This is a genomic window from Haloferax sp. S2CR25, assembly GCF_031624535.1.
In the GTDB taxonomy this organism is placed as follows: Archaea; Halobacteriota; Halobacteria; order Halobacteriales; family Haloferacaceae; genus Haloferax; species Haloferax massiliensis.
Genome location: NZ_JAMQOO010000002.1, coordinates 327,764 through 384,033 on the forward strand (window position 1 = coordinate 327,764; position 56,270 = coordinate 384,033).

General features: G+C 68.6%; 57 protein-coding genes (2 of these 57 running past the window's edge). 29 read left to right on the top strand and 28 right to left on the bottom strand.

Annotated elements, in window-relative coordinates; genetic code table 11:
* A protein-coding gene (locus NDI65_RS07040; RefSeq protein WP_089779823.1) for a hypothetical protein crosses the window boundary here: on the bottom strand, nt 1-670 show its 5' portion. It extends 416 nt beyond the left edge of the window; only the first 670 of its 1,086 coding nucleotides appear in the window; the start codon lies at nt 668-670; its stop codon lies off the left edge, out of view.
* A 122-nt stretch (nt 671-792) separates the two neighbouring features.
* Nucleotides 793-1,422: a dienelactone hydrolase family protein gene (locus tag NDI65_RS07045; protein WP_310893505.1), complete on the bottom strand. Its 630-nt coding sequence runs from the start codon at nt 1,420-1,422 to the stop codon at nt 793-795.
* Nucleotides 1,423-1,476: 54 nt separating this feature from the next.
* On the opposite strand from NDI65_RS07045, the gene NDI65_RS07050 reads away from it, so the two are divergent.
* A complete protein-coding gene (locus tag NDI65_RS07050) occupies nt 1,477-2,313 on the top strand; it encodes a PspA/IM30 family protein (RefSeq protein WP_089777359.1) in 837 nt (278 codons plus the stop codon).
* 55 nt (nt 2,314-2,368) lie between these two features.
* A complete protein-coding gene (locus tag NDI65_RS07055; RefSeq protein ID WP_089777360.1) occupies nt 2,369-3,454 on the top strand; it encodes a hypothetical protein in 1,086 nt (361 codons plus the stop codon).
* 33 nt (nt 3,455-3,487) lie between these two features.
* On the opposite strand, the gene NDI65_RS07060 is transcribed toward NDI65_RS07055, so the two are convergent.
* The 6 genes from NDI65_RS07060 to NDI65_RS07085 form a co-directional block, all read right to left on the bottom strand.
* On the bottom strand, nt 3,488-4,525 hold the full coding sequence (locus NDI65_RS07060; protein ID WP_310893506.1) for a dipeptide epimerase: 1,038 nt from the start codon (nt 4,523-4,525) through the stop codon (nt 3,488-3,490).
* Nucleotides 4,526-5,551, bottom strand: coding sequence for a DUF1611 domain-containing protein (locus NDI65_RS07065; protein WP_310893507.1), 1,026 nt, complete (start codon nt 5,549-5,551; stop codon nt 4,526-4,528).
* A gap of 126 nt (nt 5,552-5,677) precedes the next feature.
* Nucleotides 5,678-6,607 (bottom strand): Vms1/Ankzf1 family peptidyl-tRNA hydrolase, encoded by a 930-nt coding sequence (locus NDI65_RS07070; protein ID WP_310893508.1) that lies wholly within the window; start codon nt 6,605-6,607, stop codon nt 5,678-5,680.
* An 87-nt stretch (nt 6,608-6,694) separates the two neighbouring features.
* Nucleotides 6,695-7,102 (bottom strand): DUF5802 family protein, encoded by a 408-nt coding sequence (locus NDI65_RS07075; protein WP_310893509.1) that lies wholly within the window; start codon nt 7,100-7,102, stop codon nt 6,695-6,697.
* Nucleotides 7,103-7,300: 198 nt separating this feature from the next.
* Nucleotides 7,301-7,621, bottom strand: a complete 321-nt coding sequence (locus NDI65_RS07080) for a hypothetical protein (protein ID WP_310893510.1) — start codon at nt 7,619-7,621, stop codon at nt 7,301-7,303.
* Nucleotides 7,611-8,651, bottom strand: coding sequence for a zinc-binding dehydrogenase (locus tag NDI65_RS07085; RefSeq protein WP_089777364.1), 1,041 nt, complete (start codon nt 8,649-8,651; stop codon nt 7,611-7,613). Before NDI65_RS07085 ends, NDI65_RS07080 begins: the two co-directional genes overlap by 11 nt.
* Nucleotides 8,652-8,884: 233 nt before the next feature.
* Between NDI65_RS07085 and NDI65_RS07090 the strand changes: the two genes are divergently transcribed.
* From NDI65_RS07090 to NDI65_RS07105, 4 genes are all read left to right on the top strand, one after another.
* Nucleotides 8,885-9,688 (top strand): ArsR family transcriptional regulator, encoded by an 804-nt coding sequence (locus NDI65_RS07090; RefSeq protein WP_089777365.1) that lies wholly within the window; start codon nt 8,885-8,887, stop codon nt 9,686-9,688.
* An 87-nt stretch (nt 9,689-9,775) separates the two neighbouring features.
* Nucleotides 9,776-10,354, top strand: a complete 579-nt coding sequence (locus tag NDI65_RS07095) for a molybdenum cofactor synthesis domain-containing protein (RefSeq protein WP_310893511.1) — start codon at nt 9,776-9,778, stop codon at nt 10,352-10,354.
* Between the two features lie 96 nt (nt 10,355-10,450).
* A complete protein-coding gene (ilvD, locus tag NDI65_RS07100; RefSeq protein WP_089777367.1) occupies nt 10,451-12,205 on the top strand; it encodes a dihydroxy-acid dehydratase in 1,755 nt (584 codons plus the stop codon).
* 228 nt (nt 12,206-12,433) lie between these two features.
* Nucleotides 12,434-13,483, top strand: a complete 1,050-nt coding sequence (locus NDI65_RS07105) for a D-glucuronyl C5-epimerase family protein (RefSeq protein WP_310893512.1) — start codon at nt 12,434-12,436, stop codon at nt 13,481-13,483.
* Nucleotides 13,484-13,488: 5 nt separating this feature from the next.
* Here NDI65_RS07105 and NDI65_RS07110 read toward each other — a convergent pair whose 3' ends face one another.
* Nucleotides 13,489-14,448 (bottom strand): D-2-hydroxyacid dehydrogenase, encoded by a 960-nt coding sequence (locus tag NDI65_RS07110; RefSeq protein ID WP_089777369.1) that lies wholly within the window; start codon nt 14,446-14,448, stop codon nt 13,489-13,491.
* A 58-nt stretch (nt 14,449-14,506) separates the two neighbouring features.
* On the bottom strand, nt 14,507-14,734 hold the full coding sequence (locus tag NDI65_RS07115) for a hypothetical protein (protein ID WP_089777370.1): 228 nt from the start codon (nt 14,732-14,734) through the stop codon (nt 14,507-14,509).
* Between the two features lie 331 nt (nt 14,735-15,065).
* On the opposite strand from NDI65_RS07115, the gene NDI65_RS07120 reads away from it, so the two are divergent.
* Complete coding sequence (locus tag NDI65_RS07120) at nt 15,066-16,451, top strand: NAD(P)/FAD-dependent oxidoreductase (protein ID WP_089777371.1); 1,386 nt, start codon at nt 15,066-15,068, stop codon at nt 16,449-16,451.
* 42 nt (nt 16,452-16,493) lie between these two features.
* Nucleotides 16,494-16,937: a Tat pathway signal protein gene (locus NDI65_RS07125; RefSeq protein ID WP_089777372.1), complete on the top strand. Its 444-nt coding sequence runs from the start codon at nt 16,494-16,496 to the stop codon at nt 16,935-16,937.
* 332 nt (nt 16,938-17,269) lie between these two features.
* On the opposite strand, the gene NDI65_RS07130 is transcribed toward NDI65_RS07125, so the two are convergent.
* The 8 genes from NDI65_RS07130 to NDI65_RS07165 form a co-directional block, all read right to left on the bottom strand.
* Entirely contained in the window at nt 17,270-18,163 is an 894-nt protein-coding gene (locus tag NDI65_RS07130) for a hypothetical protein (RefSeq protein WP_310893513.1), read from the bottom strand.
* Complete coding sequence (locus NDI65_RS07135; protein WP_310893514.1) at nt 18,160-18,501, bottom strand: hypothetical protein; 342 nt, start codon at nt 18,499-18,501, stop codon at nt 18,160-18,162. Before NDI65_RS07135 ends, NDI65_RS07130 begins: the two co-directional genes overlap by 4 nt.
* Before the next feature lie 3 nt (nt 18,502-18,504).
* Nucleotides 18,505-20,163, bottom strand: coding sequence for a PKD domain-containing protein (locus tag NDI65_RS07140; protein WP_310893515.1), 1,659 nt, complete (start codon nt 20,161-20,163; stop codon nt 18,505-18,507).
* A 483-nt stretch (nt 20,164-20,646) separates the two neighbouring features.
* The gene (locus NDI65_RS07145; protein WP_310893516.1) at nt 20,647-22,281 is read right to left on the bottom strand and encodes a lipopolysaccharide biosynthesis protein; all 1,635 of its coding nucleotides are present in this window, start codon (nt 22,279-22,281) and stop codon (nt 20,647-20,649) included.
* A gap of 81 nt (nt 22,282-22,362) precedes the next feature.
* Entirely contained in the window at nt 22,363-22,839 is a 477-nt protein-coding gene (locus NDI65_RS07150; RefSeq protein ID WP_310893517.1) for a hypothetical protein, read from the bottom strand.
* Between the two features lie 37 nt (nt 22,840-22,876).
* On the bottom strand, nt 22,877-24,301 hold the full coding sequence (locus tag NDI65_RS07155; protein ID WP_310893518.1) for a cytochrome bc complex cytochrome b subunit: 1,425 nt from the start codon (nt 24,299-24,301) through the stop codon (nt 22,877-22,879).
* Between the two features lies 1 nt (nt 24,302).
* Nucleotides 24,303-24,938, bottom strand: coding sequence for a Rieske (2Fe-2S) protein (locus tag NDI65_RS07160; protein WP_089777377.1), 636 nt, complete (start codon nt 24,936-24,938; stop codon nt 24,303-24,305).
* Nucleotides 24,939-24,953: 15 nt separating this feature from the next.
* Complete coding sequence (locus NDI65_RS07165; protein ID WP_089777378.1) at nt 24,954-25,553, bottom strand: hypothetical protein; 600 nt, start codon at nt 25,551-25,553, stop codon at nt 24,954-24,956.
* Nucleotides 25,554-25,823: 270 nt separating this feature from the next.
* Here NDI65_RS07165 and NDI65_RS07170 point away from each other — a divergent pair, with 270 nt between their 5' ends.
* The gene (locus tag NDI65_RS07170; protein ID WP_089777379.1) at nt 25,824-26,510 is read left to right on the top strand and encodes a plastocyanin/azurin family copper-binding protein; all 687 of its coding nucleotides are present in this window, start codon (nt 25,824-25,826) and stop codon (nt 26,508-26,510) included.
* A gap of 19 nt (nt 26,511-26,529) precedes the next feature.
* Here the strand turns inward: NDI65_RS07170 and NDI65_RS07175 are convergent, their stop codons facing one another.
* Nucleotides 26,530-27,888, bottom strand: coding sequence for a divalent metal cation transporter (locus NDI65_RS07175; RefSeq protein ID WP_089777380.1), 1,359 nt, complete (start codon nt 27,886-27,888; stop codon nt 26,530-26,532).
* Nucleotides 27,889-28,010: 122 nt separating this feature from the next.
* Between NDI65_RS07175 and NDI65_RS07180 the strand changes: the two genes are divergently transcribed.
* On the top strand, nt 28,011-29,903 hold the full coding sequence (locus tag NDI65_RS07180; RefSeq protein ID WP_310893519.1) for a PAS domain S-box protein: 1,893 nt from the start codon (nt 28,011-28,013) through the stop codon (nt 29,901-29,903).
* Here NDI65_RS07180 and NDI65_RS07185 read toward each other — a convergent pair.
* From NDI65_RS07185 to NDI65_RS07205, 5 genes are all read right to left on the bottom strand, one after another.
* Nucleotides 29,864-30,235: a tautomerase family protein gene (locus NDI65_RS07185; RefSeq protein WP_089777382.1), complete on the bottom strand. Its 372-nt coding sequence runs from the start codon at nt 30,233-30,235 to the stop codon at nt 29,864-29,866. The genes NDI65_RS07180 and NDI65_RS07185 overlap by 40 nt on opposite strands.
* Before the next feature lie 16 nt (nt 30,236-30,251).
* On the bottom strand, nt 30,252-31,364 hold the full coding sequence (locus NDI65_RS07190) for an alanine--glyoxylate aminotransferase family protein (RefSeq protein ID WP_089779827.1): 1,113 nt from the start codon (nt 31,362-31,364) through the stop codon (nt 30,252-30,254).
* 151 nt (nt 31,365-31,515) lie between these two features.
* A complete protein-coding gene (locus tag NDI65_RS07195; protein ID WP_089777383.1) occupies nt 31,516-32,505 on the bottom strand; it encodes a VOC family protein in 990 nt (329 codons plus the stop codon).
* 100 nt (nt 32,506-32,605) lie between these two features.
* Entirely contained in the window at nt 32,606-33,502 is an 897-nt protein-coding gene (locus NDI65_RS07200; RefSeq protein ID WP_089777384.1) for a transcriptional regulator, read from the bottom strand.
* Between the two features lie 1,034 nt (nt 33,503-34,536).
* Nucleotides 34,537-34,800, bottom strand: a complete 264-nt coding sequence (locus NDI65_RS07205) for a hypothetical protein (protein ID WP_089777386.1) — start codon at nt 34,798-34,800, stop codon at nt 34,537-34,539.
* 209 nt (nt 34,801-35,009) lie between these two features.
* Between NDI65_RS07205 and NDI65_RS07210 the strand changes: the two genes are divergently transcribed.
* The 3 genes from NDI65_RS07210 to NDI65_RS07220 all read left to right on the top strand — a co-directional run bounded on the left by NDI65_RS07210 (nt 35,010) and on the right by NDI65_RS07220 (nt 38,138).
* The gene (locus NDI65_RS07210; RefSeq protein ID WP_089777387.1) at nt 35,010-36,401 is read left to right on the top strand and encodes an FAD-binding oxidoreductase; all 1,392 of its coding nucleotides are present in this window, start codon (nt 35,010-35,012) and stop codon (nt 36,399-36,401) included.
* A 65-nt stretch (nt 36,402-36,466) separates the two neighbouring features.
* Entirely contained in the window at nt 36,467-37,351 is an 885-nt protein-coding gene (locus tag NDI65_RS07215) for an aldo/keto reductase (RefSeq protein WP_007275241.1), read from the top strand.
* A 40-nt stretch (nt 37,352-37,391) separates the two neighbouring features.
* Entirely contained in the window at nt 37,392-38,138 is a 747-nt protein-coding gene (locus NDI65_RS07220; RefSeq protein WP_089777388.1) for a class I SAM-dependent methyltransferase, read from the top strand.
* Between the two features lie 9 nt (nt 38,139-38,147).
* Here NDI65_RS07220 and NDI65_RS07225 read toward each other — a convergent pair whose 3' ends face one another.
* The 4 genes from NDI65_RS07225 to thiE form a co-directional block, all read right to left on the bottom strand.
* Nucleotides 38,148-38,945, bottom strand: coding sequence for an aldolase/citrate lyase family protein (locus NDI65_RS07225; protein ID WP_089777389.1), 798 nt, complete (start codon nt 38,943-38,945; stop codon nt 38,148-38,150).
* A 78-nt stretch (nt 38,946-39,023) separates the two neighbouring features.
* Nucleotides 39,024-39,863: a bifunctional hydroxymethylpyrimidine kinase/phosphomethylpyrimidine kinase gene (thiD, locus tag NDI65_RS07230; protein ID WP_007275238.1), complete on the bottom strand. Its 840-nt coding sequence runs from the start codon at nt 39,861-39,863 to the stop codon at nt 39,024-39,026.
* Nucleotides 39,864-40,760 (bottom strand): hydroxyethylthiazole kinase, encoded by an 897-nt coding sequence (gene thiM / locus NDI65_RS07235; RefSeq protein WP_188422929.1) that lies wholly within the window; start codon nt 40,758-40,760, stop codon nt 39,864-39,866.
* A complete protein-coding gene (gene thiE, locus NDI65_RS07240) occupies nt 40,757-41,389 on the bottom strand; it encodes a thiamine phosphate synthase (RefSeq protein ID WP_310893520.1) in 633 nt (210 codons plus the stop codon). The genes thiM and thiE overlap by 4 nt, the downstream gene beginning before the upstream one ends.
* A 148-nt stretch (nt 41,390-41,537) precedes the next feature.
* On the opposite strand from thiE, the gene NDI65_RS07245 reads away from it, so the two are divergent.
* The 16 genes from NDI65_RS07245 to NDI65_RS07320 all read left to right on the top strand — a co-directional run.
* Nucleotides 41,538-42,113, top strand: coding sequence for a flavodoxin domain-containing protein (locus NDI65_RS07245; protein WP_007275235.1), 576 nt, complete (start codon nt 41,538-41,540; stop codon nt 42,111-42,113).
* 26 nt (nt 42,114-42,139) lie between these two features.
* Entirely contained in the window at nt 42,140-42,952 is an 813-nt protein-coding gene (locus NDI65_RS07250) for a hypothetical protein (protein WP_089777392.1), read from the top strand.
* A 145-nt stretch (nt 42,953-43,097) separates the two neighbouring features.
* On the top strand, nt 43,098-46,259 hold the full coding sequence (locus NDI65_RS07255; protein WP_089777393.1) for an FAD-binding and (Fe-S)-binding domain-containing protein: 3,162 nt from the start codon (nt 43,098-43,100) through the stop codon (nt 46,257-46,259).
* A gap of 144 nt (nt 46,260-46,403) precedes the next feature.
* On the top strand, nt 46,404-47,540 hold the full coding sequence (locus NDI65_RS07260; protein ID WP_193310940.1) for an alanine--glyoxylate aminotransferase family protein: 1,137 nt from the start codon (nt 46,404-46,406) through the stop codon (nt 47,538-47,540).
* Between the two features lie 127 nt (nt 47,541-47,667).
* Entirely contained in the window at nt 47,668-47,934 is a 267-nt protein-coding gene (locus NDI65_RS07265) for a hypothetical protein (protein ID WP_089777395.1), read from the top strand.
* 70 nt (nt 47,935-48,004) lie between these two features.
* Complete coding sequence (locus tag NDI65_RS07270; protein WP_089777396.1) at nt 48,005-48,601, top strand: hypothetical protein; 597 nt, start codon at nt 48,005-48,007, stop codon at nt 48,599-48,601.
* Nucleotides 48,602-48,789: 188 nt separating this feature from the next.
* Nucleotides 48,790-50,022: an Nramp family divalent metal transporter gene (locus NDI65_RS07275; RefSeq protein ID WP_089777397.1), complete on the top strand. Its 1,233-nt coding sequence runs from the start codon at nt 48,790-48,792 to the stop codon at nt 50,020-50,022.
* Between the two features lie 119 nt (nt 50,023-50,141).
* Complete coding sequence (gene hisD, locus NDI65_RS07280) at nt 50,142-51,422, top strand: histidinol dehydrogenase (RefSeq protein ID WP_193310941.1); 1,281 nt, start codon at nt 50,142-50,144, stop codon at nt 51,420-51,422.
* Between the two features lie 129 nt (nt 51,423-51,551).
* Nucleotides 51,552-51,917 (top strand): iron-sulfur cluster assembly accessory protein, encoded by a 366-nt coding sequence (locus tag NDI65_RS07285; protein ID WP_008095106.1) that lies wholly within the window; start codon nt 51,552-51,554, stop codon nt 51,915-51,917.
* 39 nt (nt 51,918-51,956) lie between these two features.
* Nucleotides 51,957-52,205: a DUF5816 domain-containing protein gene (locus NDI65_RS07290; RefSeq protein ID WP_004042840.1), complete on the top strand. Its 249-nt coding sequence runs from the start codon at nt 51,957-51,959 to the stop codon at nt 52,203-52,205.
* Between the two features lie 87 nt (nt 52,206-52,292).
* On the top strand, nt 52,293-52,637 hold the full coding sequence (locus NDI65_RS07295; RefSeq protein WP_089777399.1) for a hypothetical protein: 345 nt from the start codon (nt 52,293-52,295) through the stop codon (nt 52,635-52,637).
* Between the two features lie 56 nt (nt 52,638-52,693).
* The gene (locus NDI65_RS07300) at nt 52,694-53,416 is read left to right on the top strand and encodes a hypothetical protein (RefSeq protein WP_089777400.1); all 723 of its coding nucleotides are present in this window, start codon (nt 52,694-52,696) and stop codon (nt 53,414-53,416) included.
* Entirely contained in the window at nt 53,413-54,072 is a 660-nt protein-coding gene (locus tag NDI65_RS07305) for a hypothetical protein (RefSeq protein WP_089777401.1), read from the top strand. The genes NDI65_RS07300 and NDI65_RS07305 overlap by 4 nt, the downstream gene beginning before the upstream one ends.
* A 100-nt stretch (nt 54,073-54,172) precedes the next feature.
* The gene (locus tag NDI65_RS07310) at nt 54,173-54,982 is read left to right on the top strand and encodes a MarR family transcriptional regulator (protein WP_089777402.1); all 810 of its coding nucleotides are present in this window, start codon (nt 54,173-54,175) and stop codon (nt 54,980-54,982) included.
* Between the two features lie 100 nt (nt 54,983-55,082).
* Complete coding sequence (locus tag NDI65_RS07315) at nt 55,083-55,295, top strand: dodecin (protein ID WP_008576032.1); 213 nt, start codon at nt 55,083-55,085, stop codon at nt 55,293-55,295.
* A 119-nt stretch (nt 55,296-55,414) separates the two neighbouring features.
* Nucleotides 55,415-56,270: the 5' portion of a bifunctional metallophosphatase/5'-nucleotidase gene (locus NDI65_RS07320; protein ID WP_089777403.1), read on the top strand. Its footprint extends 524 nt past the window's final position; the window shows 856 of its 1,380 coding nt (coding positions 1-856); it begins with the start codon at nt 55,415-55,417; its stop codon lies off the right edge, out of view.

Consider the following 56,270-nt stretch of genomic DNA (forward strand, 5'->3'; position numbering starts at 1 on the left):
GAATCCGGAACGCACCGAGGAGGCCGAGACCCGCGACGGTGTACGCCCAGCCGATGGGGTTGAACAGGAACCCGCCGATAATGGCGAGGAAGCTCCCCAGAATCTCGCCCTCGTTCGCCGGGTGGACGAGGTAGTGCGCGTCGTCGCGCTCGTAGAGCCCCGGCATGACGAACGTACTGTTGGTGACGGTGCCGCCGTCGATGGCCTCGCGGACGTCGGCGCTGGCGTTCGAGGCGGGCGTCGAAACCGCGGCGGAAACGGTCTCCCAGTCGGTCGGGTCGAGTTCGATGGTCGCGTGAACCGGGTCGCCAGAGACGTTCAGCGAGAGGCGGTAGTACCGGCCGTCGTAAGCGGCGAACTCGGCGTCTTCGTTCACGTCCGAGAGGGTCATGTACGCCTCGGGTTCGATGTCGCCGTCGTACCGGCCGGTGCGGGCGGCGGTGGCGACCGGTTCGCGGAGTTGCGGCGTCTCGTTTACCGTCTCGTCGAGGTTGACCACGTCGGGGTCGTAGTGGGCGACGAGGCCGGGCGGCGAGTCGGCGGTCACCGGGTCGGCTTCGTACGTCGATTCGAGCGACGAGGTGGAGGTTGCGACGGCGAACGACTGGCTCAACGCGACGCCGACGAGGAGGAGGGCGACGACGGCGGCGAGTCGTTTGCGGGGGACCATACGCCCGGTTTCGGAGCCGAGCCAAAAGTGTCGTTCGGTCGAACGGTCGCGGTCGGTGCGTCTCGCGTCATTTCGGCGCGGGTCGATGGCGTCGGAGGCGACCCCGTCGCTCGTCTCCGCTCTCACTCGACGCCGAGGTTCGCGAGGAGGAAGTCGGCGACGGCGGCCGCGACCTTCTCCTCTTGGCCGATGAAGAAGTGGTCGGCCGCGAACTCGACGACGGGTTGGCGGTACTCGCGGGCGCGCTCGACGACGGGTTCCCAGTCGGCGACGTCGTCGCGGGTGCCGTAGACGACCTGCACGGGCACGGGGACGCGGTCGAAGGCGGCGGCCGCGTCGAGGTCGGCGGCGAGTCGCGCGGCGGGGCCGAGCGCGGAGACGGCGTCGACGTCCGCGCCCTCGGCGGCCGCGAGGAGCGCCATCGCGCCGCCGAACGAGAAGCCGAACAGGCCCACGCGGTCGTAGCGTTCCGCGGCCCACTCGACCGCCCGGAGGGTGTCGGCGCGCTCGCCGTAGCCGTCGTCCCACGGGCCGTAATCGAATCGGAGACAGTCGACGCCGCGGGCGGTGAGCGCGTCGCTGACGGCGACGAGACGGGCGTCGCCGCGGTGGCCTTGGTGTTGCGGATGGGGCGGACAGGCGACGACGACCGCATCGGGTCGGGCCGCCGCGTCGTCGCTGGCGTCCCCGCGGGCGCGGTCGAGGGTCGCTCGCACGTCGCGCCCCCCGGGGACGAGAATCGTCTCGGTCATAGAGACAGGTTGCGCTGGTGAGGTTTTAAGCCGAACGTCGCGTAGTAATTGGGTATGGGAATTCTCTCTCGCACGTCGTACGTCATCCGGTCGAAGATAAACGCCCTCCTCAACCGTGCGGAGGACCCGACGGAGACGCTCGACTACTCCTACGAGAAGATGCGCGACGAGCTACAGCAGGTCAAGCAGGGCATCGCCGACCTGACCACCCAGAAGAAGCGACTGGAGATACAGAAGCGCCGCCTCGAAGAGAACGTCGAAAAGCACAACGACCAGGCCCGCGAGGCGGTCCAGCAGGACCGCGAGGACCTCGCCCGCAAGGCGCTCGAAAAGAAGCAGGCCAAGATGAGCCAAATCGAGGAGTTGGAGACGCAGATCGCCAGCCTGCAGGAGACGCAGGACCAACTCGTCAACAAGAAGGACGAACTCCAGAGCCGCATCGAGGAGTTCCGCACGAAAAAGGAGACGATGAAGGCCCGCTACGAGGCCGCCGAGGCGTCGAGCCGCGTCTCCGAGGCGATGACCGGCGTCGGCGACGAGATGGCCGACGTGGGGCGCGCGCTCGAACGCGCCGAGGAGCAGACCGACGAGATGGAGGCCCGCTCCGCCGCGATGGACGAACTGATGGACTCCGGCGCGTTCGACGACGCGCTGTCGGACAAGGACTCCATCGAGCGCGAGCTCGAAGCCGGTCGCTCCAGCGCCGAGGTCGACACCGAACTGGAGACGCTCAAAGCCGAGATGGGCAAGTCGTCCGGGTCGTCGGACGCCGAAGGCGAGAGCGCGGCCGACGCCGACGTGGACGTCGAGACCGAGGTCGCAGACGAGGAGGTCGAGGCCGAACTGGAGGAGCTGAAGAACGAAGAGGAATCGTCGTCGTCGTCGTCGTAAGCCGTCACCGTCGCCGGCCGCCACATCCTTCCGCGTCGACGCCGAACCGAATCGCATGCGGAACGAGAGCGGTGGGTCGTCGGGCGAGCCGAGCGACACGATGAGGGAACGCGGGCGGGCGAGCCGCCTGAAACTCTACCTCTATCTGCGTGCGGACCGACGACTCGTCGCCACCATCCCACTCGCCCTCCTGTTCGTCAGTATCGTCGTGTTCGGCGTTCTCGACCCGAACCCCCTCGCCGAGTCCGTCTCCTCCAAAGACCCCGTCGAGACGCTCGGACAGGGGCTCCTCACGGCCATCGTCACGGGGGTCACGCTCGTCGTCACCATCAACCAACTCGTCCTCTCGCGCGAACTCGGGCCGCTCGGCGACCAGCGCGACCGGATGGAGGGCGCACTGGCGTTCCGAGACGACGTGGCAGAACTGCTCGACGCGCCGGTGGCCCCGCCCGAGCCGTCGGCGTTCCTCCGGGCGCTCGCCTCCGGTATCGGCAACCGCGCCCGAGCCGTCTCCGACGCCGTGGACGCGTCCACCGACGGGAACTCGGCCGAGGAGGCCGACGTGTCGAACGACGACACACAGACGCGCGTCAGCGAGTTCGCGGGCGAGGTCGCACAGAACGCCGACGGCGTCGCCGACAGACTCGACGGCCGGCAGTTCGGGACGTTCGAGGTGCTGTCGGCGGCGCTCGACCTCAACTACTCGTGGAAGATTTACCAGGCGCGACGCCTCATGGAGTCCGGGGGCGACGAACTCTCCGACGAGACGCAACGCGCTCTCGCCGACCTCGTCGACTCGCTGGAGCGATTCGGCCCCGCCCGCGAGCACATCAAGACGCTGTACTTCCGGTGGGAGCTCGTCGACCTCTCGCGGGCGATGTTCTACACCGCCATCCCGGCGCTCGTGGCGAGCCTCTGCGCCGTCCTCTTTCTCGACAACCCGGGGAGCGTCCCCGGTGTCACCCTCGGCGTCGCCAACCTCCTGTGGGTCGTGGCGCTCATCACCGTCGTCTCGTTGACGCCCTTCGCGGTCCTCGGGTCGTACGTCCTCCGAATCGCCACGGTGGCCAAGCGGACGCTCTCTATCGGCCCGTTCGTCCTGCGCTCCGAGACGCGAGAAGACGACTTAGACTGGGAGTGACCCGACGGCCGCGCGGCCGACGGTCGACGCGTCTCAGGTCTCGACCGCGCCGGTTCCGGGCCGGTCGAGCGCGTCGAGGTCGATCCCGCCGTTCGGCATCGGAACGCCCTCGTAGGGGTCGTCGGCGAGGAGGAGCGAGCCGTCGAGGTCGGCGTAGTCGAGGAGCGGCGCGAGGTGACAGCCCGCCGCGATGGCGGCGTTCGTCTCTATCATACAGCCGAGCATGACCTCCAGCCCGTGGGCGCGGGCGGCGTGGATGGCGCGTTTCGCCTCGGTGAGGCCGCCGCACTTCATCAGCTTGAGGTTCGCGATGTCGACGCGGTCGGCGATGTGCGGGATGTCGTCGGCCGTGACGCAGGACTCGTCGGCCGCGATGGGGAGCGCGCCGCGGTCGTAGACGAACTTCAGGCCCTCGCGGTCCTCGGCGGGGACCGGCTGTTCGACGAACTCGACGCCGAAGTCGGCGAGGAACTCGGTCATCTCGACGGCCTCGCGGGGCGTCCACGCCTCGTTTGCGTCGACTCGGACGGTCGCGCCGGGGGCCTCGTCGCGGACGGCCTCGATGATGGCGCGGTCGCGGTCGGTGCCGAGTTTGACCTTGAGCACGTCGTAACCGGCCTCGTAGGCCTCTCTGGTTTTCTCGCGCATCGTGTCGAGGTCGGCGAGGCCGACGGTGTACGACGAGGTGGGCGTCCGCGAGGGGTCGAGTCCCCAGAGGCGGTACAGCGGGACGCCGAGGCGCTTGGCCGCGAGGTCGTGCAGCGCGATGCTCACGGCGGTTCGGGCGGCCGGGTTGCGGCGGACCGTCTCGGCCATCTCGCGCTCGATGCGGTCGATGGCGTGGGCGTCGCCGACCTCCTCGACCACCGAGAGCAGGTCGGGAAGCACGGCCTCGACGGTGTCGGCGGTCTCGCCGTAGTGCGACGACGGGGCGGCCGCGCCGACGCCCGTCATGCCGCCTTCGTCCTCGACGCGGACGACGACGTTCTCGGCTTCGGTCTGGACGCCGCGGGCGATGCCGAACGGCTCCGCGAGCGGCATCGAGACGCGCTCGAACTCGGTCGTGAGCATCTAGAACACCTCGTCGATGAGGTCGGCCGAGCCGAAGCGGACGGGGTCGACCGCGGGGACGCCGAGTTCGTCCGCGAAGGCGTCGACGGCCTCGGCCGCCTCCACGTCGTCGTCGACGTGGGAGGTGTTGAGCATCCCGGCGACCACGTCGGCCTCGTGGACCGGGTCGGCGAGGTTCTCGTACAGCGAGACGTACTCCGAGAGGTCGGGGAGCGCGAACTCCTCGTAGCCGTGAATCGCCTCGCGGGTGGCCTCGTGACAGAGCACGAGCTTGTCGGCCATCGCGCCGTGGAGGATGCCGCAGGTGACCGCGGAGTACGCCGGGTGGACGATGCTCCCTTGACCCTCGACGAACAGCACGTCGTGTTCGTCGCCCTTCTCCAGAATCATCTCCTCGACCGCGCCGGCGGTGAAGTCGCTCACGACGCGGTCGACCGGGTTGCCCCAGCCGGCGATCATGATGCCGGTCTGGCCGGTCGGGATGAAGCCCGCGTCGATGCCGCGCTCGCGGGCGGCCTCGACGAGTTCGAGCGTCGCGGTCATCTTGCCGACCGAGCAGTCGGTGCCGACGGTGAGGACGACTTCGGCGTCCACGTCGGCGGACTTCCCCTGCGCGACGCCGAGGTCGTCGCGGGGCTTGCGGACGTCGTTGATGTCGCAGCCGTGTTCGTCGGCGAGGCGGGCGAACTCCTCGTCTTCGGTGAGGAAGTAGTGGAGGCCGGAGATGAGGTCGCAGCCGCGTTCGAGGGCGGTGCGAACGTCGTCGCGCCACGTCTCGTCGAACGCGCCGCCGATGGGCGAGATGCCGACGAGGAGGGCGTCGGCGTCGGGCGCGTCGGCCATCGAGGCGACGACGGGCACGTCGGGGAGGTCGCGGCGGTGGTCGGCCGCGGAGGTGCCGGGGTTGTCGCGGTCGAGGACGGCCACCACGTCGTAGTCGGCGTACTTCAGAACGCCCGTGGCGGTCTTCGCGCGGTCGGGGAACTTCTCGTGTGCGAGGACGACGACTCGCTGTGGGTCGGTCATACTGGATGCCACTACGTGCCACCCTAAAAGGTGAGGCGATTCGGCGGCGACTGCCGGGTCGCGCCGCCGAGTCGTCTGCGAATATCCGGTGCGTCTCGGGAGAACATCCGCGGCGTCGCCGCCGGCTCAGAGTCGGTACAGCCGCGTCGTCCAGAACTCTCTGGAGGCCTCGGCGAGCGCCGCTTCGGGGTCGCCGCTGGCGTCGACGGTCGCGGTCAGCGCGGCCCGGTCGCGGAACTCGCCGAGGACGGTCCGCTCGCCGAGGACGACGAGGTCGGCGTCGCCGGCGGCACCCGCGCCCGCGCCGGAACCGCCGCCGAGGAACTCGTCGAGCGCCTCGCGACAGCGGTCGAGGTGGTCGTCGATTTGGCCCTCGCGGATGCGCTCGAAGCGAGCCTGCGAGAACCCGCCTTTGGAGTGGGCGGACTTCACGTCGCTCTCGAAGCCCGCGACGAATTCGAGGTCGCCGTCCTCGTAGCGGCCGAGGGCGAACAGGTCGCCGCGGACGAGGGCAACCACGGTTGTTTCGGTCGGGTGGAACCACGCCGGGTCGAGGTCGAAGCCGTCGCTCCAGCGGTCGAAGTCGCCGGGTTGGCGGGGCGGCGAGAGCGCGACGCTCACCAGTCCGGCGTCGTCGGCGAGCGCGACGCAGGGCGCGGCCCGGCGGACGAGCGGGGCGCGGTCGCCGAAGGCGGACTCGGCGGCCGCGGGGAGCGAGCGGTCGTCGGAGACGGCTGCGGTGAGCGCGCCCTCCGCGTCGGTCGAAAACGAATCGAGGCGGGACAGCACCTCGCGGAGGCGGTCGCCCCGAAGGTCCTCGGTCCCGCGGAAGTCGAGGGAGTCGTCGTCGCCCGAGAGGCGTTCCACGCGGTCTTCGAGTTCCGTGACGCGGTCTTCGAGGCGATTGACCTCTTTCTCGGCCTCCTGTCGGGCGCGGGCCGCCTCCTTCCGGCGCTCGGACTCGCCCTCCAGACGCCCGGCTAACGCGTCGCGTTCGTCTTCCAACTCGGCGATGCGTTCTTTGAGTTCGGCTCGGCCCAACAACTCGTCCAGCATACACGGACGCGTGCGGGCCGACCACTTGAGCGTTCGGACGCGAGGCGGACGGCGCGGGAACCCGCTCGCCGCGACGGCGGTCGGGCCTCAGGCCAGCCTGTCGTCGGGTCGGTCCGGGCCGGAGCCGTCGGTCCCGCCGGGAGCGTCGGGCGCGAGGTCGTCGAGGTCGTAGCCGGCGTACCGGAGCAACTCGGCGGCCCGCGGGGCGTCGGCGAGGAGCACCGGTCTGTCGTCCGGAAGCGCGTCCGCGCCCACGGCGTCTCGGGGAAGCGCGAGCGTTCCCGAGGGCACGCCGTCGTCGCCGACGACCGGGAAGTGGGACGTGTCGAGTTTCATCACGAGCGGGTAGTCGACTCGCTCGACGCCGCGGCCGTCCGTGTAGACGCACTCGTTGAGTCGCTCGTGTTCCGTTCGGTGAATCGCCGCCTCGGTCCCGTCGTACGGTTCGACGTACAAGCGGCCGAGGAAGTAACTGCTGGAGAACCGTTCGAACATCTGTGCGTGTGAATGTCAACCATGGGACGGCATAAGCCTTGTCGGAACCATTTATATCGGCACGCAATTCCACCGCTGAGAGCCGGCGGCCGGGTGCGACACCGGCAGCCAAGAGCGCGGCTACAGTGCGAGAGAATCGGGGGTGAAAAACTGGGTTCGCGTTTCGCTCGACCCGGGGGAGCGGTTCCGCGGGTCGATTCAGTCGTCGCCGCGGGTCGCCGCGGTCATCGACCAGACGGCGACGAGGCCGAGCGCGAGCGCCGGGAGCATCGGCAGGGCCAGCATGGCCGCGAGGTACGGCAGGCCGGCCATCGCCGGGAGCGACGGCACGAGGTACACCGCGCCGGGGACGACGAGGAAACAGAGCGCGACGACGCCGACGAGCACCCAGCCGCGGCTCCCGAAGCCGGTCGCTTCCGGCTCCGAGCTACCGCCGCCGACCGGGACGCCGTCCGGCCGGTGGACGTAGGTGTCGGACTCGGCGGTCGCGTCGTCCCGAGTCGTGGTGTCAGAGCTCACTATCGGGGATTACGACCACCTTGCCAAAGCCCTGTCGCTCCTCGATGAGCTCGTGCGCGCGGTCGATTTCGCTCATCGGGAGCGTCTCGCGGATGCGGGGCTCGAAGGTGCCGTCCCAGACGAGGTCGAGCACCTCGTCGGCCTCGCCGGGCGTCGCCATCGTCGAGCCGATAACCGAGAGCTGGTTCCAGAAGATGTAGTTGAGGCCCGCGCCCGGGTCGGGGCCGGTGGTCGCCCCGCAGGTGACGACGCGGCCGCCCTTGACGAGGCTCTTGAGCGACTGCTTGTAGGTGGCCTCGCCGATGTGGTCGACGACCATGTCGACGCCGCGGCCGTCGGTCAGTTTGCGAATCTCCTTCGAGAAGTCGTCTTCCTCGTAGTTGATGACGTGGTCCGCGCCGCACTCCTTGGCGTACTCCAGTTTCTCGTCGGTGGAGGCGGTGGCGTACACTTCAGCGCCCGCGTAGTCGGCGATTTGGACGGCCGCGTGGCCGACGCCGCCGGACGCGCCGAGGACGAGCGCCTTCTCGCCGGGGCGGAGTTCGCCGCGGTCGACGAGCATCCGCCACGCGGTCTGGAAGACGAGCGACGCGGAGCCGGCGACCTCCCACGGCACGCCCTCGGGGACGGGCACGAGGTTCTCCTCGGGAATCGCCGCGAACTCGGCGTGGACGCCGCGGACGTGCTCGCCGATGATGTGGAAGTCCGGCGCGAGCGTCGGGTCGCCCTTCCGGGAGAACTCGTCGCCGCCGCCGGCGACGCCCGCGATGAGCGCCACGCGGTCGCCCGCCTCGAACCGGCTCACGCGCTCGCCGACCTCGGTGACGACGCCGGCCATGTCGCTTCCGGGGATGTGCGGCATCTCCAACTCGACGCCCGGGAGCCCCCGCCGCGTCCAGATGTCGAGGTGGTTGAGCGAGGCCGCCTTCACGTCGACGAGGACCTCGTCGGGACCGACTTCCGGGTCCGGGAAGTCGCCGTATTCGAGGACGTCTCGGTCGCCGTGTTCCGTGAATTGGACCGCTTTCATCTCGACCCGACCGAGGATGGGCAGGAACTAAAGTGTGGGTTTACGCCAATCGTCTTTCCTCTTGTTCGACAGCTGACGAACCTCGTGGATTCAAATCATATCGGTGCGAAGATATATACGACACAGGGTTCCCAACACAGTCGAGCCCGACAGTCACGGTCGCCGACATCTACCGGCGGCCCGTACAGGGGCGGTCGACAGGCGTCCGACTCGTTGGAAGGAATATCAGGTACGTGATTCGAGACGAGACTTCAGCACAGCTTTCGCGCCTCCTCGTGAGGCGGTCGTCGTTCGTCCGGGCGCTCGCGGAGCGACCGCGAGACAAGCGCGGACTCGCCGATGACCTCGACGCCTCGCGTTCGACGGTCGACCGCGTCGTCCGCGACCTGCTCGACGCCGGCCTCGTCGAGCGCGCCGACGGCCTGTATCGGCTGACCTGCGTCGGTCGGTGCGCGCTCGGCGCGTACGACGAGTGCCTCGACTCGCTCCGCGGCGTCAAGGCGGCGCAGGACCTCCTTTCGATGCTCCCGACCGACGCGCCGCTCGACCCGGCGTTCTTGGCGGGCGCGTCGGTTCACACGTCGACGCCGGACATCCCGGACAGCGCGATTCGGGAGCTGTTTTCGAGCGTCGAGAGCGCGGAGCGCGTCTACGGCGTCGCCCCGGTCGCGCTCGTCGGTCAGCTTCGGCCCTTCTACGAGACCGCCACCGAGGGCGGGACGGTCGTCGAGATGATTATCGCCGACGAGCTGTTCGACCGACTCGCCGCCACGCCGGACTCGCGCGAGGTCATCATCGAACAGCTCCGACACGAGTCGGTGACGCTCTACCGGGGCGAAGTCCCGTTCCGCTTCGGCCTCTGGGCGACCGAGTCGGAGGCGGGCGTCGTCGTCTACACCGACACCGGCGTCGGCGGGGTCGCGCGCAACGACACCGAAGCCGCCGTCGAGTGGGCCACAGAGCAGTTCGAAACGCTCCGCGAACGCGCCGAACGCCTGACGCTCGACTCGCTCGACGGGGCTCCGGAGGGCGAGTGAACTCCACCGGTCGCCGGCGAGTCGGCCGGCCGCCGCGAGCGCCGAGACGACGCGGGAACTTTATCGCACGCCGACGAAGCCGCGGCCGTGAGCGACCACGACCATCACCACGGCGAGGGGGACGGCGACGACGACCACAGCCATCACCGCGACGACCACGGTCACGACCATCACCACCACGACGTCGACGACCTCCAAGCGGCGGTGCTGACGGTTTCGTCCACCCGCGATATCGACGACGACCCCGCGGGCGACGCGATAGCCGAACTGCTCCACGAGGCGGGCCACTCGGTGTCGGTCCGCCGGGTCGTCGACGACGACTACGACGAGATTCAGACCGCGGTCTCGCGGATGGCCGACCGCGGCGACGTCGACGTGACGGTCACGACCGGCGGGACGGGCGTCACGCCCGACGACCGCACCGTCGAGGCGACGGCGCAGTTGTTCGGGAAGACGCTTCCGGGGTTCGGCGAGCTGTTCCGGCGGCTCTCGTACGATGAGATCGGGACCAAGGTCGTCGGCACCCGCGCGACCGCGGGTATCGTCGACGGGATGCCGACGTTCTGTCTGCCGGGGAGCGAGAACGCCGCCCGACTCGGGACCGCGGAGATAATCGTCCCGGAAGCGCCGCATCTCACCGGACTGGCGCGGCGCGACGCGGAGTAGGAAAACGCCCTCAGAACTGCGGGTCGTCGGACGAATCCGACTGCAACGTCTGCCCAGTCGCGGCCATTTAAGTTCGCGCACACGCTCCGATGAGGTATGAGCCAGCAGTCCCCCCGCGAGGAGGACCCGGACGACGTGTTCTCCAGCGGCAAGGACCCGAACCTCCGCAGCACGGAGGTCACTGAGGGTCCAGACAAGGCCCCGCACCGTGCGATGTTCCGCGCCATGGGCTTCGACGACGAGGACTTCTCGTCGCCGATGGTCGGCGTGCCGAACCCCGCCGCCGACATCACCCCGTGTAACGTCCACCTCGACGACGTCGCCGACGCCGCCATCGAGGGCATCGACGCCGCGGGCGGGATGCCCATCGAGTTCGGGACCGTCACCATCTCGGACGCCATCTCGATGGGGACCGAGGGCATGAAGGCCTCGCTCATCTCCCGCGAGGTCATCGCCGACTCCGTCGAACTCGTCTCCTTCGGCGAGCGCATGGACGCGCTCGTCACCGTCGCCGGCTGCGACAAGAACCTCCCCGGGATGATGATGGCCTCCATCCGGACGGACCTCCCCTCCGTCTTCCTCTACGGCGGCTCCATCATGCCCGGCCAGCACGAGGGCCGCGAGGTGACCGTCCAGAACGTCTTCGAGGGCGTCGGCACCTACGCCGAAGGCGACATGAGCGCCGACGAACTCGACGACCTCGAACGCCACGCCTGCCCCGGCGCGGGCTCCTGCGGCGGGATGTTCACCGCCAACACGATGGCCTCCATCTCCGAGGCGCTTGGGATGGCCCCCCTCGGGTCGGCCTCCGCGCCGGCCGAGTCCGACGAGCGCTACGAGAACGCCCGCCGCGCCGGCGAGGTCGTCCTCGACTGCGTCGAAAACGACCGCCGCCCCTCCGACATCCTCACGAAGAAGTCCTTCGAGAACGCCATCACCCTGCAGGTCGCCACCGGCGGGTCGACCAACGCCGTGCTCCACCTGCTCGCGCTGGCCGCCGAGGCCGGCGTCGACCTCGATATCGAGGAGTTCAACGAGATCTCCCGGCGCACGCCGAAAATCGCCAACCTCCAGCCCGGCGGCACGCGCGTCATGAACGACCTCCACGAAATCGGCGGCATCCCGGTCGTCATCCGCCGCCTCGTCGAGGCCGGCCTGTTCCACGGCGACGCCATGACCGTCACCGGCCGCACCATCGCCGAGGAGCTCGACCACCTCGACCTCCCGGACGACGACGACCTCGAAGCGGACTTCCTCTACACGGTCGACGAGCCGTATCAGGACGAGGGCGCAATCAAGATTCTCACCGGCAACCTCGCGCCCGATGGCGCGGTCCTGAAGGTGACCGGCGACGACGCCTTCCACCACACCGGCCCCGCCCGCGTCTTCGAGAACGAGGAGGACGCGATGCGCTACGTGCAGGAGGGCCACATCGAGGAGGGCGACGTCATCGCCATCCGCAACGAGGGCCCCCGCGGCGGCCCCGGCATGCGCGAGATGCTCGGCGTCACCGCCGCCGTCGTCGGACAGGGCCACGAGGACGACGTGGCGCTTCTCACCGACGGTCGGTTCTCCGGCGCGACGCGCGGCCCGATGGTCGGCCACGTCGCCCCCGAGGCGGCCGAGGGCGGCCCCATCGGCCTCCTCGAAGACGGCGACGAGGTGACCGTCGACATCCCGAACCGCGAACTCTCCGTGGACCTCACAAACAAGGAACTCGAAGCGCGGAAAGAAGACTGGGAACCCAAGCCGCCGGCGTACACCTCCGGCGTGCTGGCGAAGTACGCCCGCGACTTCGGCTCCGCCGCGAACGGCGCGGTGACGAACCCGGCGCTCACGCGCGACGAATAGGCGACCGTCCCCTCCGCCGGGGGTCCACCGCCCGTTCGATGTGACAACACTCATTACTGTCTGTGCTGAAAGCGGGTTTACATGAGTCGTGTCCCCGAGTTACTTCTCCGCGGGGCGTCCGTGACGTCGCCCCGCCCCGCGAAGTGGCACCGCTCCAGCGCACGCGTCCACACCCGTACTGACGACGGTCGAACCGTCGTCGACGATCACACGCGAGTTCACCCGTAGATGGACGCACCCACTCGACGGTCGTTCGTCGCGGCCCTCGTCGCCGGCAGTTCGGGGTGCGTCGGCCGGGGCGGCCCACTGGGGACCGAAGTATCGAGAGCCCAGCGCGACGGCGCTCGGTTCGACGTCGAAGCGACGCGGCGCTCGTTCGACCTGCGCCGAACGTCGTTCGAACACCGCCCGCAGTTCATCCTCGGTCGCCGCGAAGCGCCGCGCTGTCTCTACGACCTCGGCGACGTCTCGGGAATCGAGGAGGTACAGACCGCGACCATCGACGGCGAGACCGGGCAGATGCCGATTCGCACCTTCCGCGCGATGATGCGGCTGACACACTGCTACCGTGAACGCGGGGCCGACCCGTTTCTGTCGAAGGCGATGTCCATCGGCGAGGCCGCGTTGGACAACGCGACGCGGGTCGAGGGCGTGCCGTACTTCCCGTACACGATGCCGAAAGGCGGGTCGAGCGCCGAGATGGAGCCGCCGTGGTACTCGGGGATGGCGCAGGGGACGGCGCTCTCGGCGTACGTCCGCCTGTACGAACACACCGGCGACGTCCGGCACAAGTGGATTGCGGACGCCGTCGCCGAGAGCTTCGGGCGCATCCCCCGAGCGACCGACGGCCCGTGGACCGTGATGGTCGACGACGGCTACTACTGGATCGAGGAGTACCCCGCAGACCCGCCGACGCACGTCCTCAACGGCTTTCTCGTCGGATTGTGGGGCCTCTACGAATACTGGCTCGTCTTCGACGAACCGGACTGGGTCGAGCGGCTCCTGAACGCCGCGATAACGACGGTGTACGACCACCTCAGCGAGTACCGAGTGCCCGGCGAAGTCAGTTGGTACGGCCTCGACAAGGAGGCGGGCTACCGCGGCAACGAGACCTATCACGCGGTCCACACCCACCAGATAGGCGTGCTCTATCATCTCACCGGAGACGACTACTTCAGAACGATGGAGCGCCGGTTCGAGTCGGACTCCGCCGAATCGAGCGGATACGAAACGCCGCCGAGCGAGTGGAAACACGCCGGCGGAGAGCGGGCGGATTAGAGCGCTCAGACCACGCGGTTCCGCAGGTCGTCGTCGCCGGCGTCCAGTCTGTCGAGGTTCTCGGCGATGATGTCGGCCATGCGCTCCCAGTACTTCGGGGTGTGACCGGCGTTGTGGGGCGTGATGAGGACGTTCTCGAAGTCCCACAGCGGGTGGTCCGACGGGAGCGGTTCGGGGTCGGTCACGTCGAGGGCCGCCCCGCGGATGCCGTTGCTCCGGAGTTGCGAGACGAGCGCGTCGGTGTCGACGACCGGGCCGCGGCCGACGTTGACGAGCACGGTGTCGGGTGCCATCGACGCGAACGCGTCGGCGTCGACGAGGCCGCGGGTGGCGTCGGTCAGCGGGCACGCGATGACGACGTAGTCGGCGCGGGCGAAGGCGTCGTGGAGGCCCCGTTCGTCGTCGAAGCCGACGACCTCGTCGGTCGGGCCGCCCTTTGCCGGCGAGTAGCGCACGCCGACGGTCTCGACGCCGAACGGTTCGAGTCGGTCCACGATTGCCTCGCCGAGCGCGCCGAGGCCGACGACGGCGACCGTCGAGCCCTGCAGTTCGACCGTCTGGTACGACTGCCAGACGGCGGCGTCTTGCTGGCGTTCCGCGACGTGGAAGCGGCGGGCGAAATAGAGGAGGCTCCCGAGGACCTGCTCGGCGATGTTCGGGCCGTGGACGCCGGAGGCGTTGGTGACGGCCACGTCGCGCGCCTCGAACGCCTCGATGGGGAGGTGGCCCGTGCCGGCGAACACGCAGGCGAACAGGTCGAGGTTCTCGGCGGCGTCGAGGTCCGCTTCGTCCACGTCGAAGCCGGTCGCGACTCGGGCGCGGGAGAGGAGGTCTCGCTCCGCTTCGGGCGTCGTCGCGAGGGCGACCTCGCGGTCGGGGAGGCGCTCGCGAAGCGTTTCGGCGTACGCCTCGGCAGACAGGCCGTGAATCTTCTGCCGAAGCACCGCGATGTCTGGGTCGGACATGCCCGATGATTCTCGAAGGCGGTGATGAATCTGTCCGATTCGGGCGGGGGAGGACCGCTCACTCGATGGGGTCGCGCCGGCGCGGGCGACGTTTCGAAATCGTCCGGGTGACCGCGACCGCGTCGACCGTCGGGTCGACGACGAACCGGGAGCCGTCTTCGCCGAGTTTCCACGCTACGGGTGCGTACCCCTGTGGGGCGGGGCCGCCGTCGACGAAGACCAGGTCGCCCGTCTCGTCGCGGAACACGACGGGCTCTCTCGGTTCGTCCAACTCGTCTGCGGTCATTGACTCGGAGCTACCGCGGTCTCCGCTATAAACCTCCGTCTCTGGTTATCAACTACTGTATTTAGTTGGTATTATCGGGAGAAAGCGAGCGCCGTAATCGGTGTCCGACGAAAATCAAATTATCGAATCCCGAAATTGAGTGGGGAGTCCCGCATCAGTTCATCCGCGGGAACGTCGGCTCCGTGGAGGATGCGAGCGGCGGCGCGTCGATGTCACAGTCGCGTCACGCGCTGGAGAACGCCCCGAGCGGAGTTGAGGCGCGCGGCCTCGAAACCGTCGGACGCCGCGGCGCTTCAGGGGGTTTAATAGCCGAGCGAAGTGCTGTAGCGGTATGGAACGCGTAGATGTCGCCATCATCGGCGGCGGTCCGGCCGGCACGTCGGCGGCACACGCCGCGGCCTCGGCCGGGGCCTCCGCCCTGGTCCTCGAAAAGGGCGTCCCCCGAGCAGACAGACCGGGCCTCGGGCCCGATTCGACGGACGCGGCCGGTATCCTCGACTACTGGGTGGACATCATGGGCATCCACCCCGACGAGTTCCCCGACGACGTGGTTCTCGACATCCTCGACCGCGCGGAGTTCATCGGGCCGAACGAGTCGCTGACGCTCCGCAGTACCGGCATCGACTCCTCGTACGACGAGTTCGGCTACACCTTCCACCGCGCGAAGTTCGACGACTGGCTCCGCGGCCGCGCCGAGGACGCCGGCGCGGAGTACCGCGTGAAGGCCTCCGTGCGCGACGTGGAGACCGACCTCGACGCGACCGGCGACGACCCCCGACACGTCGTCCGCCTCGCCAACGGCGAGGACGTGGGCGCTGACTTCGTCGTGCTCGCCGACGGCCCCCAGCGGACGGTCACGAACAAGGTGCTCGACGACCTGCTTCCGTTCCCCGTCACTGACCGCCTGTCGTCGACCGAGGCGAACCACATCGCCTATCAGGAACACCGCGAGTTCCCCCCGGAGCTGTTCGACGAGGTCGACGGCGCGATCAAGTTCTGGTGGGGCTACATGCCCGGCCACACGGCGTACCCGTGGGTGTTCCCGAACGACAACAACGTCTGCCGGGTCGGCCTCACGATGCCCATCGGCCTCGACATCGACGAGGTCGACGACCGCGATGCGTACAGACTCCTCCGCGAGGACGACGAGCGCATCCCGCAGGGCCGCGAGTACGTCCGCCGCCTCCTCGAACAGGAGTACGGCGACGAGTACGACGTCGACGAGGACTTCCCGCTCGTCGAGGACCGCGGGAAGACGAAGGGAACGGAGACGTACGCCATCTCCTCGACGCGACCCATCGACTCGCCCGCGTCGGCCGGTATCGCCGTCACCGGCGGCGCGATGGGCGCGACCTCAGCCTTCCACGAGGGCGGCGACCACGTCGCCGTCCGGACGGGTGCCATCGCCGGCGAACTCGCCGCCGAGGGCGACCTGAGCGACTACAACGACCGCTGGAAGGACGCCATCGGCGACGAGATTCTCCGCAACGTCGCCATGGCCGAAATCGTCCACGACTACGGCCCCGCCCAGTGGGACAAGACGTTCAAGGCGGCCCGGAAGCTCCTCGAAAAGGACGAGGGCTACAAGGCGTTCGGCGCCTCGAAGCTCAGCGCCGGGTTCAGCGCCGCCAAACTCGCCACGCAGTACCAGCGGACGAAAGTGAAGTACCGCAAGGGCAAGTACGTCCAACTGCGCGAAGACGAGTACGCGCTGTAGCCGACGGAAGACTTATCAGTTTCTCCGAATCTCTGTCAGTCGATGGCCGGTCGACCCTCTCGCCGTCAACTGCTCCGCCGCGGAGCCGCGGCCGTCGGCGTCGGGCTGACCGGCGGGGTCGCGGGCTGTTCGTCGCTTCGAGGCTGTTCGTCGGCCGAAATCATGCTCCGGGCGGAACTGGTCGGGTCGGCCCCCGACGGGGCGACCGTCGTCGACGTGGACGACCCGCGGGTCGCAAACAGCCCGTGGGTGCTGAAGGTGGTCGAAGCGGCCGCCGAAGGACACCCCCGCGAGTCGAGCATCTCTGACTGCCTGAGCGACTACGACGCCCTCCGCGAGGACCTCGACGCGCTCCCGTCGGTCGACAAGTCGGAAGACCGCCGCTACTACGTCCGCGTCGACGGGCAGGTCGTCCGACTTCGAGCCGTCTTTTTCGCCGGCGACGACGCCCGCCGGTCGGAACTCGTTTTACCCCCGGCGCGCTAGGGTCGGGTGCGTACCTCAAGTCCCCGGCCGAGTGTTCCCGCTTCGGGAGCGATGACAGCACGGCGAACCCGGGTGCGCGATATCTACTGGCCGGCAGACGCCGGCGTACTTCGGAACGTCCGCGCCCGAAAGACGGACCGCCCGGCACGAGGGTTTCCCGGTCGACGCGGCACGCCGCCTCGGGATGAGACCGGCCGTTAGTGTTCTGGGCGACAACTCCGAACTCACGAGCAGTGGCTTCGCTGTGGACGTGTTCTGGTGAGTCCGGTGGCTTCCGTGTGTGGGTTCTCTCTCACGACAGTCGGGGAGCGATATCCGAACACCGTATCAGTCTACTCGACATCCGGACGACTCACGTCGGTCTCCGGTTCGTCATCGGCGTCCTTGGGTCCGAAAAAGAGCACGGCCGTGGCGAACCCGACCCCGCCGAGTAGCGCCACCTGACCGACGACGAGCAGTACCCAGTCCATCGGTTGGAGGAACAGTACGACGGGCGCGTACTCGGTGACGTACGGGGCCGCGAACGACCGGAGCTGTGGTGGGAGGTCAAAGACGTAGACCTCCGTCCCGGCGATGCAGAGAAGGAGTCCGAACAGGGGGAGCCGTTGGATGTCGGGGGCCGCGTACCGGAGGTCCCACAGGAGCATACCGATGGTCGATATCGTGAGAAACACCGTCCACGTGAGCGCGACCGTTTCGAACGCCGGGGCATCGGTGGCCACTCCGCCCAGTAAGGCGACCGCGGCGCCCCCGAACGCGACGACGGTGAGGACACCGAAGTACGCCCACCGTCGGAGCCTGTTCACGACGAAGCGACGGACGATCGAGGGACCGCCGCCAGAGCCCCCGCCGGAGACGGCTTTGACGACACGTCCCAGGAGAGCTCCGAGCTTCCGGAGGAACTGGACGAAGATGGCCCCCTGAAGGACGCGGCCGATAACGAACACGAGCGCGGCGTAGAACCAGATTATCTCGCCTCTCGCCAAGAACCCCACGCCCGCTACGAACCCCCCCACGACGAGAAGCGTCGCCAGGAGTACCCGCTGTCCGTATCTCGGCCCCCACCGGCGGCGGGCGAGTTCGACGTCGTACACGTACCACCAGATGAGAGCGACGATACCGAGCCCGAGTAGCACCGGCCCTGCGATGCGGGGATAGATGTCGAAGAAGTAGCCGAGCTGTCCCGGCGCAGTCCCTTCCAGGGGGACGGCTCGGAGCCCGCTCATGGCCCGATATCGCTCTTCATCAGCCGGTCGACGGTACTGACCGCGATTCCGATGGGGAGTGCGAGGGCGAAGACGAACGCGACCGCGCTCACCGCTTCACGGACGACCGGTACCTCGATTATGAGGACGCCACCGGCCACGCCGAGGGCAACGAAGAGCACGGCCGTCGCCAGTGTCGAGGTCTGCTGAGTGGTCGTCAGCCACAGCACAGCGCCAAGACAGCCGATAAAAAACACCACGTCGCCCGCGACGACGACGCTGAGCCAGTTGTCGGCCAGGCCCACGACGACCTCTGTCGATGAGGGGGCCGCGACCGGACTGTAGAATGCTGAGTGCACGGTTCACCCTCGTCGAGTCCAGAATCCGAAGTGCTCGACAACTCTCCACAGGACAAACAGACCGGCCACCACGGCGACCACGGTGACGACCCCGATTCGGCAGTTCTGTCCGCACAGTGGTTTCGGGGTGACGGAGATGCTCACCGTGTCCTCGTCGGTAAATCCCGCGGGGCCGACGACCTGTAGTCGGACGACGTGTGTCCCCGGTTCCTTGAACGAGCGTCTGGTCGTCGCGCCCGTCGCTTCGAACGAGCCGTCGCCGTCGAAATCCCAGTGATATTCGGCGATAGAGCCGTCTTCGTGGCTCGAACTCCGCCCGTCGAACAACACCTCGTCGCCGACGGTCGCACTGCCCCGACTGGCCTCGGCATCGGCTCGCGGGAGGCCGAGCACGGTGATAGTGCTCTCGTGGGTCGCCGTCGCCCCCTTGTCGTCGGTCACCGACAGCGAGACGGGGAACCTGCCGGTGCGGTTGAAACGGGTCGTCACCGTCCGGCCGGTCATCTCGGGCTCGCCATCGCTGTCGAGGTCCCAGCTGTAGCGCTCAATCGAGCCGTCGTCGGTCGATGAGGAGGCGTCCAGCGTGACCGTCATCCCGACCGCGACCTTCGCCGGGGACCGGTCGTACCGTGGCGTGGGCGGCGGGTTCGGGTCGATGCGAATCTCTCGCCGCACCGAGTCCGTCTCACCCAGGTCGTCGACCACCTGAAGCGTGACCGTGACCGTCCCGGGCGTCTCGAACGTGTGCGTGACCGATTCGCCCTCCGCGTCTATCTCGCCGTCTGAATCTAGGTCCCACCGATAGGCGTCGATACGGCCGTCGTCGGTCGTCGCGCTCGCGTCGAACCGTATGGGGTCGAGTTCCTTCGCCCGCGTTTCGCTCGGTTCGAACTCGGCGGTCGGCGGCTCGTTCGCGACGACGACGACGTCTCGACTCTTCGTCGTCGTGGCGCCGAATGCGTCCGTGGCGGTGACTGAGACGGTGTACGTCCCCGGCGTGTCATAACTGAGAAACACCGCTTCGCCCGTTCGGTCGACGCTCCCGTCACCGTCGACGTCCCACTCTATCGACCGGATGCCGTCGGGGTCCTCGACGGTCGGGAGAGCGATTTGAACACGCTGGCTCTCACGTATCGTCGAGAGAGACGGCATCGTCACGGTGGGGTTTTCGTTCTCTCGTACCACGACCTGCTGAGAGAGGGTCGCGTCCGCCCCGCGGTCGTCGACGACGGTGAGACGAACTGTGTATCGACCAGGGGCGTCGAACGAGTGTCGGGCCACCGGTCCCGAAGACTCGAACTCCGAGTCGTCGTCCAGGTCCCAGCGGTATTGGACGATGCGACCGCCACGGTCTGACGATGCGGACCCGTTGAACGTAATCGGTTGTGTGGCCTTCGGGTCTTGTGGGCTGATAGAGAACTCCGGTGACGGCTTCGTGTTGGGTTCTCTGACGTCGATTTGGACGGTCTTCGTCCCGCCGCCACCCGAGTAGTCGAGCTCCCACGTTATCGTGTAGACACCGCTTGCGCTCGGTGGAACCTTGAACTCCATCCACGGGTCGACCGACTCGCCGGCATCCAGGCCAGACCAATCCCAGTGTACCTTGTGAAACCACGCACCCGGTCCGGTCCACGACCCACCGTCATCGAATCGGTCGACCATCTCCCATTCATCCGGGAACCCCCCGTTCGACTCGGGAAACAAGAGATAAAACGTGGTGGACTCGTCCGAATCCCCGACGTTTTCGACACTGAAGCTAATTCGAACCGTGTCCCCTGCTTCGACGACGCTCTGTGAAACCCTCGCAGAGGCTTCCAACCGCGGACCCGTCGTCACGCTTTGCGACGAGACAGTCCCGGCCGCGAGAAACAGTATCAGTGCGAGCACCCCCAGTTTGTATACCGTCCTCCCCCCAACCATGAGCCCTGTTAACTATGCTCCCTGTCCTATTCAACCTCTTGGTTGTAAGACACCAAACGACGACATAAACGGCTTCAGGAGGGCTGAGGGCGCGTCTCTTGTGGTCTATTCTGTAGGACTGTAGTTCGGATACGAACCAGTTGACCCGGCGGAGAAGGTTTTGGATGTGCCTGCTGAACGGTTCGACCCGCGAGCGAGACGAATCCGAACTCCCGAGAGCGACCGCTATCGGTCCCCGGGCGTTCCGGGACGCCGCTCGCCGAGGGCCGCGAGTATCGCCCGGCGATACCGCGCGGCCAGCGCCGTCGCCACGAGTCTGTCGCGGTCGTTGACGCCGAGTGCGACGAGCGCGACGACGTAGGTCACCGCACCCAGTATCGCACCGGCGACGGCGACGAGGACGCCGGCCCCGGCCAGCGCCTCGCGGACGAGGAGCATGACGCCGGCCGCGGCGACGCCCGCGCCGAGGGGTTTGAGAAACGTCGCGTCGAAGGGCCACAGCCCCTCGAAGCGCCGCAGGAGGACGACCTGAACCGAGTTCTGGACGGCGATGGCGACGGCCGTCCCGAGCGCCGCGCCGGCGAGGCCGAACGCCCGGACGAACGCGAACGTGAGGAGCGTGTTGAGGACGGCCAAGAGCCAGTCGAGCGCCATCCGGGCGTACTGGTGGTCGGTCATCATGAGCAACCACCCCGTCGCGCCGACGGCGCTGCCGACCAGCACGCCGCCGAGGTAGACCACGAGCGGGACGTATCCCGCCGCGAAGTTCGGGCCGAACGCGGAGAGAATCGACCGCCCGTACACCGCGAGCACGGCGAGAATCGGAACGACGCAGGTGACGATGAGCCGCGTCACCGCCGAGTACACCGCGTTGAGCGTCTCCATCTCGTCGTCGGCGTAGAGCCCCGACGCGACCGGCGGCAGGAGCATGTTGAACGAGAGAAGCGGTATCCACGCCAGCGTCACCAACACGAGCACGACGTTGTAGACGCCCGCCGCCTTCGCGGTCAGGAGAAACCCAACGAGCATCACGTCGACGCGGTTCTGAAACACCTTGCCGAGGCTGCTCAGCGCGATGGGGGCCGAGTGGTTGTAGAACCGACGGGCCTCGGAACGGAGGCCGCCGACGGAGGGGCGGATGCCGCTCGCCGAGACGACCAACGGCGCGCCCAGCACCACGAGTCCGGCCATGCCGGCGACGAACGCGGCGGCGACGCCGACCAGCGAGTAGCCGAGCGCCATCGCGGCCACGGCACCCACTAGCTTGACCGCCGGCCGGAGGACGCGATTGAAAAGCGCCTCGCCGCGGGCCGACTGCACCGCCCTGAGGACGCCGGCGTGAATCCGCACCAGTCCGACGAGGACGACGAGCGCCGCGAACAGGTGAATCGTCGGCGGGAACTCGGGGTGCGACACCGTCGCGTCGTTGAGCCGCCCGCTCGTGAGCACCAATCCGCCTGCGAGTCCGAGGCCGACGGCGAGCGTCGTCAGATACGCCAGCCCCACGACCCGGCCCTGCCGGGCGGGGTCGTCGTCGTACGCGGAGAGGTACCGCTGGAGCGTCCCGACCGACCCGAAGTTGACGAGGCGGAACAGCAGTTGGGCGATTCGCCACGCGAACGCGTAGACGCCGTAGACGACCGGGCCGAACCCCTGTGCGAGGACGTACTCGGTCGCCGTCGTCAGCGCCCGCTGGAGCGACTGCCCGCCGGAGGCGACGACCGCGCCGTGACCGATGGTCAACAGCGCCTCGCGTTCGTCGTCGGGGATGTCGCTGTCGAGAGTGTCGCTGTCGGGTGTGGGGACGGGTGCGGGAGCGCGGTCGTCGGGACCGCCGCCGTCGGGTGTATCGGAGGACACGGTCGCGTCTCTGTCGCTTGTCGGGGTCGAAAATAAGTCGCGTGATTCGCCCGCGAGCCGCCGTCGGACTCGGCGGCGCGGTCACTCCCGACGCGAGGCGAGCGCGAGCCGGCCACCGCCGGCGACGATGCCGAGGATGCCGACCAGCCCGAGGGGGCCGGAGAGTCCGAACAGCGTCGCCGCGAGGCGGAACGAGCCGGCGGCGCGAAGGGCGACGCCGGCGGCCGCGACGGCGAACGCCGAGAGCCAGAGCGCGCCGCCCAGTCGGGCCAGCCGACTGCGCCACAGGCGCGTTGCGAGGCTCGTGAGCGGCCGTCGGGGACGGCCGTCGGCGGGGTCGGCCGCCGGGGCGGAGTCGTCTCCGCGGTCGTCGGGTGGCGTCTCCTCGCGGGGCGAGAGGAACGCGGTCCCGACGCCGACGACGAAGCCGACGAGTCCGACGACGAGCGAGTGCGGGGCCGCGGCCCCGTTGAGCGCGGCGGCTATCGCCACGAGGCCGACGAGTTTCGAGCCGCCGTCGACGAGGCGGAACGCGCGGGGGGAGAGTGGAACGTTCATAGTCGAAGTCGAGTTCGGTGAGTCGGGGTCTGTGCGGTCAGCCGGCGGTCCCGAGGCGGCGCTTGCGGCGTTTGAGGAGCCAGTAGACGACCGCGAAGTCGAAAACCGGCATCCCCACGGTCAGCGCGACGAGCCACGGGTAGAGAACGGCGTCGGAGACGCCGAGCACGGCGGCGACGGTGGCCCGCATCCCGTCGATAGAGAGGACGATGATGAGCATGACGGCCGCGACGCCGAGGGCCGTCTGGAGCGGTCGGTCGAGCGGGTCGGCGGTGAAGTGGACCGGGTGTTCGGGGTTGTCGAGGAGCGGCCAGAGCATCATCACGCCGATGATGAGCGAGGGGACGACGACGCCGCCGGCGAACCGGCCCCACTCGCCGAGCCACGAGGGCATCATCTTCAGCGAGCCGAACACCCACATGAAGAACCAGTCCGGGCCGACGTGCGAGGGCGTCGACGTGGGCGTCGCCGGGCCGATGGCGGCGATGCGCTGGACCGGGAAGAAGCCGGCGAGGAAGGCGACGGTCGCGGCCGTCAGGAGGAAGACGATGGTCGAGACGAGGAACTGCTGGGGGAAAAGCGGCATTCCGACGACGACGCTGTCGTCATCGTCGTCGGGGCGGCCCTCGCCGCGGGAGCTCGGCGCGTGTTCGGTGTGTTTCTGCCGCATCAACACGGCCATGTGGAGGGCGATAGCGCCGACCAGCGCGGCCGGGATGAGAAAGACGTGGAGGAAGAACATCCGCGGGATGACCTGGTCGGCCCCGGCCGGGAACGCCCCGCCGAAGACGAGCGACTGCAGGAACGACCCGACGACCGGAATCGTGCCGGTCATCTGGAAGCCGATGGTCGTCGCGGTCTTGCTGAAGTTGTCGTAGGGGAGCGCGTAGCCGAAAAAGCCCTCCACGAGGGCGAAAAGCAGCAGCGTGCTCCCGATGAACCAGTTCGGCTCGTGGGGGTTGCGGTACGCGCCCGTGAAGAAGACGCGGAACATGTGCAGGGCGATGGCGGCGATGAAGATGTACGCCGCCCAGTGGTGCATCATGCGCGCGAACATCCCGAAGGTGGTGTCGTAGGTGATGTGCAGGACGCTCGCGAACGCCGCGGGGACCTCCGTGCCGGCGTACTGGAGCGCGTTGCCCTCGTAGGTGACGGCGTTGACCGCCGGATTGTACAGGAGGCCGAGGAACGTCCCCGTCAGGCCGAGGATGACGAAGGTGAAAAGCGCGATTTCGCCGAGGAGGAACGAGCCGTAGTTGTCCTCCGGGAACGCCTTGCCGAGGAGCGTGTGGTCCAGTTCGAGCCGCTGGTCCAGCCAGTCGAACAGGGCGTTTCTCGGGTACGCCTCGTGGGTCCGGACCGTCAGGTCGGTCCCCGGCAGGTCGCCGCCCGCCTCGCCGCCGTCCGGCCGCGCGTCGGGTCGGTCGTCGCCGGAGCCGTCGTCAGGTGCTGTCCCCGTCATCTCACTCCTCCGTCCCGATCGGTCCCTCGAACGGCCCCGTCGCGAGGAGGAGCGTCCCGTCCTCGTCGTCGGCGATGCCGAGGGGGAGCTGCGGGAGCGCCCGCGAGGCCGGGCCGCCGGTCACGGACGCGCCCTTCGTGGGGTCGTAGAGGCTTCCGTGACAGGGACACCGGAGCTCCGAGTCCTGTTCGCCCGCGACGAGACAGCCCTCGTGGGTGCAGACCTTCGAGTAGGCCACGTAGCCCTTGGCCGTCCCCTCGATGTTCGTCGGCGACTCGTACTCGTCTTCGGGGAACCGAAGCAGGAGCGTGGTCGCGCGCTTCGTGACGAGCGCCCCGCCGCCTTCCTTCTCCGGGAAGACGTCCATCTTGTCGAACTCGTCGGTCGAGAGCGCGTCGGCGGCGGTCAGGGGGTTGCCGTCCCTGTCGACGAGGCGCGTGCCCTCGACGTAGAGCGTCTCGCTTCCGGTGTCGAGACTGCCGGGGAGGCCCGCGGCGTAGCCGATACCGAAGCTTCCGATGGCGGCCGCGCCGCCGATGCCGGCGAGGAGCTTCGCCATGTTTCGCCGCGTCAGTTCGTCGTCTGTCTGCGGGATGTCCGAGCGGTCTGTGTCGGTGTCGTTGGTGCGTTTGCGCATGGTCTGTGCGGTTGGTCAGTGGTCTCTGGTCTCTGCGACGGTGATGCTCGGGACGAAGTACGCCGTGTACGCGAGGACGGTCAGCGCGAGCGAGAGGAACAGCATCCCGGCGTAGGTGCCGAGGAACTGCGTCCGCGCCGGGCCGAGCCCCTCCAGCGTGAGGAGGGCGGCGAACGACACGTCCACCCACGAGAGGAGCGCCACGACGAGCAGTCCGGTCCGCGACGACACGGCCGGGACGTAGTCGAGGATGCGCCGGGACTCCGTCTCCATGTACGGCGGGACGGAGACGGTCGCGCGGCCGCCGTCGGCGACGACGGAGTCGTCGAGGTGGCTGATGCGGTCGAGGAACCGTTTCGTCCCGACCATCACGCCGACCATCCCGAGGAGCGCGACCCACGCGACGACGCCGGCCTGATTGACGCCGACTTCGACCGGCCCGGGGAGGTAGCCGCTCGCGGGCTGGAGGTCGGACGAGGTGTTGACGGCGACCGGCTCCGCGCCGGTGCCGACGCCGATACCCCCGCCTTCGGTCCCGCTCGTCAGCGCGACGTACCACATCGGGAGCAGTACGACCGCGATGAGGAGCAGGATGACTGCGGTCTCACGTCGCATCGGTTCTCACCGCCGAACGTCGGGTCGGGTTCACCACGAATTTCATGAATGTACCAATAGTTTTACGTAATTGTTGATGCCGGATTAGCGCTCCCGCGGCCGCGGCGGCGACCGTGGGTTCGCGGGAGCGACGATGCCACGTAAGCGTTCAGACGAGCGGTTATCTGTTTTTCTGTTTCGGGATGTTCGGGAATCAACAGAACTACAAGATAGTAGACGAACGGTCACGTAGTCGGCCGTATCAGCGGTAATTCAAACTTGAAATCCATTATGAACAGACGAACGTTCATGAAAAATATTGCGGGTGGAATCGCCGTTCTCGGGGCGTCGACGGGCGTCACCGGGGCGTCGGGCGGGAATTCGACCGCCGGTTCCGACGGGGGTACAGACGCCGGCGGCGGTTCGGGCGGCGGCGGCTCGGCCACCCATACTATCCAGATGGTGACAGAAGACGGGGAGTACTATTTCGACCCCGTCGGACTGCACGTCGACCCCGGCGACACCGTCGAGTGGGTCATCGAAAGCGGGGACCACTCCGCGACGGCCTACGCCGAGTCGAATCAGGCCGAGGGGCGCATCCCGGCGGACGCGTCCGGTTTCGACAGCGGCCTCCTTGAGGAATCTGGTGCGAGCTTTTCGTACACCTTCGAGGTTGAGGGCACCTACGACTACTTCTGTAGCCCGCACAAACAGCTCGGGATGGTCGGTCGGGTCGTCTGCGGCGAGCCCGGCGGCCCGGCCGAGGAGGGCGCGATTCCGAACGAACCGGGGTCAGGTCTCATGCCCGGGTCGGCGGACATCGTCGAGGCGGGGTCGCTGTCGTACCCCTACGTGCCGAGCGGCGGGTCCTCGGGGTCGCTCCCGTGGCAGTTCTGGGCCGCAATGGGCGGTCTCGGGACCGCTGTCGTCGCGATGGTCTCCAAGTACGACCGGGCGTCGGGCCGCTACAGCGAGTAGGGCCGCGACGACCCCCCCGTCAGGCCGCGGTCGGTCGCGCGACCGTCTCGCGGACGAACTTGCCGAGCAGGCCGAGCGTCGCCGCCGCCATGGCCGCGGCGAAGACGACGACGAAGACCGAAAGCGGGTCGCCGAGGTCCGAAAGCGCCCGCGAGCGGACGAAGTTCGCGGCGAGGACCGTCGTGACCGCGAACAGGACGACGCCGCCGAGGTTCGCCGGCGTCGAGTTCGGCTCCGCGACCGCGTCGCCGTTGAGTAAGACGAGCACGACGGCGATTGCGAAGGGCGTGCCGACGAGGCCGAACGCAAGCACCAACACGAGAAGCGGGAAAAAGGCCCCGCCGAGGAACGCGCCGACGCCGGAGAACAGCGCCACGCCGGCGAGGAGCGCGCGGTATCGGCCGTCCGAGAGGTCCGTTCCCCAGCCGAGTTTGTCGGCGACGAGGAACGGCGGGACGACGGTGTTGCCGCCGAGCGTGGAGACGGCCGCGCCGAGGAGGCCGAGCAGGAACAGCCACTTCGCGTTCGCGCCCGCTATCGGGCCGAGCGCCTGCGCGGCCGCCACCGCCGAGAGGTCGCTCGCGGCCACCTCGGGGCTGTGGAGGACGCTCGCGGCGACGAGGAAGATGGCGAGGCTGTAGACGCCGAAGGCGACGAGCATGGACGCGCCCACGTCGAACGTCGCCAGCCCGTAGTCGCGGGTCGTCCAGCCGCGAGCGCGCATCGTGTACGAGTGCATCGTGATGAGCGTGATGTGGACCGCGCCGCCGAGGATGCCGGCCGCGACGAGCGCGCCGTCGACGCCGGCGGGGATTCGCGGGACGAGCCCGCCGGCCGCGGCCGCCGGGTCGATGGGAACCAAAACCAGCGACGCGAGGAACGCGGCGACGACGGCCGCGACGAGTCCCTTCGCGAGGAGTTCGACGAAGCGGTAGCCGCGCCCGGCGAGGCCGGCGGCGAGGACGACGGCCCACACGACGCCCCAGACGCGGGCGTCGACGCCGGTTATCGTCGCGCTCACGTTCGCGAGACCCTGCATGATGACCAACTGGGCCAGCCCCGCCGCCAGCACGCCGTCGGCGACGAGCACCCACGCCCAGCCGTCGCCCAACTCGCGTTCCACGACGGAGACGATGCCGTCCTCCGTGAGCAGGCCGAGCCGCATCGAGAGGTACTGCGCCGACGCCCCGAGCACCGCCGAGAGCAGCACGACCCACAGCATCGCGTAGCCGAACGTCGCCCCCGCCGTGAGCACGGTCGCCATCGTCGCCGGTCCCGCCGCGACCGCGCCCGCGACCCACGACGGCCCCATCTCCGAGAGATATCCCCGCCAGTCGCCGCTCATCACCGCCGATACGTCGAGTCTCGGTTCGTTCATGCCGTCGTGGTCTCGGCGGTCGTCACAAAAGTGTTGTTACTGAGTAATACAACCGGATAATATCTCGCGTCGCGGGAGTCGGCGCGCGACCTTTTATCTGACGGTCGTGAGTGTCCTAGGTAATGCATGATGGTGGTGGAACGGTCCGGCTCCTCGTCGTCGCCGATTCGAGCGTCGCGGCGGCGATCGTCGAAGCCGCCCGTCGGCGAGTGGCGCGGGTCGACGTCGAGGAGGTTCGCACCGCCACCGCGGCGCTGGAACGACTCGGGGGCGCCGACGCCGGTTCGGACTCCGACTTCGACTGTGTCCTCGCGTCGACCGACGCGGGGGAGATGGACACGCTCGACTTCCTCGCCGCGGTTCGGAGACGCGCTCTCGACCTGCCGTTTTTCGTCGTCGTCGACGGGGAACGCGGGCTGACGGCGAGCGACGCCCTCGACGCCGGCGTCACCGACTACGTTCGAGTGCGGGACCGCGAGGGGTACGACGAGGTGGCCGCCCGGGTCGAGCGGGTGGTCGCACCGCCCGCTCCGGGGCGGGTCGCCCAGTCGCTCGTCTACGAGCGCGTCTTCGAACAGATGCTGGAGGGCGCGTGCCTGTACGACCGCGAAGGGCGATTCCTCCTCGCGAGCGACTACCTGGCCGACTTCTACGGGATGACGCCCGCCGAACTCGAAGGCGAGCGGAGCCTGCTCGTCGAGACGGTCCGCGAGGAACGCCCGGGCGACCCGTATCAGCGGCTCTTGGACGAGGAGGTCGACTCGCTCGAAGGCGAGACCGAACTCGTCACGCCGGACGGCGAGTCGCGGACGCTGAGCTACCGCTTCGCGCCGTTTCAGGTGGCCGGCGAAGTCGTCGGCGTCATCGGCGTATCGAGGGACATCACCGACCGACGAGAGCGAGAGCGGAAACTGAGGCGCGCCCGCGAGGAGTACCAAGAGCTCATCGACGGGATGAACGACACCGTCTGGGTCATCGATATCGACAGCCACATCCTCGCGGTGAACGAGACCGCGGTGGAACTGCTCGGCTACTCGCGGGACGAACTCCTCTCGATGACGGTCCACGACATCGACGCGGGACTCAGCGACGACGAGGCATCGGCGCTCATCACGCAGATGCCGTCGGACGGCACGCAGGTGTTCGAGACGGTCCACCGGGCGAAAGACGGCCGGGAGATTCCCGTCGAAATCAGTTCGAGCCTCGTGACCTACCGCGAGAGGACGGTCGTCCTGAGCGTCGCCCGCGACATCACGACGCGGAAGCGCTACGAGGCGGAACTCCGCGAGCAGAACCGCCTCCTCGAAACACAACGCGACGAGCTATCGGTGCTGAATCAGGTCGTCCGTCACGACGTGCGCAACGACCTGCAGTTGGTGACCGCCTACGCGGAACTGCTCGGAGAGCGCGTCGCCGACGACGAGGCGCGGGAGTACGTCGAAATCGTCCGGAAGCGCGCCAATCACGCGGTCGAACTGACGAAGACGGCCAGAGACATGGCCGAGATGATGAGCACGCGGGGCGTCGAGACCGAACCGGTCCCGCTGGTCCCGGTGCTGCGAGGCGAACTCGCGTCGCTGCGAGAGATGGCACCCAACGCGAGCGTGACGGTCGACGCCGAGTTGCCGACGGTCGCGGTGCTCGCCGACGACATGCTCGGGTCCGTCTTCCGGAACCTCCTGACGAACGCCGTCCAGCACACCGACGGGGACGAGCCGACTATCGAGGTCTCCGTCTCCGAGACCGAGGGGGGCGACCGCGTCGTGGTCCGAATTGCCGACGACGGGCGCGGCGTGCCCGACGAGCGGAAAGAGTCGATTTTCGCCAAGGACGAAAAGGGACTGGAGAGCCGTGGGACCGGCCTCGGACTGTACCTCGTGCAGTCGCTGGTCGAGAAGTACGGCGGCGACGTGTGGGTCGAGGACAACGACCCCTGCGGTTCCGTCTTCGCGGTCGAACTCCGGACCGCCCCCGGTCAGGCCGACTCGGACCAGTCGTCGCCGACGCGGTCGTAGCCCATCATCTGGCTCCCCTCGTGTTCGGTGAAGACGACCTTCTGGTTCGACTCCGGCACGCCGAACCGCTCGGCGACGGCCTCGATGACCGCGAGAGCGAGGTCCCGTTTCCGGTCCGCCGACCGACCCGCCCGGATGTCGGCCTGCAACACGACGGTCTTGTCCCCGGTCGCCCGACCGAGATGAATCGCCTCGACCTCGCGGACGGTGACGGCGGCGTAGTCGGTGTCGGCGTCCATCCGCTCGGCGTACAGCTCGGCCATCTCGGTGGCGAACTGGTCCGCCTCGCGCGCCGTGACCTCGAAGTCGAGGTCGAACTGGAGATGCGGCATCTGCGACGGGGCTTCCCTACAGGTCCGCCACGTCTTCGATGGCGTCGGTCAGCGCCTTGATGGACTCGACGTCGTGTTCGCCCATGTGGCCGATGCGGAACGTCTTCTCGCCGAGCGCGGAGCCGTAGCCGTTCGAGAACGCCATGTCGTACTTCTCGTTGACCTCCTCGATGGTGGCGGCGACGTCGATGCCCTGCGTGTTCTCGATGCAGGCGACGGTCTGGGACTCGTAGCCCTCCTCGGGGAACATGTCGAAGTGCTCGTAGGCCCACTCGCGGGTGTACTCGGCCATCTCGCGGTGGCGCTGGTCGCGCCCCTCGTGGCCCTCTTCGAGCATGTACTTCATCTGCTTTCGGTACGCGAGCATGATGGGAATCGCGGGCGTGGAGTGGGTCTGGCCCTTGCGGTCGTAGTAGTCGAGGGCGCGCTGGAAGCCGCCGTACCACGACGCCGAGTCCTTCGACAGTTCGCGCTCGTAGGCGTCCTCGCTGACGGTGCAGACGGCGAGCCCCGGCGGCATGGCGAACGCCTTCTGCGACGAGGCGAAGATGACGTCGATGTTGTGCTCGTCGATGTCGACGTAGTCGCCGCCGAGGGCGGACACCGCGTCGACGACGAAGTAGGTGTCGGGGTACTCGGCGACCACGTCGCCGATCTCCTCGATGGGGTTGCGGACGCCGGTCGAACTCTCGTTCATCACCGTGGCGACCACGTCGTACTGCTTGTCGCTGGACTCCAGCGCCTCGCGGATGTCCTCGGGCTTGATGGCCTGGCCCCACTCGTACTCGATGCGGTCGACGTTCTTGCCGAGTCGCTCCGCGACGTTCGCGTGGCGCTCGCTGAAGCTCCCGCAGGTCGGCACGAGGATGTTCTCGTCGACGAGGTTGAGCGTCGAGGACTCCCAGATTTCGGTGCCCGACCCCGTGAGAATCATCACGTCGTTGTCCGTGCCGAGGAACTCCTTCGTGTCCTCGACGATGGTGGTATAGAGGTCGGTCATGCGGTCCATGCGGTGGCCGAACATCGGCTGGCACATCTCCGCGATGACGTCCTCGCGCACCTCGGTCGGACCGGGGATGTACAGCGTCTTGTCCTGATAGTCGTCCGTGTATTCGCGTTTTTCCGTCACGTCATCCACCTGAATACGGACCACTGCGTCGCGGGCGATGATGGTACTTGTGATTGCGACACTCGTCGCAGTCGCTCAGGCGGTGTTAACACGGGACAAAACGGGGCGTCCACCGGGCGGGAACGGTTCCGGACCGGTTCGGGGTCGGGAGTCAGTCGTCGGCTTCGGCCGACTCGGCCCGCGGGACCGTCACGTCGGTCAGTCCGGCCTCTATCTGTTCGCGCCGACCTTCGAACTCGCCGGGGAGAACGAGGCGGCCGCCGAGGTCGTCGAGGGGTTCGTCGGCGGTGTAGCCCGGGTCGCTCGTGGCGAGTTCGAACAGCACGCCGCCGAACTCGCGGAAGTAGACCGACCGGAACCAGTGGCGGTTGATTTGGGCCGTCGGGCGCAGGCCCTTCGACTGGACGGCCTTGCGCATCGCCTGTTGGTCCTCGTCGGTCGGCGTCTGGAAGGCGACGTGGTGGACCGTGCCGAGGCCCTGTCGACCGCTCTCGATTGTCGGCAACACGTCCACGTACTTCCCGACGCTCCCGGTCGCGGCGAACCGCGTCCGCTCGTCGCCGGGGGTGTCGCCCTGCGCTTCCTCGGTGCCGACGCGCTCGAAGCCCATCGTTTCGAGGAGGTCTTCGGTGGGCTGGGGGTCGGCCAGCCAGAGCGTCACGGAGTGGAAGCCGCGAATCGCGACGTCTTCGGGGACGAACTCGGTCCACGGGACGGTCGGGTCGTCGTCGGGAACCTCGACTTCGACCAGTTCGACCGGGAGGCCGTCGGGGTCGCTGAAGGGGAGGACGGTCTCGCCGAACCGCTCGACTCGGTCGTCGTAGTCGACGCCGTACTCGTCGAATCGGTCCTCCCAGTAGTCGAGGCTCCCCTCGGGCACGCGGAACGCGGTGCGGGAGACCTGTCCGGTGCCGACCTTCCCCCGCGAGAGGTTCTCCCACGGGAAGAACGTCATGCTCGTGCCGGGCGTCCCCTCCGCGTCCGTGAAGAAGAAGTGGTACGTGCTGGGGTCGTCCTGATTGATGGAGCGCTTGGCGAGGCGGAGGCCGAGCGTCTCGACCCAGAAGTCGAGGTTCTGCTGGGGGTCGCCCGCGATGCAGGTGACGTGGTGGATGCCGGGTGTCGGCGTGGGTTCTGCCATGGGAAGCGCTACGGGCCGGAAGGACTTGAGTATCCGCTGACGCGAGTGTTACCGGGTCGCGGCGGCGTCAGCAGGTCGAGCGTCCGTCCCCCCTCGCCGGTCACGCCTCCGCATCCAGCGACACGGAGTCCGCCCTGACCGACGCGTAGACGCGCTCGGCCCACTGGCGGGCAATCGGCGCGTCGGTGTCGACGAACACCTCCATCAGCCCCGTCGTTTCGTCGTAGCCGCCGATGCCGACGCGGTCGTCGAAGATGGCGAGTCCGTACGGGAGTTCGCCGCGGGTCCGAAGCCGGAGGTGGCCGCACTCGATGGCCTCCCGTGCGCGCTCCGGATAGGTCTCGAACAGTTTCTCCGCGATTTCGGGGCGGTAGATAATCTCCGTCTCCGTCTCGTCGAAGACGTGCCGGTGGAACTCGCCGAAGACGAGCGGGGCCATGTGCGTGGTGTTGAACCCGCGGAACGTCTCCGACCCGCGGACGAGTTCGACGAACCGCTCGACGGGGCGGTACGGGTCTTCCGACTCGGCGACGGTCACCGTCGCGTCCGCGAACGGTTCGACGACGAACTCGTCGTGGTCGTCGCAGATGGCGTCGAGGAGCGGCGTCAACCGCCGGGCGGTTCGGACGTTCGCCTCGAATCGCAGGACTTCCTCGGCGACGACTTCTCCGAGGCCGGTCAACCGGAACCGGCGGTCGGTTCGCTCGCCGAGTCCCCGCTCGTCCAGCCAGCGCGTGAAGCGGTGGCTCGTCGCCTTCGAGACCCCGAGTCGGTCCTCGATTCCCCGCCTGTCCAGCGGTTCGTCGAGGAGCGCCTCCAGTAGCGGACCGTGCCGGACGACGTCCACGAGGTCGTCCGTCTTGATGCGCTCACCCGCGGTCGACAACTGCCGTCCGAGACGTCGGCGGTTCCGCGCGTTTTCGAGAATCGCGTCCAGAACCGACGGCTCCGGCGGCGAACCGTCGCCACCGCCGGAACCGCCGTCGGAACTGTGCATGTGAATCACTGGCTAGTTGGTCGGCCCGAGTAGTAACTTCATCCCTCGGCGCTCAGTGGTCGGTGGCGCGCCCCTTCAGCAACGGGTTCCACCTCGGTTGGGTTCCACCGGCTCACTGCAGCGTCTCGTTGGAATGGCGTGGTGGACCCCTCTTTGGTAGATTAGTGGACGCGGTGCAGACAAAACACATACTTCGTGGCGGGGTCTCAATGTCAAACGTGAAGACTGTCAGACAATTTAGTCTGGAAACTCCGTGGGTCTTCGTTCTCGTAACGGTGGTTCTGTGGGTTCTCCTCTACGTTCTCCTCGAATCGGTGCTCTTCGGCGGACAGTGGGTGAGTGCGGTGAGTCGGGGCGCGTTCGGCGGGTTCGTCTGTGGCCTGACAGTGTTGGCATGGAGACGTTATGAACCATAATCACGAGACACGGCTGTAACGCGGCTGCTGACAGGTGCGGCGTGATACGTATTGCGGTGAGACTATCGACCGAGCATACCGAGGCTTCCATAGAACACGAACAGTGCCCCGAGGACGACCCCTCCAACGAGCGTTCCGGCTGTCGACGAGACAACGAGCCCAAGCGTCGCTATCCCGCCACCGACGACTATCCAACACAGGCCAGTCCAGCGATGGCTGAGGCGCTCGAACCACGGCGAGATTCGGGGGGGCGAGAACCCGTACAAGACCGATGAGCGCGAGAGCGATTCCGGCGACAACGCCAGCAGTATCGATGGGGTCTGTCGTGAAGACGAGAACGCCGATAGCGAGCAGTGCGACCAGCACCGTACTCACGCCGGACCACACACCACCGAACTCGTCGTCACTGTCAGTCATCGATAGCGGTCAGATGTCGGTTGCAACGCATCTGTGAACGAGTACTGGTCGGACGTCTAATATATTTCGTCAGCGCCAGTGACCGACTCGCGCGTTGTATTCGGCAAACCGCCGCTCTCTGTTTCCACTGGGCGAGCCAAACGAACCGATTGAAAAAGCGTGCGTATTCGTCATCGATCTAGAGAGGTCGCGAATCCACACTCAGAGTGACGTAGACACCTGAACTGAGAGAACTCCCACAGCGCCCAAGACTACGGCCCAGAATCCTAAATCGCCGATCTCGAAGTCGGATGGAGACCCGGTGGACATCTCGTATACTGATGCGAGTATCAGCCCCACTCCAGCGATGCTACCCAAGATGATGGGTAGGCCCGCGCTCCCCTCGGTGAGAGCGAGGACTGGCCCGATTGCGAAGGCCGCACCATAGACCGCCAAGCACGCGTAAAATACGTAAAATCGCTCCATGGATAGTAGTAATACAGAGCTGACATAATCGTGGGGGTTGAGCCGACCGATACGCGCGCTGTGTTCAGCACGACTTCGACGCGGTGTCTGAAACGAACACTCTCGATAGCGTCATCGGACCCACTTGTCTCACGGAGTGAAACGCGACTCACGCCGGAACACACCTCTCGGGAGTTGAGGCTAACGGCCGTGCGAACCAATGGCAACGCATGTCCAACGACCAGCAACGCGACAGCTTCGACGCGAGCCTTCGCGGAACAGTCCTTCGCCCGGGAGACGCCGAGTACGACGAGGCCCGCGCGGTGTGGAACGGGATGATAGACAGGCGACCGTCGCTCATCGTCCGCTGTGCGGGTGTCGCCGACGTGGTCCGGTCGGTGGACTACGCGCGGGAGAGCGGCCTCGTCGTCGCGGTTCGCGGCGGCGGCCACAACGTCGCGGGAACGGCCGTCTGCGACGACGGCATCGTCATCGACCTCTCGGAGATGACGGGCGTCCGGGTCGACCCCGACGAGCGAACCGCGTGGGTCGAGGGGGGCGCGCGGTGGGCCGACGTCGACCACGAGACGCAACTGTTCGGTCTTGCCGCGCCGGGCGGCGTCGTCTCCGACACGGGCGTCGCCGGACTCACGCTCGGCGGCGGCCTCGGACACCTCCGCCGGAAGCACGGCCTCAGTTGCGACAACCTCCGGTCGGTGGAACTCGTCACCGCCGCCGGCGAAGTCGTGACCGCGAGCCGGGACGAGAACGCCGACCTGTTCTGGGGGCTCCGCGGCGGGGGTGGAAACTTCGGCGTCGTCACCGGCTTCGAGTTCGAACTCCACCCCGTCGGCCCGGAGGTCGCGATGTGTCTGGTGTTCTACCCCGCGGCCGACATCCCGGACCGCCTGCGGGACTTCCGCGAGTACGCGCGGTCCGCCCCCGACGAGGTGAGCGCGCTCACCTTCTCGGGCGTGCTTCCCGACGAGGAACTGTTCGGCGAGGCGGCGGCGACTCCGAAACTCGGCGTTCTCGGCTGCTACGCCGGTCCGCCCGAGGAGGGAACCGAGGCGCTCGCACCGCTCCGCGAGTTCGCCGACCCAATCGCCGACTTCAGCGGCGTGATGCCCTACGTCGAACTCCAGCGCCTCCTCGACGAGGACTACCCCGACGGCATGCGCTACTACTGGAAGTCGCTCTACCTCGACGGGCTTTCGGACGACGTCATCGAACGACTCGGCTACTGGACCGACGCGGCTCCGTCGCCGCTTTCGACCGTCGACGTGTGGCACCTCGGCGGCGCAATCGCCGACGTCGGCGCGGACGAGAGCGCGTTCGCCGGTCGGGGCGCGCCGTACCTCCTCGGCGTGGAGGGTAACTGGGAGGACCCCGACGCCGACGCGGAGAACGTCGCGTGGGTCCGCGACTGCATCGACGACATGCGGCGGTTCTCCGACGGCACCGTCTACCTGAACTTCCCCGGCTTCCTCGAAGGCGGTGACGAGCTGGTGCGGACGACGTTCGGCCCCGCCTACGAGCGACTCGTCGCCCTGAAAGACGAGTACGACCCGACGAACCTGTTCCGGCTGAATCAGAACGTCGCGCCGTCGGCCTCCCGGTGAGCGCGTCACGGAAAACGGACCGGGGGAGACGCACGTTTTTGTCCGTCGGCGATGACGTTCGACGTATGCAGACCCGCGCACTCGGCGACACCGGCCACGAGAGTACCATCGCAACGTTCGGCGCTATCGCGCTCAACTGGCTCGAACAGGAGGGCGCGAACCAGATGGTCGAACACGTCCTCTCGAAGGGCGTCAACCACTTCGACGTGGCCCCGACCTACGGCGACGCGGAGCTCAAACTGGGCCCGAAGCTCCGCCAGCACCGCGAGGACATCTTCCTCGGCTGTAAGACCCAAGAGCGGGGCTACGAGGGCGCGAAGCGGAAGCTCGACCGCTCCTTTGACCGCCTCGGCGTCGACTACATCGACCTCTATCAGGTCCACGGCCTCGAATACGAGTCCGAACTGGACGAAATCACGGCCGACGACGGCGCGCTCGCGGCCTTCCGCGAGGCGAAAGACGAGGGGAAAATCGGCCACATCGGGCTGACGAGCCACGGGAATCCGGGGCTCATCCGCGACGCCATCGACCGCATCGACGACCTCGAAACGCTGATGTTCCCGCTGAACCCCGTCGTCGTCGGCAAGGGCGACGACGAACACGACTACGCGGGCGTCTTCGAGGCGGCCGAGAAGGCGGGTATCGGGACGCTCGGCATCAAGGCGTTCGCTCGCGGCCCGTGGCCCGACACCGACGACCTCCCCGAGGCGGACCGGCCGTTCGCCAACTGGTACGAGCCGGTCGACGCCCCGGACGAAATCGCCGAGCGGTTCGACTTCGCGGCCGCCCAGGGCCTCACGAGCGTCGTCACGCCGGGCGACCCGAAGCTCGTGGCGATGGTCCTCGACGCCGCGACGCGGTACAACGGCATGGACGAGACGGCCCAGCGGTCGCTCATCGAGCGCCTCCGCCACGACGAGAGCCCCGTGCCCGAGCAACTCCACCACTAGCGAGGCGAGACGACTCCCGCCTCGATTCCACCCGCCGCCAATGGACGTTCCAACGACCGTCACGGCCGCCCTCGACGACCGGCCGGTCCGCGACGCGGTCTGTCTGGAGGCCGGCGCGGGGACCGGCAACGCCACCGCCGGACTCCTCGACGCGGGCGCGAAACGGGTCTACGCCGTCACGAACGACCCGGAACACGCCGCCCTCGTCCGCGACCGGGTGGCACCCGAGCCGGCGGACCGAGCGCGGACCGCGGTGCTTCAGGCCGACGTTCGGAGCCTCCCGCTCGCCGACGACTCGGTCGGTATCGTCACCGCCCACGGGCTGTTCAACCTCATCGGTCCCGAGTCGCTCGCCGCCGTCGCACGGGAGCTAACGCGGGTCGCCGCGCCCGGCTGTCACCTCGTCGTCGACGACTACGAACCGCTCCCCGACGACGCCGCGATTCGGGAGCTGTTCGCGCTCGAAAACGCGGCGAGCCAGTTGGCCCGCGGGCGACCCGCGCTGACGTTCTATCCGGGCGACGCGCTCGGGGCGCTGTTTTCGGGGTACGACTGGCGCTTCGACCGCGAACTGACCCTACTGGACCCGGTGCCGTGGTCCGAAAGCCACGTCGAGGCGCACGCGTCGCTGGCGAGGTCGCTGGCGGCCGAGGTTCCCGACCCGATGGGCGGGTGGCTCGCGGCCGAGGTCGAGCGCGTCGCCGACGCGGTCGAATCGGAGTCCGCGGGCGAGATGTACAGCGTGGCGATGCGGCTGTCCGACTCGGGGGCGGACGCGACTCGATAGCCGCGGGCGCTACTCCCCGCGGTCGACCGCCGCGTCGTCGAGCCAGCCGTCGACGACGCCCTTGAGCGCGCCGGTGGTACTGCCGAGATTGATGAGCTGATAGCCGTGTTCCGCCTTCCGGTTCGCGTCGTCCATGCCGAAGCCGAGGCCGCCGACGGGGACGCCCGCATCGACGGCGGCCGAGCGGATGCGCTCGACCGCGTCCCGCACGTCGGGGTGGTCTATCTCGCCGGGGTGGCCGAGCGCCACCGAGAGGTCGAACGGCCCGATGAAGACGAAGCCCAGTTCGGGCACGTCGAGAATCGCGTCGAGGTCCGCGAGCGACTCGGCGGTCTCGATGGTCACGCCGACGAGCGTCTCGCGGTCCTCGCGCGCGACGTAGTCGTCGGCGAGGCCCCACCGGCGGGCGCGGGGCGACGCGAGGCCGCGGTCGCCGGGGCCGTCGCCGTAGGTGAAGCGGGCCGACCGAACCGCCGCGCGGACCTCGTCGGCCGACTCCACGCGCGGGAGGAAGACGTTCCTGACGCCGAGGTCGAGGGCCTTCCGGACGAACTCGGGGTCCGCCGTCGGGAGCCGAACCAGCGGCTCGATGCCGGTTCGTTCCGCCGCGCGGAGGAGGTCCTCCATCGCGCCCGAGTCGAGCGGGCTGGGGCCGCCGTGTTCGAGGTCGAGCCAGACGAAGTCGAGACCGAGTTCGCCGTAGAACTCCACGAGCGTCGGGCTGTAGGTGTTGTCGAGGACGCCGAGCGCGACGCCGCCGGCCTCGATTCGGGCGCGGAGCGCGTTCGATGCTGGTGTGTCGACCATGTTCGCGATACGACACGTAGCCGGAAAAAGGGGCGTGGCGGCCGTCGGAGAGCCGCGTCGCCGGTCGCCGGTCGTCGCTTACGACTCGTCGGGCGTCCAGCCGTCGCCGACGCCGACGAGGTGGTTCACGCTCCCCGCGCCCTCGCCCACGTCGGCGGGTTCGGCGAGGGTCGCGCGCGTGAATTCGATGCCGTGCCGGACCGCGTCGGCGAGGTCGTCGCCGCGGGCGAGGCGAGCGGCGACGGCGCTCGAAAGCGTACAGCCCGAGCCGTGAGTCGCCGTCGCGTCGATGCGGGGGTTGACGAACGTCGTCGTCTCGGTCGGCGTGACGAGCGTGTCGACCACGGTGTCGCCGTCGGGCGCGACGTGGCCGCCCTTCAGGAGCACGGCGTCAGCGCCGCGGTCGAAGAACCAGTCGGCGGCCTCGGAGACGGCCGTCGGTGAGTCGGGGAACACGCCCGTCAGCGCCTCGGCCTCGTCGGCGTTCGGCGTGGCGAGCGTCGCCCGCGCGAACAGCGCGTCGTAGGCGTCGACGGCGTCCTCGGCCAGCAGTCTGTCGCCGGAGGTGGCGACCATCACGGGGTCGAGGACGACCGGAGCGTCGCAGTCGGCGAGGCAGTCGGCGACCGTCTCGACGGCCTCGGCCGTCGCCAGCATCCCGAGTTTCACGGCCGCGATGTCGAAGTCGTCAGCGACGGCCTCGAACTGGGCGCGAATCGACTCGGCGGGGAGGACGTGCGACCCCTCGACGCCGCGGGTGTTCTGGGCCGTCGCGGCCACGATGACCGACCCGCCGTAGACGCCGAGTCGGGTCATCGCCTTCAGGTCGGCCTGGATGCCCGCGCCGCCGCCGGAGTCGCTGGAGGCGATGGTGAGGGCGTACGGCGGCGTCCGCGGGTCGGGCGGGGTCCCCGGCATCTATCGCACCTCGATGCGGTCGATTCGGTCGGCGATGTCCGGTGTCGAGGCGTCCGCGAGCCCCGCGACCGCGTCGAGGAAGGCGATTTTGTAGCTCGCCGGGCCGCGGTAGTCGCCGAACGCGCCCTCGGCGGCGAGTTCGCCCGCGAGCCCGTACGCCGCGGTTCCGGCGAGCGCCGCGTCGAGCGGGTCGTCCACGGCGGCCGCGAACACCGCGAGGGTCACGCCGAGCATACAGCCGGTGCCGACGACCGCGCCCATCATCGAGTGGCCGGCGTCGACCTCGAAGGCGGTCTCCTCGGTGGCGACGATGTCGGTCTCGCCGGAGGCGACGACGACCGCGCCGGTCTTCCGGGCGCACTCGACGGCCGCCGCGGCGATTTCGGCGTACTCGCCGACCGACTCGACCCCGCGGACCTCGGCGTCGTCGCCGACGAGCGCGGATATCTCCCCGTAGTTGCCGTTGAGCACGTCCACGTCGAGGTCGGTGACGAGGCGGTCCGCGACCCGGTCTCTCGTCGGGGTCGCGCCGACGCCGACGGGGTCGACGACGAGGGGCACGCCGCGCTCGTTGGCGGCCCGCCCGGCGGTCAGCATCGTCTCCTCGCCGGACTCGCTCACGGTCCCCATGTTGAGCAGACAGCCGTCGGCGATACCGACCATGTCGCCGACCTCGCGCTCGTCGTCGGACATGACCGGCAGGCCGCCCCAGTAGAGCGTGACGTTCGCCACGTCGTTGACCGTCACGTCGTTCGTGACCGAGTTGATGAGCGGTTGCTCGCCCGCGACCGCGGCGAGCGCCTCGTCCAGCGCCACGTCGGGCACGCCGCCCGTACCGGGCGCGTCGTCCGAACCGCCCGGTCCACCCGCGCCGTCAGCGTCGTCGTGTCCGCTCATCGGCTGTCCCTCCCGGCGGCGACCGAATCGGCGAGGTGGCGGGTCGCGTCGGCGGGGTCGTCCGCGGCGGTGATGGCCGAGACGACCGCGACGCCGTCGGCCCCGGCGGCGACCACGTCGGCGGCGTTGTCGGGCGTGACGCCGCCGATGCCGACGAACGGAATGGAGACGGCGTCCGCGATGGCAGACACGCGCTCGGTCCCGATTTCGGACTGCTCGGGGTCGGTGTCTTTCGTGTCGGTGGCGAACACCGCGCCGACGCCGAGGTAGTCCGCGCCGGCCTCCGCGGCGGCTCTCGCGCCCGCGACGGTCGAGACCGACCGGCCGACGATGGCGTCGTCGCCGAGTTGCTCGCGCGCGACCGAGACGGGCACGTCGTCGTCGCCGAGGTGGACGCCGTCGGCGTCGATGGCGGCCGCGATGTCGACCCGGTCGTTGACGACGAGCGGGACGCCCGCGTCGGCCGTCACGGAGCGAACCTCGTGGCCGATCTCGTAGCGCTCGCGGGCGCTCGCGTGCTTCTCGCGGAGCTGAACGACGTCGACGCCGCCGTCGACGGCGGCCCGCACCACGTCCGGCGTCGACCGCGCGCCCGAGCGGTCAGACTGCGTCACAAGATAGGTTCCCATCGGAGTATTCATGAGTTGTATTCAAGAGTGATGCGGCGACGGGCAAAACAGTTCCTCCTCCGAGCGTCGTCCGGCCGGATTCCCGACGACTGAGAGGTGCCGACTGCCGTTATGGTGTGAGCGAGCTAACAGGAACGCGGTGAACTGTATGGGAACGATACTCGTCGCGTACGGGAGCAAAGAGGGACAGACGGAGAAGATAGCCGGGCGCATCGCGATGGCGCTGGCGGCCCACGGGTACGACGTGCGGACCGAGTCGGTCACCGACGACGCCGCCGGCGAGGCGGTCGCCGACGCCGACGCGGTGCTCGTCGGGTCGTCGATTCACATGGGCGCGCACTCGAAGCAGGTGTACGCGTTCGTCCGCGAGTACCGCGAGGACATCGAGGCGCGGCCCAACGGCTTCTTCCAGGTGTCGCTGTCGTCGGCGCTCGACGACGAGGACGCCCGCGCCGAGGTCGCGACGTACATCGACGAGTTCGTCGAGGAAAGCGGCTGGCACCCCGAGCGGATGGCCGCGTTCGGGGGCGCGCTTCGGTACTCCGAGTACGGCTTTCTCACCCGGATGGTGATGAAGCGCATCGCCAAGGGCGCGACCGGCGACACGGACGCCTCGCGGGACTACGAGTACACCGACTGGGACGAAGTCGAGACGTTCGCCGCCGACTTCGCGGACTTCGTGGACTCGACCGCGGGCACCGCCGCGGGAGGGGCGGCGGTCTGAGCGGGCGGGCCGGCCCGGTGATTTCCGTGAATTTCCGCACACTCGGTATCGTCGTCGTCGCCGCGCTCGTCGTGGTCGCGGTCGCGGCCGGCGGGCTCTGGGCGTTCGGCCGGCTCTCGTTTCTCGACTCCTACGGGAGCCAGTACGACTACAGCGTCCGCATCTCGGCGGACGAACCGGTTTCGAACGTGACGGTCCTCGTCCCGCTTCCCGTCAGCGACGGCTCCTCGGCCGTCGGCGACGCCGTCGAGTCCCGCGAGTACCTGCTTCCGGCGGGCTGGGGGTACGCCGTGGCCGAGACGGAGTACGGTCCGATGCTCCGCCTCCGGGCCGACGAGATTCCCGCCGACCCGACGTACTACCGGAGCGTCGTCGAGAACGACCGACTCGTCCGCTGGGAGCGGATTCCGGCGAGCGAGTACAGTCGGAACGACTCCGACACGCTCCGCGTCGAACACGACGCGATAGACCTGTCCGCCGACGTGCGGGTGAACCAGTCCATCGACACGCTCGCGCCCGAGGGGACCGAACCGCTGTTCGAACCCCGCGAGAACGCCCGGCTCGTCCCCTGCGACTGGCCGAGCGAGGGCGACGACACCCGGTGTTACGACTACGAGTCGATGCTGTTCGTGCAGTACGACGGCCCCGCGACGACGAACGTCTCGGTGAGCGTCGAACTCCGCGGCGCGAACTCGTGGTGGGTCGGCGGCTGGAACTACAACGAGTACGTCGACCACGTCGCCGCCTACGACCTCCCGGCGGACCGACAGGGCTGGGTCGTCGCCGACGGCGAACTCCGAACCGGCGTCGGGAACTACCCCCGGAACCCGCCGCAGTAGCCGAGGTCTCAGCCGGGTGAAAACCCGTACAACCCCCGCTCAGACCCCGTGCGACGAAGCCGGCCCGCCGCGAACGACTACCGCTTCGGGCAAACGTGGCGAGTCACACACAGGTTTTTGCTATCCTGAACGATTATATGTGATAATGTCTGGCGACGGCCCTCCGCGGGCGACGCGAATCACGGCGGAAACGAACGGCGAGAGACGGGGAGATTTCCAGCGATTTCAGGAGTCGCGCGACTACGACGTGGTCGACGTGGCCGAACACGCCGACCTCGCCGCCGACCTCCGGGACGTCGTCTCCGGCGAGGTCCGGTTCGACGAGTACGCGCAGGTGCTGTACGCGACCGACGGGTCGATTTACCGGGCGCGCCCGGCGGGGGTGGTCATCCCTCGCGACGAAGACGACGTGCGCGCCGCGGTGCGGACGGCGGCCGAACACGACGTGCCGGTGCTCCCGCGCGGGGCGGGGTCGTCGCTGGCGGGGCAGACCGTCGGCCCCGGCTGCGTCGTCATCGACTGCTCGAAGTACATGGACGACATCGTCTGCGTGGACCCCGACGCGCGGCGGGCGCGGGTCCAACCCGGCGTGGTGCAGGACGACCTCGACGACCGCCTCGCCGACCACGGCCTGAAGTTCGCGCCGGACCCCGCCTCGTCGAACCGCGCGACCGTCGGCGGCGGCATCGGCAACAACTCCACGGGCGCGCACTCGGTCCGCTACGGCATCACCGACGCCTACACCGAGGAGCTGCGGGTCGTCCTCGCGGACGGGTCGGTCGTCCACACCCGCGACGTGGTCGTCGGGAGCGACGAGTGGGACCGCATCGTCGGGAAGGACGACCGCGAGGCCGACCTCTACCGGACCGTCCTCGGCCTCGTCGAGGACCACGAGGAGGAAATCGAGCGGCGGTATCCGACCCTCAAGCGGTCGGTGTCGGGCTACAACCTCCACAAGGTCGTTTCCGAGACCGACGACGGCGAGACGGTGGTCAACCTCTCGAAGCTGTTCGTCGGCGCGGAGGGCACCCTCGGCGTCGTCGTCGAGGCCACCGTGTCGCTCGTGACGGTCCCCGAGGAGACGGCGCTCGTCCTCTACGCCTACGACGACCTCGTGGAGGCGATGGCCGCGGTCCCCGACGCGCTCGACTTCGACGCCAGCGCGGTCGAACTCATGGACGACGAGGTGTTGCGAATGGCCGCCGAGTCGAGCGAGTACGCCCAGTACGTCGAGGAGATTCCCGACGGCACGGCGGCGACGCTGATGCTGGAGTTCGACTCCGAACTGCACGACGACTTCGAGGCGGTGATTCGCGAGGCGAACGACCACTTCCTGCGAGACGGCGACGCCGAGTCGGCGGCTGGTGACGCCAACGACGGCGGCGGCGGCGCGTTCGAGGCCATCGAGGCGTACACGCCCGCGGCGCAGGCGGACCTCTGGAAGCTCCGCAAGGCGGCGATACCGCTTCTCATGTCGCTGCCGGGCGACCCGAAGCCCTACCCGTTCATCGAGGACGCGAGCGTCCCGCCCGAGGAGTTGGCGGAGTACGTCCAGTCGTTCGAGGACGTGCTGGAAGCCCACGGCACGTCGGCCGCGTACTTCGCCCACGCCGGCGCGGGGACGCTCCACATCCGTCCCATTCTGAATCTGAAGGACGGCGCGGGCATCGAAACGATGCGCGCCATCACCGACGACGTGACGGACCTCGTGTTGGACCACCGCGGGGCCTTCTCGGGCGAGCACGGCGACGGGATGGCCCGGACCGAGTGGAACCCGAAGATGTACGGCCCCGAACTCTGGGGCGCGTTCAAGGAGCTGAAGACGGCGTTCGACCCCGACTGGCGCATGAACCCCGGCAACGTCGTCTACCGCGACGACGCCGACGACTTCGGTCCGGACGGCGACCGCGGCGTCGGCGCCGACATGCGCGAGAACCTCCGGTACGGCGCGGCCTACCAGTCTCTCGAACCCGCGACGACCCTCGATTTCGACGACGAGGGCGGCTTCTCGCACCTCGTCGAACTCTGTAACGGCTGCGGCACCTGCCGGCAGACCGGGTCGGAGACGATGTGTCCGACCTACCGCGCCTCGAAGGACGAGGCCGAGACGACCCGCGGCCGGGCCAACATGCTCCGCGCGGCCATCAGCGGCGACCTCCCGGAGGACGAGATTCACTCCGACCGGTTCCAAGAGGAGGTCCTCGGCCTCTGTGTCGGCTGTAAGGGCTGTCAGAACGACTGCCCGACCGGCGTCGATTTGGCGAAGCTCAAAGCCGAGGTGAAACACGCCCACCACGCCGAGGAAGGCGCGTCGCTCCGCGAGCGCCTGTTCGCCAACATCGACCGGCTGGCCGGCGTCGGGAGCGCCCTCGCGCCCGTCTCGAACTGGGCGGCCGAGATTCCGGGCGCGCGGGCCGCGATGGAGCGGCTCGCGGGCGTCGCCCCCGACCGGTCGCTCCCCTCGTTCACCCGCGACACGCTCGAATCGTGGATGGACGCGCGGCGGCCCCGCGTGCCGGCGAGCGAGGCCGACCACCGCGTCCTCCTGTTTCCCGACACCTACACGAACTACGTCACGCCCGAAATCGGGAAGGCGGCGGTTCGCGTGCTGGAGGCCGCCGGCGTCCACGTCCGACTCGCGGAGGGCGTCGAACCGAGCGGCCGCGCCGCCTACTCCGGCGGTTTCCTCGACCTCGCGCGGCGGCGCGCCGGCCACAACGTCGAGACGCTTCGCCCGTCGGTCGAAACCGGCTGGTCGGTCGTCTTCGTCGAGCCCTCGGACGCGGTGATGTTCCAAGACGAGTACGCCGACCTCCTCCCGGACGACGCGGTCGCCCCGGTCGCCGCGGCCGCCTACGGCGTCATGGAGTTCCTCGACACCCACCGACTGGACGAGTCCCTGCCGATTCGCGGACGCTCGGCCGACGGCGACGACGCGGCCGGACCCGTCGCATCCGCGGTCGCCGACGGCGGCGCGTTCGGCTCGCTCACCTATCACGGCCACTGCAACCAGAAGGCGCTGAACAAGGACCACCACGCGGTGGGCGTCCTCCGGCGGGTCGGCTACGAGGTCGACCCGCTCGATTCGAGCTGCTGCGGCATGGCCGGGAGTTTCGGCTACGAAGCCGAACACTACGACCTCTCGAAGGCTATGGGAGACATCCTGTTCGAACAGGTCGACGACAGCCCGGGCGACGAGGTGGTCGCCCCCGGCGCGTCGTGTCGGACGCAACTCGAAGACAGGGACGAGGCGGCGCGGCGACCGCCGCACCCGATAGAGAAGGTCGCGCAGGCGCTGTCGGGGTGAGCGTGCTGGGGGGCCGGTCGATATCTGGCCCGTTTCACGACGTTCCGCAATCACATCGTTTTTGCCGGTTTGCGTGGCACGTCACATCAGACCATGTCCGATGCACCCGATGTCGGCGAACTCACCCCGCCGAATCGCACGCTGATGGGCCCCGGCCCGAGCGACGTTCACCCGCGCGTCCTCCGCGCGATGTCCACGCCGCTGGTCGGTCACCTCGACCCGTCGTTTATCGACATCATGAACGAGGTGCAGGAGCTCATGCGTTACACGTTCCGCACCGACAACAAGTGGACGATTCCGGTCTCGGGTACCGGGTCGGCGTCGATGGAGGCGGCCATCGGCAACCTCGTCGAACCGGGTGACACGATGCTCGTCCCGACGAACGGCTACTTCGGCGGCCGCATGGAGTCGATGGCCGAGCGCGCCGGCGGCGAGGTCGTCCACGTGGACGCGCCGTGGGGCGAGCCGCTCGACCCCGCGGACGTGCAGGACGCCTTCGACGAGCACCAGCCGGACGTGTTCGGGTTCGTCCACGCCGAGACCTCGACGGGCGTGAAACAGCCGGGCGTCCCCGAACTGACGAGCATCGCCCACGACCACGACGCGCTCGTCGTCGCCGACACCGTCACCTCGCTCGGCGGGGTCGAACTCGAAGTCGACGACTGGGGCATCGACGCAGCCTACTCCGGCCCGCAGAAGTGCCTGTCGTGCCCGCCGGGCGCGAGCCCGCTGACGCTCAACGACCGCGCGATGGACAAGGTTCTCTCGCGCGAGGAGCCGACCCGCTCGTGGTACCTCGACCTGTCGCTGCTGGAGGGCTACTGGGGCGACGACCGCTCGTACCACCACACCGCGCCCATCACCAACGTCTACGCCATCCGCGAGGCGCTCCGGCTGGTCGCCGAAGAGGGCATCGAAGCGCGGTGGGCGCGCCACCGCCGGGTCGCGGGCGCGCTGAAAGCCGGCGTCGAGGCGATGGGCCTCGGCCTCAACCCCGAAGACGACTACTGGCTCCCCAGCCTCAACGCGGTGCTCGTCCCCGACGGCGTCGACGCGGGCGCGGCAATCGACTACGTCCTCGAACACTACGACCTCGAAATCGCCGGCGGCCTCGGCGCGCTCGCGGGCGACATCTTCCGCGTCGGCTGTATGGGCCACTCGGCGCGGCCGGAGAACGTCTCGTTCCTCCTGACCGCCCTCAGCGAGGCGCTGGAGGCGCAGGGCGCGGACGTGGACCCCGAAGCCGGGTTCGCCGCCATGCGCGAAGCGTTGAACCAGTAACGGCTCCGAACCGGCGGCAATTCGGTGTGAACCGCGTCGAAACTCGGCGAAACCGACGCAAAACGCCCGCCACGGTGTCCGCTTTTCATGAGCGTCGCCCCGCGAGTGGCGACCGGAGCGATTCACCATGACCCGACTCACTCTCGTCGGCGTCGCGCTCGCGGTCCTCGTCGCGACCGCGGGCGTCGCCGCCGCCGCACCGTCCGAGAACGCACGCGAATCGTCCCCCGCGTCAGAGGCCGGACAGCAGGGGCCGCCGGGCGAGCTCCCGGACCCGGTTCCGGAGTTCGTATCGGACGTCCACCGCATCGTTAGCGACTTCCTGAGCGGGGCGCTCGACGGCTCGCTTGGGGACTCGCTAAGCGACCGCGCCGACGACTTTTCGGGTGCGTAACTAAGTGCAACCCGAAGGTAGCCGACAACTGCGCTGAACGCCACCCGTTCAACCCGAATCACCAACTCATATGAGACGAACACTCCTCGTCGCCGCGACAGTTCTGGTCCTCCTCACGGCCGGCGTCTCGGCCGCGTTCGTGACCGGAGTCGGACCGTTCTCCGACGACGACGCCGAGTCAGACGAACCGTTCCCCACGAAGACGACCGCACCGCCCGATGACGACGGCGGTGACAGCGGCGGGAGCGACAGCAGCGACAGCAGCGACAGCGGCAGCAGCGACAGCGACAGCGGCGGCGACGCGGCCGAGAGCGAATCGGTGCCGCCGTTCGGTGTCGTCGTCGACAACATCGAGAACTGCGGCCAGACGTGTCGCGACGTGACCAGCACGATAACGAACCAACAGGACGCCGATAGTTCCGGCGTCACCGTCTACAGTCGCATCTTCGTCGGCAACAGCACCGACCCGGACGACGAGGTCTGGCGCGGGTCCCAAGCGGTCGGCGACCTCGCGGCGGGCGAGTCGTACACGACGACGAAGCGCGTCAAACTCTCGTACTCGGAGGCGTTCGCGGTCCGGCAGGCCGACGGCTGGATTACGGTCCAGACGACAATCGAGACCGACGACCGGACGCTGACGTACACTGAACAGCGCCACGTGGCATAACCCGGCGCAGCGGCGCGGCGTGACGCCCGGCCCGGCGGCGACCCCGCGTCCGCGCCCGACTCGTTTTACTCCCCCGCTGGTTCGCGTCTGAGACGAGCGACAGTGACTTTAGTTTTTGAGCTAAACTATTATTAGACATGGCAAATTCATGCATTCGTCTCAATGAACAATCGGGGTGGCGGTAGGGGATGCGCCCCTCGCTCCGCGAACTTCTCTCGTATCTCGGCCCCGGTTTTATCATCAGCGTCGCGTACATGGACCCCGGCAACTGGGCGACAAACATCTCGGGCGGCGCGAAGTTCGGCCCCGCCCTGCTGTGGGTCATCGTCCTCGCCAGCGTCATGGCGATGGGAATTCAGGTGCTCGCCGCCAAACTCGGCATCGCCACCGGAAAGGGCGTGGCACAGCTCTGCCGCGAGCGGTTCTCGGGACCCGTCGTCGTGGTCCTGTGGGCCGCCGCGGAGCTGGCGATGGTCGCCACCGACATGGCCGAAATCATCGGGGCCGCAATCGGCTTCAGCCTCGTCTTCTCGCTCCCGCTGTGGGCGGGGGCCGTCCTCGCGGCGGTGAGCTCGTTCGCCCTCCTCGGCGTTCGGACCGCCCACAAACGGGGGTTCCGCTGGGTCGAACTCACCGTCATGTCGCTCGTCGGCGTCATCGCGCTCTCGTTCGTCTTCGAGATGGCGCTGGCGAGGCCGACCGCTTCGACCGTCGCGTCCGGCCTCGTCCCGACCGTGCCGAACGCCTCGGCGCTGTACGTCGCCATCGGCATCCTCGGCGCGACCGTGATGCCCCACAGCGTCTACCTCCACCCGTACATCGTCCAGGACCGCCGCGACCGCCTCATCGAGTCCGACGGCGACACCGAATCCGTCCACCGCCGCCACTTCCGGCTGGAGCGCCTCGACACCGTCGTCGCGCTCTTCGGCGCGATGTTCGTGAACGCCGCGATGCTCATCGTCGCCGCCGCGGCGCTTCAGGGAACCGGCATCGAGACGCTCGAAGAGGCGTACGTCACCCTCAGCGGCGTCTTCGGCGCGAACGCGAGCCTCGCGTTCGGCGTCGCGCTCATCGCCGCCGGGCTCTCGTCGTCGCTCGTGGCGACGATGGCCGGCCAGACCGTCATGGACGGCTTTCTGGACCTCAACATCAACGTCTGGCTCCGGCGGTCGGTCACGCTCGTGCCGAGTCTCCTCATCGTCGCCGCGGGGTTCGACCCCACGTCGGTGCTCGTCGCCTCGCAGGTCGCGCTGAGCTTCGAACTGCCGTTCGTGCTGATTCCGCTCCTCTGGTTCACCCACGAGGCGTCGCTGATGGGGACCTTCCGCAACCGGGCGACGACGACCGGCGTCCTCGGCGTCGTTATCGCCGTCATCGTGGCGCTGAACGGGTGGCTCCTGTACTCGACGCTCCTCGGGTGACGGAGGAGGGTGGTCGACCCCCGCTCGGCGACTGTCGGCGCGAACCGGACGACCGCCAACCGCCCGCCCACCGCATCCGCAACGACTTTTCGCGCCGGCCGCAAAGCCGGGGTATGAACATCGAGGTTCTCGAACTAGCCGACCTCGGCACCGACGCCCGCCGCGCCTTCTTCGAGCGGGACGCCGGCGTCGGCGAGGTTCGCTCCGACGTGCGCGACATCGTCGAGCGGGTCAGCCGAGAGGGCGACGTCGCAGTCCGTGAGTTCTCAAAGGAGTTCGACGGCGTCCAGGTCGGCAACATCGACGTGACCGACGCCGCCGAGCGCGCCTACGACGAAATCGACGACGACGTGCGCGAGGCCATCGAGGACGCCGCGGCGAACGTCCGCGAGTTCCACGAGAAGCAGGTCCCCGAGGACTGGCGCGAGGAGTTCGGCGACGACGGCACCCGCGAACTGGGTCGTCGCTACCGGCCGCTCGACCGGGTCGGCGTCTACGCCCCCGGCGGCACCGCCGCCTACCCGTCGAGCGTCCTCATGGGCGTCATCCCCGCGAAGGTCGCTGGCGTCGAACACGTCGCGGTCGCCACGCCGCCCGCGGAGCCGATGAACCCCGTCACGCTCGCCGCGATGCACGTCGCGGGCGCGGACGCGGTGTACTCGGTCGGCGGCGCGCAGGGCATCGCCGCGCTCGCCTACGGCACGGAGACGGTGAAGGCCGTCCAGAAAGTCGTCGGGCCGGGCAACAAGTGGGTCACGGCGGCGAAGGCCGAGGTCCGCGGCGACGTGGACATCGACTTCCTCGCCGGCCCCTCCGAAGTACTCGTCGTCGCCGACGAGACCGCCGAGGCGCGGTTCGTCGCCGCCGACCTCGTCGCGCAGGCCGAACACGACCCGAACGCGTCTGTCGTCGCCGTCACCGACGACGCCGACCTCGCCGCGGACATCGTCGCGGAGGTCGAGCGACAGGCGGGCGAGCGCGACCGGGCCGAGACCATCGAGGCGGCGCTCGAAAACGACGCGTCGGGCGTCCTCCTCGCGCGGTCGATGTCCGAGGCGGTGCTGTTCGCCGAGGAGTACGCCGCCGAGCACCTGACGATTCAGGCCGACGACGACGAGGCGCTGTTGGACCGCATCGACTCCGCGGGGAGCGTCTTCCTCGGCCCGTACACGCCCGTCGCGGCCGGCGACTACGCCTCCGGGACGAACCACGTCCTCCCGACCGGCGGCGGCGCGAAGCGGCAGGGCGGGCTCTCGGTGGACCACTTCGTCCGCTCGACGACGGTCCAGCGCCTCGACCGCGACGGGCTGTCGGAGCTCTCGGAGACGATTACGACGCTCGCCGAGGCGGAAGGCCTCGACGCGCACGCCCAGAGCGTCCGCGAGCGGTTCGAAGAGTAAAGAGTAGGCCGAACGGCCGAGTCGAGCCGTTTTCTGTCCGTCTCGCACCCGGTAGCCGCAGCCTACCGGGTCGGCGCGCGAAGTTCCGCCTGCGCCACAGTTAACCGTTCCCACAGTATAATGGGGCGTATGAGCACGGAATCCGCGAGTGGCGGCGGCGATGTGGCGGTCACGGTCACGCCCGCGGCCGCGGACGAGGCCGTCTCCCTCCTCGAAGGCGAGTCGATGGACACCGACGTGGCCGGACTCCGGCTGTTCGTCCAGCAGGGCGGTTGCGCCGGGTTGTCCTACGGGATGCGCTTCGACAACGAACCCGAAGACGACGACACGGTCGTCGAACAGCACGGTCTCCGCGTGTTCGTCGACCCCGCGAGCATGAACTACATCGGCGGTTCGACCCTCGACTTCGAAGGCGGCCTGCAGGGCGCGGGCTTCCACGTCGACAACCCGAACGCCGAGAGCAGTTGCGGGTGCGGCGAGTCGTTCCGGACGTAGGGACCAATTTCTTAAGCCGCCCCCGCGCGAAGCGGTGGCATGGCCGAACTTCAGACCCAGACCGTATCGAGCGGTAAGACCGTCTTCGTCGCCACCGACGAGCCAGAGCGAGGCTCGAAGGGACCGTTCTACGTCGTCTATTCGACCGAGGACGCCGAGAACCGATGGGGCTACCTCTGCGGGAACTGCGACTCGTTCGACACCGCGATGGACACGATGGCCCGCATCGAGTGCAACAACTGCGGGAACGTCCGCAAACCCGAGGAGTGGGACGCCGCTCACGAGTAGTCGAGCGTCCGGCGCGGCCGCTCGCCGATTATTGGTATGGTATACCGTGACAATCTTTATCAGGGGTGCGGGTGTACGTTGACCTGCATGGCCCAGGCTTCGATGCCTCCTGTTCAGGAGGCTCGGTCGATATTCGGCCGGCTCGGCTACTCCGTCTCGGGGGACGGACCCGATATGCTGGCCGAACGCAAGTGGCGTACGGTCCACGTGACCGCACTGAGTTCGCGCGAAGCGACCGAATGCCGTCCGGTGCTCGCAGACGGCGGAACCGAGACACCGTATCGGTTCCGCTGCTTCGTGACGTGGGACGACCACATCAGCTCGCTTCGAGAGCGGCTTCGCGGTATCGACCTTCCATACGAGTGGGCAATCATCGGCGTGTCGAACGGTGGTGGGAACGACTACGAGGTCGTTCACGGCACGAACACGTAATCGAAACGGGGCGTCTTCGCCCAAACGTTTTCTCAGCCCGTCGCTAACGGACGAGCATGTCGCAGGCCGCAGAGACGGAGCTGGCGCGATTCGTCCGGAGCAGACGGCTCAACGCGGCGCTCGCGTGGCTGTTCGTCGGCTTCCTCGTCGCCGTCGCCGTCGGGAGCGTCGTCACCGGCGGCGACCTCGTCTGGGGCGGCTTCGCGGCCGTCGTGGCCGCGGTCACCGTCGTTCCGGCCGTCGCCTTCCGCGAACCGCGAGCGATGCTTCCGTGGGAGGTCGTCGCGCTCGCCTCGCTCCCGCTCGTCGCCCGCGTCCTCGTTCGGGGCCAGACCATCGGCGGCGTGGCGTTCACCGGCCGCGTCTCGACGTACCTCGCGGTGGCCGCCATCGCGCTCATCGTCGCCGTCGAACTCGACGTGTTCACGCCGGTCCGCATGAACCACTCCTTCGCCGTCTTCTTCGTCGTCATCGCCACGATGGCCGCCGCCGGCGTCTGGGCGGTCGTCCAGTGGCTCTCCGACCTCTACCTCGGGACGCGCCTGCTTTTGAACGGCCGGCCCGACGACGTTATCGAGGCGGGGCTGATGTGGGACTTCGTCGCCGCCACCGTCGCCGGTCTCGCCGCCGGGTTGCTGTTCGAGTACTACTTCCGCCGCCGGGCCGCCTCGCGCGAGCGGCTTCCGGAGGAGGTCGCGGAGATGGCCGACGTGTCGGAGACGACGGAGGCGGCGGAGGCGGACGACCACCCCGCGTCGGAGGGCGGTGAGTCGTCGTGAATCTTCGCACCTACCTCCGCATCGACGCGCGACGCCAGCGTCAGCTCTCTCGGGCGATGCAGGTGGTCCTCGTCGGCCTCGTCTTCATCGGCCTCGACCGCGGGAACTTCGGCATCGTCGTCAACGCGCTCGTCGGCCTCGGCGTGACCTACCTCCCGGCGCTACTCGAACGCGACTACCGCATCCCGATGGACGCCGGACTGACGCTCTGGATATCCTCCGCGGCGTTCCTCCACGCGCTCGGCACGGTCGGCCTCCCCGGTTCGGAGACCAGTTTCTACGCGGGCGTCTGGTGGTGGGACCACCTCACCCACGCGCTGTCGTCGTCGGTCGTCGCGGCGGCCGGCTACGCGACCGTCCGCGCGGTCGACGAGCACACGACGGACATCTACCTGCCGCCGCGGTTCATGTTCGTCTTCATCCTGCTTTTCGTCCTCGCGTTCGGCGTCTTCTGGGAGGTCATCGAGTTCGCCATCTCCGGGGTGGCCTCGCTCGCCGGCACCGGGTCGGTGCTGACGCAGTACGGCCCCGACGACACGCTCCTCGACCTCGTGTTCGACGCCGTCGGCGGCGTCATCGTCGCCGTCTGGGGGACCGCACACCTCTCCGACGTGGTCGGCGCGTTACAGAGCCGGCTCGAAGGGACGGCCCGTTGACACGACGGGGCGGACACCAGTACGTCGGAATCGGCCGACTGGGGGAGAATCTCTCCGAGTCCCGATATACATTTGTACACGGGCTGAGACGTTCACACCGATGTCGAGCTGGGTCGGAGACGGAGACGAGGACGATGGCGAGGACGCCGCCGCCGCGTTCGAGACGGTCGGTCGCCGCAGTCAGATTCTGCAGGCGCTCTCGTCGGAGCCGCTAGCGAAGGCCGAGCTGGTCCGCACGCTCTCAGTCTCTCGGTCCACCGTCGACCGCGGCGTCGAGCGACTCGTCGACCTCGGCCTCGTAGAACGGTCGGACGGCGGGTTCGTCGCTACGACGGCGGGCCGCGTCGCGCTGGAGACACACGACGAAGCGATACGGGCGATGGCGAACGTGCTCGGCGCGGGGCCGGTGCTCGACCGCCTCCCCGAGTCGGTCAACCCGCCGCCCTCGCTGTTCCGCGACGCGGTCGTCTGTACGGGCGACCTCACGGCGATGGAACAGCGGACCTCGCTCGATTTCGACCTCGGCGAGGTGACGACGCTCACCGGCTTCAACGGCCCGTTTCTGTTCAGCCTCTGGCCCGAGGGGAGCGAACAGCTCGCGCGGCTCGGCGACAGCGCCACGCTCGTTCTCTCCGCGGAGTCGCTCGACTGGCTCTCGAATCGCTATCCCGACGGTCTCGACGCGATGGTCGACGCCGGCGTCCGCGTGTGCGCGGTCGACGACGACCCGGCGTTCGGCGTCGTAGTGATGAACCGGCCGACGACGGCCTCGGTCACGCTCGTCGTCTACGACCACATGGGCGGACCCGAGGCGCTGGTCGTGAGCTACGACCCCTCGGCCGTGGCGTGGGGGCGGACGCTCGTCGCGGCGCGGGCCGAGACCGCGCGCCCGTATCGGGTCGACGACTGAGTCCCGCGACGACGCGTCGGGGGTTGCTCCGTTCGCCCCGGCCCCCGGCCGCCGAGTTGGGGACGATTATTTGTGATAGTAAGACGAAGGGTCCGACGAGATGGTGTTCAAGAAAATCACCCTCGTCGGTCGGAGTGCAGAGAGTTTCGACGCCGCCGTCGACGACGCGATTAACCGCGCGGAGGAGACGCTCGCGGGCGTCCACTGGGTCGAAGTAAAGGAGCTCGGCGTCGAACTCGCGTCCGTCGAGACGCGGGAGTACCAAGCCGAGGTCGAAGTCGCGTTCGAACTCGAAGGAGAAGACGACGAGTAGAGACGTAACTCGCCCGCGTCGAGGCGAGGGCAGTCGCGCCGGTTCTGCGCTGTCTCGCCCGACCCGCGGGCCGTCCCGACGGCTTCTTATCCGCCCGCACCGCCACATTCGAGAAGCGAATGCCTCGGCTCCTCCACTACTCCGACATCGAGAACGTCTTCGACGACACCGAGCGCGCCGGCCGCCTCGCGGGCTGTGTCAGCGCCCTCGCCGGCGACGACTCGCTCGTGGTCGGCACCGGCGACAACACCGCGCCGGGCGTCCTCTCGCTCGTCGAGCGCGGCGGGCAGGCGCTCGACTTCTACGACGCCGTGGACGCCGACCTCGAAACGTTCGGCAACCACGACTTCGACTACGGGGCGAGCCGGACCCGCGAACTCGTCGCCGCAAGCCGGCCGACGTGGGTTACGAGCAACGTCCGCGGCGAGGGCGGCGTCCGGTTCGCCGCCGCCGAGGGAACCGTCCCGCGGACGACCCGCGGGGTCGACGGGCTGACGCTCGGCTTCTTCGGCGTCACCGACCCCGCGACCGGCTCAATCAACCCCGAGGCGGTCGACCTCGACTTCTCGGACCCCTACGAGGCCGCCGCCGACGCGGCCGCCGCCCTCAGAGACGACGGCGCGGACCTCGTCGTGGCGCTCTCGCACCTCGGGAGCGGCGACGACGAACTCGTCGCGCGGTGCGACGTGGACCTCGTCCTCGGCGGCCACGTCCACGCCGAACGCGACGACGTGGTCGACGGCGTGCCAATCGTCCGCCCCGGCGCGAACGGCCACGTCGTCTGGGAGGTCCGCGTCGCCGCCGACCGAATCGAGACGGTCCGCCACCGGACCGCCGAGTACCGACCCGACGAGGGACTGGTGGCGGCGCTGGAGGGGCGAGTCGACGCCGCCGGGCTCGACGAAGTTCTCTGTCGCATCGACCGCCCGATGGACCGCGCCGAGGAGACCGTCGCGGCCGGCGAGTGCCGCGTCG

Coding starts and splice junctions, on each gene's coding strand:
- NDI65_RS07045 (WP_310893505.1), bottom strand. CDS start 1,422: ATGACCGAGACGATTCTCGTCCCCGGGGGGCGCGACGTGCGAGCGACC.
- NDI65_RS07050 (WP_089777359.1), top strand. CDS start 1,477: ATGGGAATTCTCTCTCGCACGTCGTACGTCATCCGGTCGAAGATAAAC.
- NDI65_RS07055 (WP_089777360.1), top strand. CDS start 2,369: ATGCGGAACGAGAGCGGTGGGTCGTCGGGCGAGCCGAGCGACACGATG.
- NDI65_RS07060 (WP_310893506.1), bottom strand. CDS start 4,525: ATGCTCACGACCGAGTTCGAGCGCGTCTCGATGCCGCTCGCGGAGCCG.
- NDI65_RS07065 (WP_310893507.1), bottom strand. CDS start 5,551: ATGACCGACCCACAGCGAGTCGTCGTCCTCGCACACGAGAAGTTCCCC.
- NDI65_RS07070 (WP_310893508.1), bottom strand. CDS start 6,607: ATGCTGGACGAGTTGTTGGGCCGAGCCGAACTCAAAGAACGCATCGCC.
- NDI65_RS07075 (WP_310893509.1), bottom strand. CDS start 7,102: ATGTTCGAACGGTTCTCCAGCAGTTACTTCCTCGGCCGCTTGTACGTC.
- NDI65_RS07085 (WP_089777364.1), bottom strand. CDS start 8,651: ATGAAAGCGGTCCAATTCACGGAACACGGCGACCGAGACGTCCTCGAA.
- ilvD (WP_089777367.1), top strand. CDS start 10,451: ATGAGCCAGCAGTCCCCCCGCGAGGAGGACCCGGACGACGTGTTCTCC.
- NDI65_RS07105 (WP_310893512.1), top strand. CDS start 12,434: ATGGACGCACCCACTCGACGGTCGTTCGTCGCGGCCCTCGTCGCCGGC.
- NDI65_RS07110 (WP_089777369.1), bottom strand. CDS start 14,448: ATGTCCGACCCAGACATCGCGGTGCTTCGGCAGAAGATTCACGGCCTG.
- NDI65_RS07115 (WP_089777370.1), bottom strand. CDS start 14,734: ATGACCGCAGACGAGTTGGACGAACCGAGAGAGCCCGTCGTGTTCCGC.
- NDI65_RS07120 (WP_089777371.1), top strand. CDS start 15,066: ATGGAACGCGTAGATGTCGCCATCATCGGCGGCGGTCCGGCCGGCACG.
- NDI65_RS07125 (WP_089777372.1), top strand. CDS start 16,494: ATGGCCGGTCGACCCTCTCGCCGTCAACTGCTCCGCCGCGGAGCCGCG.
- NDI65_RS07130 (WP_310893513.1), bottom strand. CDS start 18,163: ATGAGCGGGCTCCGAGCCGTCCCCCTGGAAGGGACTGCGCCGGGACAG.
- NDI65_RS07140 (WP_310893515.1), bottom strand. CDS start 20,163: ATGGTCGACCGATTCGATGACGGTGGGTCGTGGACCGGACCGGGTGCG.
- NDI65_RS07150 (WP_310893517.1), bottom strand. CDS start 22,839: ATGAACGTTCCACTCTCCCCCCGCGCGTTCCGCCTCGTCGACGGCGGC.
- NDI65_RS07155 (WP_310893518.1), bottom strand. CDS start 24,301: ATGACGGGGACAGCACCTGACGACGGCTCCGGCGACGACCGACCCGAC.
- NDI65_RS07160 (WP_089777377.1), bottom strand. CDS start 24,938: ATGCGCAAACGCACCAACGACACCGACACAGACCGCTCGGACATCCCG.
- NDI65_RS07165 (WP_089777378.1), bottom strand. CDS start 25,553: ATGCGACGTGAGACCGCAGTCATCCTGCTCCTCATCGCGGTCGTACTG.
- NDI65_RS07170 (WP_089777379.1), top strand. CDS start 25,824: ATGAACAGACGAACGTTCATGAAAAATATTGCGGGTGGAATCGCCGTT.
- NDI65_RS07175 (WP_089777380.1), bottom strand. CDS start 27,888: ATGAACGAACCGAGACTCGACGTATCGGCGGTGATGAGCGGCGACTGG.
- NDI65_RS07180 (WP_310893519.1), top strand. CDS start 28,011: ATGCATGATGGTGGTGGAACGGTCCGGCTCCTCGTCGTCGCCGATTCG.
- NDI65_RS07185 (WP_089777382.1), bottom strand. CDS start 30,235: ATGCCGCATCTCCAGTTCGACCTCGACTTCGAGGTCACGGCGCGCGAG.
- NDI65_RS07195 (WP_089777383.1), bottom strand. CDS start 32,505: ATGGCAGAACCCACGCCGACACCCGGCATCCACCACGTCACCTGCATC.
- NDI65_RS07200 (WP_089777384.1), bottom strand. CDS start 33,502: ATGCACAGTTCCGACGGCGGTTCCGGCGGTGGCGACGGTTCGCCGCCG.
- NDI65_RS07205 (WP_089777386.1), bottom strand. CDS start 34,800: ATGGAGCGATTTTACGTATTTTACGCGTGCTTGGCGGTCTATGGTGCG.
- NDI65_RS07210 (WP_089777387.1), top strand. CDS start 35,010: ATGTCCAACGACCAGCAACGCGACAGCTTCGACGCGAGCCTTCGCGGA.
- NDI65_RS07215 (WP_007275241.1), top strand. CDS start 36,467: ATGCAGACCCGCGCACTCGGCGACACCGGCCACGAGAGTACCATCGCA.
- NDI65_RS07220 (WP_089777388.1), top strand. CDS start 37,392: ATGGACGTTCCAACGACCGTCACGGCCGCCCTCGACGACCGGCCGGTC.
- NDI65_RS07225 (WP_089777389.1), bottom strand. CDS start 38,945: ATGGTCGACACACCAGCATCGAACGCGCTCCGCGCCCGAATCGAGGCC.
- thiD (WP_007275238.1), bottom strand. CDS start 39,863: ATGCCGGGGACCCCGCCCGACCCGCGGACGCCGCCGTACGCCCTCACC.
- thiM (WP_188422929.1), bottom strand. CDS start 40,760: ATGAGCGGACACGACGACGCTGACGGCGCGGGTGGACCGGGCGGTTCG.
- thiE (WP_310893520.1), bottom strand. CDS start 41,389: ATGGGAACCTATCTTGTGACGCAGTCTGACCGCTCGGGCGCGCGGTCG.
- NDI65_RS07245 (WP_007275235.1), top strand. CDS start 41,538: ATGGGAACGATACTCGTCGCGTACGGGAGCAAAGAGGGACAGACGGAG.
- NDI65_RS07255 (WP_089777393.1), top strand. CDS start 43,098: ATGTCTGGCGACGGCCCTCCGCGGGCGACGCGAATCACGGCGGAAACG.
- NDI65_RS07260 (WP_193310940.1), top strand. CDS start 46,404: ATGGGCCCCGGCCCGAGCGACGTTCACCCGCGCGTCCTCCGCGCGATG.
- NDI65_RS07265 (WP_089777395.1), top strand. CDS start 47,668: ATGACCCGACTCACTCTCGTCGGCGTCGCGCTCGCGGTCCTCGTCGCG.
- NDI65_RS07270 (WP_089777396.1), top strand. CDS start 48,005: ATGAGACGAACACTCCTCGTCGCCGCGACAGTTCTGGTCCTCCTCACG.
- NDI65_RS07275 (WP_089777397.1), top strand. CDS start 48,790: ATGCGCCCCTCGCTCCGCGAACTTCTCTCGTATCTCGGCCCCGGTTTT.
- NDI65_RS07285 (WP_008095106.1), top strand. CDS start 51,552: ATGAGCACGGAATCCGCGAGTGGCGGCGGCGATGTGGCGGTCACGGTC.
- NDI65_RS07290 (WP_004042840.1), top strand. CDS start 51,957: ATGGCCGAACTTCAGACCCAGACCGTATCGAGCGGTAAGACCGTCTTC.
- NDI65_RS07295 (WP_089777399.1), top strand. CDS start 52,293: ATGGCCCAGGCTTCGATGCCTCCTGTTCAGGAGGCTCGGTCGATATTC.
- NDI65_RS07300 (WP_089777400.1), top strand. CDS start 52,694: ATGTCGCAGGCCGCAGAGACGGAGCTGGCGCGATTCGTCCGGAGCAGA.
- NDI65_RS07310 (WP_089777402.1), top strand. CDS start 54,173: ATGTCGAGCTGGGTCGGAGACGGAGACGAGGACGATGGCGAGGACGCC.
- NDI65_RS07315 (WP_008576032.1), top strand. CDS start 55,083: ATGGTGTTCAAGAAAATCACCCTCGTCGGTCGGAGTGCAGAGAGTTTC.